53 protein-coding genes and 1 tRNA gene (2 of these 54 only partly in view) are annotated in these 57,671 nt (G+C 35.7%); 32 read left to right on the top strand and 22 right to left on the bottom strand.

Annotated features, from left to right (window positions below):
• From A6J68_RS10890 to A6J68_RS10870, 5 genes are all read left to right on the top strand, one after another.
• Positions 1–425: the end of a proline--tRNA ligase gene (locus tag A6J68_RS10890; protein ID WP_000814042.1), read on the top strand. 1,429 nt of this gene lie to the left of the window's left edge; the window shows 425 of its 1,854 coding nt (coding positions 1,430–1,854); the start codon falls outside the window, past its left edge; the stop codon is at positions 423–425.
• 124 nt (positions 426–549) lie between these two features.
• A complete protein-coding gene (locus A6J68_RS10885; protein WP_000842268.1) occupies positions 550–1,134 on the top strand; it encodes a glycoside hydrolase family 73 protein in 585 nt (194 codons plus the stop codon).
• Between the two features lie 122 nt (positions 1,135–1,256).
• Positions 1,257–5,663 (top strand): PolC-type DNA polymerase III, encoded by a 4,407-nt coding sequence (locus tag A6J68_RS10880; protein ID WP_001292127.1) that lies wholly within the window; start codon positions 1,257–1,259, stop codon positions 5,661–5,663.
• Positions 5,664–5,789: 126 nt separating this feature from the next.
• Positions 5,790–6,215, top strand: a complete 426-nt coding sequence (locus tag A6J68_RS10875; RefSeq protein WP_000526288.1) for a MarR family winged helix-turn-helix transcriptional regulator — start codon at positions 5,790–5,792, stop codon at positions 6,213–6,215.
• Between the two features lie 132 nt (positions 6,216–6,347).
• The gene (locus A6J68_RS10870; protein ID WP_000008878.1) at positions 6,348–6,962 is read left to right on the top strand and encodes a nitroreductase family protein; all 615 of its coding nucleotides are present in this window, start codon (positions 6,348–6,350) and stop codon (positions 6,960–6,962) included.
• A 171-nt stretch (positions 6,963–7,133) separates the two neighbouring features.
• On the opposite strand, the gene A6J68_RS10865 is transcribed toward A6J68_RS10870, so the two are convergent.
• The 5 genes from A6J68_RS10865 to dhuD form a co-directional block, all read right to left on the bottom strand.
• The gene (locus tag A6J68_RS10865; protein WP_001880293.1) at positions 7,134–8,630 is read right to left on the bottom strand and encodes a hypothetical protein; all 1,497 of its coding nucleotides are present in this window, start codon (positions 8,628–8,630) and stop codon (positions 7,134–7,136) included.
• A gap of 1,062 nt (positions 8,631–9,692) precedes the next feature.
• A complete protein-coding gene (locus tag A6J68_RS10860; RefSeq protein ID WP_000597406.1) occupies positions 9,693–10,331 on the bottom strand; it encodes a bifunctional 4-hydroxy-2-oxoglutarate aldolase/2-dehydro-3-deoxy-phosphogluconate aldolase in 639 nt (212 codons plus the stop codon).
• A gap of 11 nt (positions 10,332–10,342) precedes the next feature.
• Positions 10,343–11,350: a sugar kinase gene (locus A6J68_RS10855; RefSeq protein ID WP_000034939.1), complete on the bottom strand. Its 1,008-nt coding sequence runs from the start codon at positions 11,348–11,350 to the stop codon at positions 10,343–10,345.
• 25 nt (positions 11,351–11,375) lie between these two features.
• Positions 11,376–12,014, bottom strand: a complete 639-nt coding sequence (gene dhuI / locus A6J68_RS10850) for a 5-dehydro-4-deoxy-D-glucuronate isomerase DhuI (RefSeq protein ID WP_000684795.1) — start codon at positions 12,012–12,014, stop codon at positions 11,376–11,378.
• Positions 12,015–12,030: 16 nt separating this feature from the next.
• Entirely contained in the window at positions 12,031–12,843 is an 813-nt protein-coding gene (gene dhuD / locus A6J68_RS10845; RefSeq protein ID WP_000139173.1) for a monomeric 2-dehydro-3-deoxy-D-gluconate 5-dehydrogenase DhuD, read from the bottom strand.
• A 277-nt stretch (positions 12,844–13,120) separates the two neighbouring features.
• Between dhuD and A6J68_RS10835 the strand changes: the two genes are divergently transcribed.
• The 7 genes from A6J68_RS10835 to A6J68_RS10805 all read left to right on the top strand — a co-directional run bounded on the left by A6J68_RS10835 (position 13,121) and on the right by A6J68_RS10805 (position 20,072).
• Complete coding sequence (locus tag A6J68_RS10835; RefSeq protein WP_000590444.1) at positions 13,121–13,555, top strand: PTS sugar transporter subunit IIA; 435 nt, start codon at positions 13,121–13,123, stop codon at positions 13,553–13,555.
• A gap of 2 nt (positions 13,556–13,557) precedes the next feature.
• Positions 13,558–14,754, top strand: a complete 1,197-nt coding sequence (locus A6J68_RS10830; protein WP_000975710.1) for a glycoside hydrolase family 88 protein — start codon at positions 13,558–13,560, stop codon at positions 14,752–14,754.
• Positions 14,755–14,808: 54 nt separating this feature from the next.
• Positions 14,809–15,303, top strand: a complete 495-nt coding sequence (locus tag A6J68_RS10825) for a PTS sugar transporter subunit IIB (protein ID WP_000718802.1) — start codon at positions 14,809–14,811, stop codon at positions 15,301–15,303.
• A 35-nt stretch (positions 15,304–15,338) separates the two neighbouring features.
• On the top strand, positions 15,339–16,205 hold the full coding sequence (locus A6J68_RS10820; RefSeq protein WP_000355267.1) for a PTS mannose/fructose/sorbose/N-acetylgalactosamine transporter subunit IIC: 867 nt from the start codon (positions 15,339–15,341) through the stop codon (positions 16,203–16,205).
• A complete protein-coding gene (locus A6J68_RS10815; RefSeq protein ID WP_000147943.1) occupies positions 16,192–17,007 on the top strand; it encodes a PTS system mannose/fructose/sorbose family transporter subunit IID in 816 nt (271 codons plus the stop codon). Before A6J68_RS10820 ends, A6J68_RS10815 begins: the two co-directional genes overlap by 14 nt.
• A 79-nt stretch (positions 17,008–17,086) precedes the next feature.
• Entirely contained in the window at positions 17,087–18,991 is a 1,905-nt protein-coding gene (locus tag A6J68_RS10810) for a heparinase II/III family protein (RefSeq protein WP_000654960.1), read from the top strand.
• Between the two features lie 79 nt (positions 18,992–19,070).
• Positions 19,071–20,072: a LacI family DNA-binding transcriptional regulator gene (locus A6J68_RS10805; RefSeq protein ID WP_000038817.1), complete on the top strand. Its 1,002-nt coding sequence runs from the start codon at positions 19,071–19,073 to the stop codon at positions 20,070–20,072.
• Between the two features lie 71 nt (positions 20,073–20,143).
• On the opposite strand, the gene def is transcribed toward A6J68_RS10805, so the two are convergent.
• Both def and A6J68_RS10795 read right to left on the bottom strand, forming a co-directional pair.
• Positions 20,144–20,758, bottom strand: coding sequence for a peptide deformylase (gene def, locus A6J68_RS10800; protein ID WP_001272875.1), 615 nt, complete (start codon positions 20,756–20,758; stop codon positions 20,144–20,146).
• A 65-nt stretch (positions 20,759–20,823) separates the two neighbouring features.
• A complete protein-coding gene (locus tag A6J68_RS10795; protein WP_000350702.1) occupies positions 20,824–21,468 on the bottom strand; it encodes a cyclic nucleotide-binding domain-containing protein in 645 nt (214 codons plus the stop codon).
• Positions 21,469–21,579: 111 nt separating this feature from the next.
• Between A6J68_RS10795 and A6J68_RS10785 the strand changes: the two genes are divergently transcribed.
• A complete protein-coding gene (locus tag A6J68_RS10785; protein WP_000689136.1) occupies positions 21,580–22,743 on the top strand; it encodes an MFS transporter in 1,164 nt (387 codons plus the stop codon).
• A 45-nt stretch (positions 22,744–22,788) separates the two neighbouring features.
• Here the strand turns inward: A6J68_RS10785 and A6J68_RS10780 are convergent, their stop codons facing one another.
• Complete coding sequence (locus A6J68_RS10780; RefSeq protein ID WP_000137260.1) at positions 22,789–23,772, bottom strand: Gfo/Idh/MocA family protein; 984 nt, start codon at positions 23,770–23,772, stop codon at positions 22,789–22,791.
• Between the two features lie 147 nt (positions 23,773–23,919).
• On the opposite strand from A6J68_RS10780, the gene A6J68_RS10775 reads away from it, so the two are divergent.
• On the top strand, positions 23,920–25,815 hold the full coding sequence (locus tag A6J68_RS10775) for a M13 family metallopeptidase (RefSeq protein ID WP_000599043.1): 1,896 nt from the start codon (positions 23,920–23,922) through the stop codon (positions 25,813–25,815).
• Positions 25,816–25,864: 49 nt separating this feature from the next.
• Here the strand turns inward: A6J68_RS10775 and A6J68_RS10770 are convergent, their stop codons facing one another.
• Complete coding sequence (locus tag A6J68_RS10770; protein WP_000737083.1) at positions 25,865–26,818, bottom strand: S66 peptidase family protein; 954 nt, start codon at positions 26,816–26,818, stop codon at positions 25,865–25,867.
• 166 nt (positions 26,819–26,984) lie between these two features.
• Here A6J68_RS10770 and A6J68_RS10765 point away from each other — a divergent pair, with 166 nt between their 5' ends.
• Complete coding sequence (locus tag A6J68_RS10765; RefSeq protein WP_000080855.1) at positions 26,985–27,221, top strand: hypothetical protein; 237 nt, start codon at positions 26,985–26,987, stop codon at positions 27,219–27,221.
• A gap of 1 nt (position 27,222) precedes the next feature.
• Positions 27,223–29,292 (top strand): cation:proton antiporter, encoded by a 2,070-nt coding sequence (locus A6J68_RS10760; RefSeq protein WP_000393098.1) that lies wholly within the window; start codon positions 27,223–27,225, stop codon positions 29,290–29,292.
• A 72-nt stretch (positions 29,293–29,364) separates the two neighbouring features.
• Here A6J68_RS10760 and A6J68_RS10755 read toward each other — a convergent pair.
• From A6J68_RS10755 to ahpC, 3 genes are all read right to left on the bottom strand, one after another.
• Positions 29,365–29,435, bottom strand: a tRNA-Cys gene (locus A6J68_RS10755).
• Positions 29,436–29,568: 133 nt separating this feature from the next.
• A complete protein-coding gene (gene ahpF, locus A6J68_RS10750; protein WP_000242135.1) occupies positions 29,569–31,101 on the bottom strand; it encodes an alkyl hydroperoxide reductase subunit F in 1,533 nt (510 codons plus the stop codon).
• A 17-nt stretch (positions 31,102–31,118) separates the two neighbouring features.
• Positions 31,119–31,679, bottom strand: coding sequence for an alkyl hydroperoxide reductase subunit C (gene ahpC / locus A6J68_RS10745; protein WP_000060538.1), 561 nt, complete (start codon positions 31,677–31,679; stop codon positions 31,119–31,121).
• A gap of 276 nt (positions 31,680–31,955) precedes the next feature.
• Here ahpC and rpsB point away from each other — a divergent pair, with 276 nt between their 5' ends.
• Positions 31,956–32,726 (top strand): 30S ribosomal protein S2, encoded by a 771-nt coding sequence (gene rpsB / locus A6J68_RS10740; protein WP_000268454.1) that lies wholly within the window; start codon positions 31,956–31,958, stop codon positions 32,724–32,726.
• 93 nt (positions 32,727–32,819) lie between these two features.
• Positions 32,820–33,860, top strand: coding sequence for a translation elongation factor Ts (gene tsf, locus A6J68_RS10735; protein WP_000808080.1), 1,041 nt, complete (start codon positions 32,820–32,822; stop codon positions 33,858–33,860).
• Between the two features lie 158 nt (positions 33,861–34,018).
• Here the strand turns inward: tsf and A6J68_RS10730 are convergent, their stop codons facing one another.
• Entirely contained in the window at positions 34,019–34,480 is a 462-nt protein-coding gene (locus A6J68_RS10730) for a COG2426 family protein (RefSeq protein WP_001106578.1), read from the bottom strand.
• Between the two features lie 172 nt (positions 34,481–34,652).
• Here A6J68_RS10730 and A6J68_RS10725 point away from each other — a divergent pair, with 172 nt between their 5' ends.
• Positions 34,653–35,117, top strand: coding sequence for a CtsR family transcriptional regulator (locus A6J68_RS10725; RefSeq protein WP_000985641.1), 465 nt, complete (start codon positions 34,653–34,655; stop codon positions 35,115–35,117).
• Complete coding sequence (locus A6J68_RS10720; protein ID WP_000020286.1) at positions 35,114–37,561, top strand: ATP-dependent Clp protease ATP-binding subunit; 2,448 nt, start codon at positions 35,114–35,116, stop codon at positions 37,559–37,561. Before A6J68_RS10725 ends, A6J68_RS10720 begins: the two co-directional genes overlap by 4 nt.
• A gap of 219 nt (positions 37,562–37,780) precedes the next feature.
• Here the strand turns inward: A6J68_RS10720 and A6J68_RS10715 are convergent, their stop codons facing one another.
• From A6J68_RS10715 to A6J68_RS10680, 8 genes are all read right to left on the bottom strand, one after another.
• Positions 37,781–38,272 carry a GNAT family N-acetyltransferase gene (locus tag A6J68_RS10715; RefSeq protein WP_000586900.1) on the bottom strand — a complete coding sequence of 164 codons (492 nt, stop codon included), beginning with the start codon at positions 38,270–38,272 and terminating at the stop codon, positions 37,781–37,783.
• Positions 38,273–38,285: 13 nt separating this feature from the next.
• Entirely contained in the window at positions 38,286–38,927 is a 642-nt protein-coding gene (locus A6J68_RS10710; RefSeq protein WP_000909520.1) for a deoxynucleoside kinase, read from the bottom strand.
• 120 nt (positions 38,928–39,047) lie between these two features.
• Positions 39,048–40,025, bottom strand: a complete 978-nt coding sequence (gene dusB / locus A6J68_RS10705; RefSeq protein WP_000192729.1) for a tRNA dihydrouridine synthase DusB — start codon at positions 40,023–40,025, stop codon at positions 39,048–39,050.
• Positions 40,009–40,884: an Hsp33 family molecular chaperone HslO gene (gene hslO, locus A6J68_RS10700; RefSeq protein ID WP_000357828.1), complete on the bottom strand. Its 876-nt coding sequence runs from the start codon at positions 40,882–40,884 to the stop codon at positions 40,009–40,011. Before hslO ends, dusB begins: the two co-directional genes overlap by 17 nt.
• Positions 40,885–41,023: 139 nt before the next feature.
• Positions 41,024–42,280 (bottom strand): toxic anion resistance protein, encoded by a 1,257-nt coding sequence (locus tag A6J68_RS10695; protein WP_001285395.1) that lies wholly within the window; start codon positions 42,278–42,280, stop codon positions 41,024–41,026.
• Positions 42,277–43,095 carry a hypothetical protein gene (locus A6J68_RS10690; protein ID WP_000239570.1) on the bottom strand — a complete coding sequence of 273 codons (819 nt, stop codon included), beginning with the start codon at positions 43,093–43,095 and terminating at the stop codon, positions 42,277–42,279. Before A6J68_RS10690 ends, A6J68_RS10695 begins: the two co-directional genes overlap by 4 nt.
• 123 nt (positions 43,096–43,218) lie before the next feature.
• Positions 43,219–45,471 carry a bifunctional glutamate--cysteine ligase GshA/glutathione synthetase GshB gene (gene gshAB / locus A6J68_RS10685; RefSeq protein ID WP_000582665.1) on the bottom strand — a complete coding sequence of 751 codons (2,253 nt, stop codon included), beginning with the start codon at positions 45,469–45,471 and terminating at the stop codon, positions 43,219–43,221.
• 169 nt (positions 45,472–45,640) lie between these two features.
• Entirely contained in the window at positions 45,641–46,315 is a 675-nt protein-coding gene (locus tag A6J68_RS10680; RefSeq protein ID WP_000356663.1) for a transcriptional regulator, read from the bottom strand.
• Between the two features lie 361 nt (positions 46,316–46,676).
• Here A6J68_RS10680 and A6J68_RS10675 point away from each other — a divergent pair, with 361 nt between their 5' ends.
• Both A6J68_RS10675 and A6J68_RS10670 read left to right on the top strand, forming a co-directional pair.
• On the top strand, positions 46,677–47,699 hold the full coding sequence (locus tag A6J68_RS10675; RefSeq protein ID WP_001021305.1) for a PTS fructose transporter subunit IIC: 1,023 nt from the start codon (positions 46,677–46,679) through the stop codon (positions 47,697–47,699).
• Between the two features lie 369 nt (positions 47,700–48,068).
• On the top strand, positions 48,069–49,361 hold the full coding sequence (locus tag A6J68_RS10670) for an adenylosuccinate synthase (protein ID WP_000205037.1): 1,293 nt from the start codon (positions 48,069–48,071) through the stop codon (positions 49,359–49,361).
• Positions 49,362–49,383: 22 nt separating this feature from the next.
• On the opposite strand, the gene A6J68_RS11525 is transcribed toward A6J68_RS10670, so the two are convergent.
• Positions 49,384–49,677, bottom strand: a complete 294-nt coding sequence (locus tag A6J68_RS11525; RefSeq protein ID WP_000600816.1) for a hypothetical protein — start codon at positions 49,675–49,677, stop codon at positions 49,384–49,386.
• Positions 49,678–50,015: 338 nt separating this feature from the next.
• Here A6J68_RS11525 and A6J68_RS10660 point away from each other — a divergent pair, with 338 nt between their 5' ends.
• From A6J68_RS10660 to A6J68_RS10615, 10 genes are all read left to right on the top strand, one after another.
• Positions 50,016–50,633 (top strand): phosphate-starvation-inducible PsiE family protein, encoded by a 618-nt coding sequence (locus tag A6J68_RS10660; RefSeq protein ID WP_001224526.1) that lies wholly within the window; start codon positions 50,016–50,018, stop codon positions 50,631–50,633.
• 167 nt (positions 50,634–50,800) lie between these two features.
• Positions 50,801–52,240, top strand: a complete 1,440-nt coding sequence (locus A6J68_RS10655) for a PTS sugar transporter subunit IIC (protein ID WP_000427086.1) — start codon at positions 50,801–50,803, stop codon at positions 52,238–52,240.
• Positions 52,241–52,267: 27 nt separating this feature from the next.
• Positions 52,268–52,546, top strand: a complete 279-nt coding sequence (locus A6J68_RS10650) for a PTS sugar transporter subunit IIB (protein WP_000241475.1) — start codon at positions 52,268–52,270, stop codon at positions 52,544–52,546.
• A 66-nt stretch (positions 52,547–52,612) separates the two neighbouring features.
• Positions 52,613–53,098 (top strand): PTS sugar transporter subunit IIA, encoded by a 486-nt coding sequence (locus A6J68_RS10645; protein WP_001049921.1) that lies wholly within the window; start codon positions 52,613–52,615, stop codon positions 53,096–53,098.
• A gap of 112 nt (positions 53,099–53,210) precedes the next feature.
• Positions 53,211–53,876, top strand: a complete 666-nt coding sequence (locus A6J68_RS10640; RefSeq protein WP_000166859.1) for a 3-keto-L-gulonate-6-phosphate decarboxylase UlaD — start codon at positions 53,211–53,213, stop codon at positions 53,874–53,876.
• 3 nt (positions 53,877–53,879) lie between these two features.
• Positions 53,880–54,743 carry an L-ribulose-5-phosphate 3-epimerase gene (locus A6J68_RS10635; RefSeq protein WP_000197816.1) on the top strand — a complete coding sequence of 288 codons (864 nt, stop codon included), beginning with the start codon at positions 53,880–53,882 and terminating at the stop codon, positions 54,741–54,743.
• 1 nt (position 54,744) lies between these two features.
• Positions 54,745–55,461 (top strand): L-ribulose-5-phosphate 4-epimerase, encoded by a 717-nt coding sequence (locus A6J68_RS10630; protein ID WP_001129980.1) that lies wholly within the window; start codon positions 54,745–54,747, stop codon positions 55,459–55,461.
• Between the two features lie 10 nt (positions 55,462–55,471).
• Positions 55,472–56,119 (top strand): fructose-6-phosphate aldolase, encoded by a 648-nt coding sequence (gene fsa, locus A6J68_RS10625; protein WP_000873297.1) that lies wholly within the window; start codon positions 55,472–55,474, stop codon positions 56,117–56,119.
• A gap of 162 nt (positions 56,120–56,281) precedes the next feature.
• A complete protein-coding gene (locus tag A6J68_RS10620) occupies positions 56,282–57,265 on the top strand; it encodes a LacI family DNA-binding transcriptional regulator (RefSeq protein WP_000462141.1) in 984 nt (327 codons plus the stop codon).
• 234 nt (positions 57,266–57,499) lie between these two features.
• Positions 57,500–57,671, top strand: partial view of a hypothetical protein gene (locus tag A6J68_RS10615; RefSeq protein WP_000700540.1) — the beginning only. Its footprint extends 848 nt past the window's final position; the window shows 172 of its 1,020 coding nt (coding positions 1–172); it begins with the start codon at positions 57,500–57,502; the stop codon falls past the right edge of the window.

Genomic DNA, 57,671 nt, shown 5'->3' with positions numbered 1-57,671 from the left:
GTTATGGTATTGGTGTTAGTCGTATTCTCTCAGCTGTCATTGAACAACATGCCCGACTTTTTGTGAATAAGACACCAAAAGGAGCTTATCGCTTTGCTTGGGGGATTAATTTCCCAGAAGAATTAGCCCCATTTGATGTACATTTGATTACTGTCAATGTCAAAGATCAAGAGTCACAAGATCTTACTGAGAAAATTGAAGCTGATTTGATGCTTAAAGGTTATGAAGTCCTGACAGACGATCGTAATGAACGTGTTGGTTCTAAATTCTCAGACAGTGACTTAATTGGACTTCCAATTCGAGTAACTGTTGGGAAGAAAGCTTCTGAAGGTATCGTTGAAGTGAAAATTAAAGCAAGTGGTGATACGATTGAGGTTCACGCTGATAACTTAATTGAAACTTTAGAGATTCTAACAAAAAAATAAGCCGATAAAAAAGTTAGTCTGATGTGCTAACTTTTTTATATGGAGTGAAATTTAGTATGGTTCTTATTGGTAAAAAGCAACTGCCTTTTGTTATAATGAAATGATATTTTAGAAAGGAGCCATCATGAAAAGTCGAAAAAAAGATAAATTGGTATTGAGGTTAACAACAACACTATTAGTTTTTGGTTTGGGTGGGGTTTGGTTTTACAATTATAAAAATGATAATGTCGAACCGACAGTCACTAGTGCATCGGATCAAACGACGACTTTTATTCAAACGATTTCTCCAACAGCTATTGAAATTTCTAAGACCTATGATTTGTATGCGTCAGTCTTATTAGCACAAGCTATTTTGGAATCATCCAGTGGACAATCAGATTTGTCTAAGGCTCCTAATTATAACCTCTTTGGCATCAAAGGAGAATATAAAGGTAAATCTGTCCAAATGCCTACTTTAGAAGATGATGGGAAAGGCAATATGACTCAAATCCAAGCTCCTTTTCGCGCCTATCCAAATTATTCTGCTTCACTATATGATTATGCTGAGTTAGTATCTAGTCAAAAGTATGCATCTGTTTGGAAATCAAATACTTCTTCTTATAAGGATGCTACTGCAGCTCTAACAGGTCTTTATGCGACAGATACTGCTTATGCTAGTAAATTAAACCAAATTATTGAAACCTACAGTCTAGATGCTTATGATAAATAGTCTCAGTTAAGAGAGTGTTGTTAAGAAGGCTAATAAATGCCTTTTTTAACAGCCTCCTTTTGTTATCTCGAAATATTTACAGATATGTGATAAAATGGAAGTAAGATATTCAGGAGAAAACTATGTCAGAATTGTTCAAGAAACTTATGGATCAGATTGAAATGCCGCTTGAAATTAAGAATTCAAGTGTTTTTTCGTCTGCTGATATTATCGAGGTAAAGGTTCATTCTCTATCACGCTTATGGGAATTTCATTTTTCATTTCCAGAATTATTGCCAATTGAGGTGTATTGTGAATTACAAACTCGTTTAGTGAATAGTTTTGAAAAAGCAGATATAAAGGCTACTTTTGATATAAGAGCAGAAACTATTGATTTTTCTGATGATCTGCTACAGGATTATTATCAACAAGCTTTTTGTGAACCCTTGTGTAATAGTGCAAGTTTTAAGAGTTCTTTTTCACAATTAAAAGTTCATTACAATGGCAGTCAGATGATTATTTCAGCACCTCAATTTGTCAATAATAATCATTTTCGTCAGAATCATTTGCCGCGCTTGGAACAACAATTTTCATTGTTTGGATTTGGTAAACTTGCTATTGATATGGTTTCTGATGAACAAATGACGCAAAACTTAAAATCATCATTTGAAACTAACCGCGAGCAATTGCTTGAAAAAGCTAACCAAGAGGCTATGCAAGCCTTGGAAGCACAAAAATCACTAGAAGATTCAGCGCCTCCATCAGAAGAAGTGACACCAACTCAAAATTATGATTTCAAAGAGCGTATCAAACAACGTCAAGCTGGCTTTGAAAAAGCAGAGATTACACCCATGATTGAGGTGACCACAGAAGAAAATCGTATCGTTTTTGAAGGAATGGTTTTTAGTGTTGAACGAAAAACAACCCGCACTGGACGTCATATCATTAATTTTAAGATGACTGATTATACCTCAAGTTTTGCTATGCAAAAGTGGGCTAAAGATGATGAAGAATTGAAGAAGTACGATATGATTTCTAAAGGTTCGTGGTTGCGGGTCAGAGGGAATATTGAGAACAATAACTTTACTAAATCTTTGACAATGAATGTTCAAGATATCAAAGAGATTGTGCATCATGAACGTAAAGACTTAATGCCAGCAGATCAAAAACGTGTGGAATTTCATGCTCATACCAATATGTCAACGATGGATGCTTTACCAACTGTCGAGAGCCTCATTGATACTGCAGCTAAGTGGGGACACCCAGCTATTGCAATTACTGACCATGCCAATGTTCAAAGTTTTCCGCACGGCTACCACAGAGCAAAAAAAGCAGGTATAAAAGCAATTTTTGGATTAGAGGCAAATATTGTTGAAGATAAAGTGCCTATTTCCTACAACGAAGTTGATATGAATTTGCACGAAGCAACTTATGTTGTATTTGATGTGGAAACTACAGGTCTTTCTGCAGCTAATAATGACCTAATTCAGATTGCAGCATCAAAAATGTTCAAGGGTAATATTATTGAGCAATTTGATGAGTTTATTGACCCAGGCCATCCTCTTTCTGACTTTACAACTGAGTTGACAGGTATTACGGATAATCATGTCAGAGGTTCAAAACCTATTTTACAAGTCCTTCAGGAATTTCAGAATTTTTGTCAAGGTACGGTTTTAGTTGCGCATAATGCAACCTTTGACGTTGGTTTTATGAATGCGAATTATGAACGTCATAATCTGCCTTTGATCACACAGCCGGTCATTGATACCTTAGAATTTGCAAGAAATCTTTATCCTGAATATAAGCGTCATGGTTTGGGGCCTCTAACCAAACGTTTCCAAGTTGCTTTGGAACATCATCATATGGCCAACTACGATGCTGAAGCAACGGGTCGCTTACTCTTTATTTTCTTAAAAGAGGCGCGGGAAAATCGTGATGTGACTAATTTGATGGAGCTCAATACTAAATTGGTAGCTGAAGACTCTTACAAAAAGGCACGCATAAAGCATGCAACCATTTATGTCCAAAATCAGGTTGGACTTAAAAATATATTTAAGTTAGTTAGCCTTTCAAATGTTAAATATTTTGAAGGGGTGGCAAGAATTCCTAGATCAGTTTTAGATGCTCACAGAGAAGGTCTCTTGCTAGGTACTGCCTGTTCTGATGGAGAAGTTTTTGATGCCTTGTTATCAAATGGAATTGATGCAGCAGTGACCCTAGCTAAATATTATGATTTTATTGAAGTCATGCCACCTGCTATTTATCGCCCCTTGGTGGTTCGTGATTTAATTAAAGATGAGGCGGGGATTCAACAAATTATTAGAGACCTAATAGAGGTCGGTCGGCGTTTAGATAAGCCTGTTTTAGCTACGGGAAATGTTCATTATATTGAGCCTGAAGATGAGATTTACCGTGAGATTATTGTTCGTAGTCTTGGACAAGGTGCCATGATTAATAGGACTATCGGTCGTGGGGAGGATGCTCAACCAGCGCCTTTGCCAAAAGCACATTTCCGTACAACAAATGAGATGTTAGATGAATTTGCCTTTCTTGGTAAAGATTTAGCCTATGAGATCGTTGTAACCAATACGAATACTTTTGCAGATCGATTTGAAGACGTTGAAGTTGTAAAAGGGGATCTCTATACCCCGTTTGTTGATCGTGCTGAAGAACGAGTTGCTGAATTAACTTATGCTAAAGCATTCGAAATATATGGTAATCCTCTTCCTGATATTATTGATTTACGTATCGAAAAAGAGTTAGCATCTATACTTGGTAATGGATTTGCCGTTATCTATCTTGCTTCGCAAATGTTGGTGCAACGTTCTAATGAACGTGGTTATCTAGTAGGATCACGTGGGTCTGTTGGGTCGAGTTTTGTAGCGACCATGATAGGAATTACTGAAGTTAATCCAATGCCACCTCATTATGTTTGCCCAAATTGTCAGCATTCTGAATTTATCACAGATGGTTCTTGTGGTTCAGGTTACGATTTACCAAATAAAAATTGTCCTAAATGTGGTACTTTGTACAAGAAAGATGGACAGGATATTCCGTTTGAAACTTTCTTAGGATTTGATGGAGATAAGGTTCCTGATATTGATCTAAATTTCTCTGGAGATGATCAACCTTCTGCTCACTTAGATGTTCGTGATATCTTTGGAGAAGAATATGCTTTTCGTGCAGGAACGGTAGGTACCGTAGCTGAAAAAACTGCCTTTGGTTTTGTCAAAGGTTACGAACGAGATTACAATAAATTTTATAACGATGCAGAGGTCGAACGGTTAGCGACTGGTGCTGCGGGAGTCAAACGTTCTACAGGTCAACACCCCGGTGGTATCGTTGTTATTCCTAACTATATGGATGTTTATGATTTTACTCCGGTTCAATATCCAGCAGATGATATGACAGCTGCTTGGCAGACAACTCACTTCAATTTCCATGATATTGATGAGAATGTCTTGAAGTTAGATATTCTAGGACATGATGATCCTACTATGATTCGTAAACTTCAGGATTTATCAGGAATTGATCCATCAAATATCCTTCCAGATGATCCAGACGTTATGAAGTTATTTTCTGGTACGGAAGTTTTAGGAGTGACAGAAGAGCAAATTGGAACTCCTACAGGGATGCTTGGTATTCCTGAGTTTGGTACGAACTTTGTTCGTGGTATGGTGAACGAAACCCATCCAACCACATTTGCAGAATTGTTGCAACTGTCAGGACTATCACATGGTACGGATGTTTGGTTAGGTAATGCTCAAGACTTAATCAAAGAAGGTATTGCTACCTTATCAACCGTTATTGGTTGTCGTGATGACATCATGGTTTATTTAATGCACGCTGGTCTACAACCAAAGATGGCCTTTACAATCATGGAGCGCGTGCGTAAGGGGTTATGGTTGAAAATTTCAGAAGATGAGCGTAACGGTTATATCCAAGCAATGCGTGATAATAATGTCCCGGATTGGTATATTGAATCGTGTGGAAAAATCAAGTATATGTTCCCTAAAGCCCATGCAGCAGCCTATGTTTTAATGGCCTTACGTGTGGCGTACTTTAAAGTACATTATCCAATATTTTATTATTGTGCTTATTTTTCTATTCGCGCCAAAGCTTTTGAATTACGCACAATGAGTGCTGGACTTGATGCCGTTAAGGCGCGCATGAAGGATATCACTGAGAAGCGTCAGCGTAATGAGGCGACGAATGTCGAAAATGATCTTTTTACGACATTAGAGTTGGTTAATGAAATGCTTGAGCGTGGCTTTAAATTTGGGAAATTAGATCTTTATCGTAGCCATGCGACTGACTTTATTATTGAAGAGGATACGCTAATCCCTCCATTTGTTGCTATGGAAGGCTTGGGAGAAAACGTTGCAAAACAGATAGTTCGAGCACGTGAAGATGGTGAATTTTTATCAAAAACAGAGCTTCGTAAACGAGGAGGAGTCTCAAGTACCTTAGTTGAAAAATTTGATGAGATGGGTATTTTGGGAAATTTACCAGAAGACAATCAGTTGAGTCTTTTTGATGATTTCTTCTAAGCAATAAGGTTGAGTAGTTACTCAACCTTATTATTTGCCAGCTGCTTTTGATAGGGCAAAGATGATATTCTTGCTTAAAATAACTAATTAGTGATAAAATAAGAAAAAATACGTTTGGGAGATGAAATGGGAAACTTTAAAAATTCAGCGGTTAAATCTATGGTTGTCATGCGAAAAGCATTTAGAACAATAGACGGAAAAGTCTCAGAATCATTTAAAGAATTTGAATTAACACCAACTCAGTTTGCAGTTTTGGATGTTCTCTATGCTAAAGGCACAATGAAAATTGGAGAATTGATTGAAAATATGCTTGCTACATCAGGTAATATGACTGTTGTTATTAAAAATATGGAAAAGAAGGGATGGGTATTACGCCATTCTTGTCCGAATGATAAGAGAGCCTTTTTGGTGAGTTTAACAACTGAAGGAGAAGAAGTGATAAAAAAAGCTCTACCAGAGCATATTAAACGTGTAGAAGATGCTTTTTCAGTCTTAACAGAAACAGAGCAAGAAGACTTGATTAACCTTTTAAAAAAATTTAAAACCTTGTGAGTCACATTCTTTGACTTTACGATATAGTGGTAATATAATTACTACATAGTAATAAATAACTTTAATCTAATTCATATGTCACTAGAACAAATGTAGTAAGATATCTGAGATTGAAGAACAAGGAGAAAAAATATGTCATTTTTGGAAGAATTAAAAAACCGTCGCTCTATTTACGCTCTTGGTCGCAATACAGAAGTTTCTGATGAGAAAATAGTAGAGATTATTAAAGAGGCAGTTCGCCAATCCCCATCTGCTTTTAATAGTCAAACTTCCCGTGTTGTCATTTTATTGAATGATGAAGTTACTAAGTTCTGGGATGAATTGGTTGCTAATGATTTGGTAGAAACAATGAAAGTACAAGGTGCTCCAGAGACAGCTATTGCTGGAACTAAGGAAAAATTAGCTAGTTTTGGAGCTTCAAAGGGAACAGTACTCTTCTTTGAAGATCAAGATGTTGTCAAATCTCTTCAAGAACAATTCGTTCTTTATGCGGATAACTTTCCAGTTTGGTCTGAGCAATCAACAGGTATTGCCTCAGTAAATACTTGGACAGCCCTTTCTGCAGAACTTGGACTTGGTGGTAATTTACAACATTACAATCCAGTTATTGATGCATCAGTACAAGCTGTTTATGGTGTTCCAGCTAGTTGGAAACTTCGTGGACAACTAAATTTTGGTTCAATCGAAGCTGAAACAGGAGAAAAAGAATTCATGAATGATGATGACCGCTTTAAAGTCATCGGATAATACTGTACAAAAAAAGGCAAGGATAGCAATGGCACTGCATCTATGAACTAAAATGAAAAAAACACTCCTACTTCTAGTAAAATAGAGGTAGGAGTGTTTTTAGTATATTCAAAAAAGCTACAATTCGCTTGATACGGAGACTTCTGTTATTTGATGTAGATATTTGAAAGGTTAATTCGTGTTCGTTTCTCCTTTTTCGGGATTTTCACTTAGTTTCATTTCTCCTTCTTTTAATTGTGAATAGAATGTTTCATTCAAATTTAGACTTTTTGTAAACTCTGTGTACTCATGCTTGAATAATCTATCTTTTTGTAGTAGTTCTTCATATTCTTTCTCTAGATAATTTCGTATATTCTTTTCCCCAGGATTTTGTGTATTCTCTGGGATTTTTGATAATAATTCTTTATATTTATCAATCAAGTTGTTTTTTTCTGTTACTGAAACAAAATCATTGTTTTCAGCTGGAGTCTCTCTCTCTTTTACTGAATTTTCTCTTGGTTTTTCTTCTTTTTTGAGATTATCACTCGGTTTCTTTTCTTCTTTCTTTAATTGTAGGTAGAATGATTCATTTAAATTTAGACTTTCTTTAAATTCTGCATGTTCATGCTCAAATAAATTATCTTTCTTTAATATTTCTTCATATTCATTTTTCAAATAATCTCTTATGTTTTTTTCTCCTGGATTTTGTGTGTTTTCAGGAATCTGTGACAATAATTTTTTATACTTATCTATCAGCTCGTTTTTTTCTTTTTCTGTTACTGGTACAAAATCATCTTTTGGTTTTTTATCTTTTAGAGCTGCAGATTCATTAATAAATAACATAGATTTGCTTCCATTATTATGTATCCAATTTTCAAACGCTTCATTTGATTCCATATACTTAACTTTAAATCTATTATTTGTTTTTGCGGGATCATAAACGTCATAACCATCTATACAGTATTCTTTAATAAAATCGGAATACGTTGTTTTGTAATTACCATTTTTCCAATATGTACTGGCTGTGATATCTATGATATGCCAACTTCTATTATAATACGCTCTCACAGCTGCATGAGATATTCCTTGAGGACTTTTACCAGAAACGACATAACTAGGTATCCCCATAATATTAAATGCTCTAGCGGCTGTTACACTATAGCCAACGCACATAGCAAGTTTTCTTTCTGTTACAGAAAATAAATCTGAAGCTCTGTAATATTCTGTGTCGACATTTCTAGCTCTGTAAGCTTCATTGTCATAATTAGTTATTTCACCTATATATTTAGTGAAAGCAATTACTTTTTCTTCATCTGTTAAGTTTTGATTATTAGCTCCAGATTTAACTATTAAATCTAGAATTTTTTGGTCATTTTCTTTTATTTTATCTTCACTAATATTAATGTTTGAAGAATATGAAGAATCTTTTGAATTATTTTCAAAGGCAAACTTATTATCTATAGATAATGTTTTAGTGTAAATAGGGATACCATTTACGCCCATATAATCAACTGGTTTACCCATAGATAACCCTGATGATTTCAATCTTTCCATGATAAAGTTTTCATCCTTAATTTCAAACGTAGAATGAACGGTATCATATGGGAACTTTCCTCTCTCAGTTAGCCTTTTTTGGGTTATCGTCTTAAATTCCTCTATATTTTTAAGTAATTTATGTTTTTTATTCATCAAGAATACTGTTGTATCATGTGCGATTTTCCCATTTAATTTGACAAAGACATATTCTTCATTTCTTTCTTTTTTTAATGTAGCTTGGATATTTTTAATTTCTTCTAAATTGATAAGGTTTTTGTAATAACCTTTATCACCTAAAATCCAAACATTAAAACCTTTGAAATTTGGTATCTCTGTTTTATACCTATTTAACTCTTGAATAAACTTATCTTCACTGTTTTTTTCAACTAGATTAGTTTCTTGAATATTATTTTGATTAGCATATGATATATTTAAATCAGATAGGTTGAATAATGTTGAAGCTACAGCAAATGATAAAACACAAGTTAATTTTAATCTTTTTTCTTAATTTTTTAAAATCTCCTCATTTATTAATAAATAAATAATAACATATTAAAAAATGTTTTTCAATAAAAATCTTGGATTAATTTTGATTTTAAATGCGTCTATTTAAATAGGTGATTATAAAGAGATATAACAGTAAAACGAGTCGTTATAAAAAATAAAATCGGTCAAATTAGAAAGGAGGTTTAGAATGTCTAAAAAATGACTATTAATGATATCACTCAACTATCAAAACTTCAAAATAACGGTACACCCAAAAGCTGAGACGCAGGAAAAATACTTCTGTTGAAATCTAATAAACTATAATCAGAAATGTTTTTAATTATGTTTAAAAAATGTATTTGATAGGAGCTAAGTTAGCCTGTGTTGAGATAGGAAAAGCGGGTAAGCCTGATAGGTCATTGCTAAGTTTTTGGATATAAAAATGATATCAAATCTATTATTTGCTGAAATGATATGAGAATGATGAGCTTCACTACTTATATCAATCTGCGGGCAAGTAGTATATCTTTGGTGAAGACATGGATCAGTTGTCGGAAGTAGAACGGTTATGTCTACAGGAAGATTAGCTAAAAATTATCTCGGTCTGATAAGAAAATCGAGATAATGAGTCTGATTAAGATAAACGGTACTACAGAAAAATGGCTTTATAAAAGTTCTTTTCTTCTGTCTCATGATTGAGGTGTGGGGGTGCCTTGTCTTTTTATTGTGTTAATTCAGATTTAGCTGTATTTTGTATTGTTTAGCCATTTCTGTGATTTTATCAAATTCCCCCAAAGCTGCTAGTTTATTGAACTCTCCACCAATACCAATGGCTGTTACTCCAGATAGAAACCAGTCTTTGGCATTTGTGAGATTTACCCCACCAGTCACCATAATTTGTACTTGAGGTAAAGGTGCTTTTAGTGATGAGATGAAAGATGTTCCTAGAGTACCTCCTGGGAATATTTTAATTATTTCACAACCAGCTTCAAGTGCTGTTGTTATCTCTGATAAGGTCATGCAACCTGGTAAATAAGGAATAGCATAACGATTACATAATTTAGCAGTCTGTAGATTAAATGCGGGAGATACAATAAACTTTGCTCCTGCTAAAATAGCCATTCGGGCAGTTTCTGCGTCTAGAACAGTTCCTGCCCCAACGACAACTTGTTCTTGGTTAGTATATTGTGTGACTAGTTGTTCAATGACTTGGCTAGCTTTGCTATTAGTATAGGCGATTTCGATAGCAGAAATACCACCTTTTATGCATGCTTGAGCAGCTTGAAAAGCTTCTTCTTGGCTATTTCCACGAATGACAGCAACTATTTTTCCTTGCATTAATTGCAACAAAATCTTTGATTTTATCATAATTCTCCCTTCTAACGAATAATGTCTTTCGATTGATTTAGTACTTTGTTAACTGCGGTAACGGTCTCAAACATATTGTCCCCTTCCAAAGCACATTTTAAAGATGCACTAGCGACAGCGAAATCAATGACTGTCTTGCTGTCTGAGTGCTGAAGTAGTTGATATAGCGCTCCCGCCACAAAAGCATCTCCGCTTCCAATTCTCTGGTTTACAGCTGTGGTGATTTCTTTTGAAGTGACAAACTCTTGTTTACGATTTGCTATGTAAGCTTGGTAGTGGTTTCGTCCCCATTCATCCTGTAGACGTTTAGTATGGAAAATGACTTGAAAGTCAAAGTGATTTATAAGAGAAATCATTCGTTCTTTGATGTCCTCTATTGTAGCTTCATCGCGATTGAAGAAGGTAGTGTCCTGTGAGTCAACCATAAGAGGTTCAATACCAAAACAAATATCCGCAAAGGTAGCGAACTGAGAAAAAAGGATTTTGGCATTTTTAGGAGAAATTAGTTTACTGCGAAAATTGAGATCTAAGGAGATTGTTATCTCTCTTTTTTTAGCTTCTTTTAAAAGAAGCAGTGTTATCTCTTGGATAGACTCATCCAATGATAGTGTAATACCACTAAAATGAAAGAGAGAAACTCCTTCAAATAATTGATCGAAATCAATTTGGTTTATCCTAAAGTCATGTAAACTACTATAATCGCGGTCGTAGACCACCTCACCTTTTCTGCAAGCAAAGGAATTTTCTAAGAAATATAACCCAACACGTTCTCCAACCCACTGAATAGAATGAGTATCAATACCCTGTGCTTTTAAAAATTGAAGAAAACTATTACCTATGGGATTATTGGGTAAGGCTGAGAGGAGTTTAGTATCTTGCCCAAAGCCTTGTAGAGCTCTTGCGATATTAACTTCAGAGCCACCATAGAATAGTTTAGTTGAGATACTATCTGCAAAATAGTCATTTTCTTTGGGAGTGATGCGAATGAGAGGTTCACCGAAAAAAAGAATCTTAGACATAAAAGTCCTTTCTAAAACAGACGCTTTAGTCTAAGACAGATTTCAAGTAGTCTGCTATATTTTGATTTTGGCAATTAGCGAAGAAATATTCTTGGAAATGCTCCCCAGAAATAGTTTCCTTTAAGAAATCTTGATCAATTTCTTTTAAAACAGAGAGTAAATCTCTGTAAGTAATCTGTTTTACTTCGCTAAGGATACGTGCATTGCGTTGCTCAGGTACAGCCCTCTCTTTAGGGTATCCCCCTCCTTTTTCATCTTCGAAAAGACGTTCAAATAAATACCTCAGATTCAATTCAGCTCCCCAACCAAATCCTTTAGCAAAAGGAAGGGAAAGAGCATTTCCTCCGTTTACTTGAGAGAATAAGTAAGCGTCGACAGAATCAGCAGCGAATCCACAGACTACGCCAGGAAAGCTATTACAAGCAAGCATCGCTCCAATTCCTGTCCCACAGCCTGTAATAACAAAATCTGCAGCACCGCTATTAAGTAAAATAGCAGTCAGTAAACCATTTTGTACATAAGTTAGCTGGCTTTCTTCTTCTTTGCCATACATCCCGTAGTTGAAAACATCAAATCCTTTTTTTTTGGAAACCGCTTTCAATTCTTTGTAGATAAGAGTATTTTTACTCGCTTGGCTATTTTCGTTGATTAATGCAATTTTCATTTATATTACTCCTTTATTATTGAGGTTGTTTACCGATGTAAGCTAAAATACCGCCATCTACATAGAGTATGTGACCATTGATAAAGTTTGATGCATCGCTAGCAAGGAAGATAGCTGGTGCACCTAAATCTTCTGCCTCACCCCAGCGAGCGGCAGGTGTTTTAGCGATGATAAATTGGTCGAATGGATGACGTGAACCATCATCTTGACGTTCACGAAGGGGAGCTGTTTGTGGTGTGGCAATATAGCCGGGCCCGATACCGTTACATTGGATGTTAGCAGAACCGTATTCAGAAGCAATGTTCTTGGTTAACATTTTAAGTCCCCCTTTGGCAGCAGCATAGGCAGCAACTGTTTCGCGTCCAAGCTCACTCATCATGGAGCAAATATTGATGATTTTACCATGTCCTTTTTGGATCATTCCAGGTAATACCGCTTTTGATACGATAAAGGGAGCATTCAAATCAATATCAATAACTTGTCGAAAATCTGCAGCGCTCATCTCTAGCATAGGGGTGCGTTTTATAATACCTGCGTTGTTAACTAGAATATCAATTACCCCAACATCTTGAGAAATTTTGTTCACCATTTCGTTGATTCCATCTTCATCTGTAACATCGCAAACATAGCCATGGGCCTTAATGCCAAGTTTTTTATAGGCGGAGATGCCTTTGTCAACGAGTTCCTGCTTAATATCATTGAAGACAATAGTTGCTCCAGCTCTAGCAAAAGCAGTTGCTATTGAAAAACCAATGCCGTAAGAAGCGCCTGTTATTAAGGCGACTTTACCTTCTAGTGAAAAGTTGTCTTTTAAGAATTGTTCAGTCATAATATGACCTCCGTAAAAAAATTCAGGAAGTAAACCTGTTTACATGAATAGTAACAAAGTAAACCGATTTTGTCAACTATAGAGTTCTTCTCCTATAAAACTTGGCAACATATATAACAAAGCTTTATCTAAGTTATGATTCTTAAAGATAAAAAAGACATCATTATAAAAAATCAAGTAAACTGCTCAAAAAATATAAAAAAGATGTTGACACCTAAAAATGAAAGCGCTATAATCTGATTATAAAAGTAAACCGGTAAACTCAAGAGGAGAAAATATGATAAAAATTATTATTGTAGCACACGGCAACTTTCCAGATGGTATTTTAAGCTCTTTAGAACTTATTGCTGGGCATCAGGAATATGTTGTTGGTATTAACTTTATTGCAGGCATGTCTTCTAATGATGTTAGAGTTGCTTTGCAAAGAGAGGTTATCGATTTCAAAGAAATTTTAGTATTGACTGATTTGCTAGGTGGGACTCCTTTCAATGTTTCTTCCGCCTTATCAGTAGAATATACAGATAAAAAGATAAAAGTTTTATCGGGCTTGAACCTTTCAATGTTAATGGAAGCTGTTTTATCTAGAACGATGTTTGAACATGTAGATGACCTTGTTGATAAAGTTATAACATCATCTCATGAAGGAATTGTTGATTTTTCTACTTGCCTTGCTACACAAACTGCAGAAGCAACTTTTGAGGGAGGCATTTAATAATGATGAAAATAAAACCGGTCAAGGTTGAGTCAATTGAAAATCCAAAGCGTTTTTTAGACAGTAGATTATTAACTAAGATTGAAGTTGAGGAAGCCATTGAAAAAGCCTTGAAGCAACTTTATATTAATATTGATTACTTTGGTGAAGAGTATCCAACGCCTGCAACATTCAATAATACTTATAAAGTTATGGATAACACAGAATGGACAAATGGTTTTTGGACAGGGTGCTTGTGGTTAGCTTATGAGTATAATCAGGATAAAAAGTTAAAAAACATAGCCCACAAAAATGTATTGTCATTTCTAAATCGTATTAATAATCGTATAGCATTAGATCACCACGACTTAGGATTTCTTTACACACCATCTTGTACAGCAGAATATCGTATCAATGGTGATGCTAAAGCTTTAGAAGCCACTATAAAAGCTGCAGATAAATTGATGGAGCGCTATCAAGAAAAAGGTGGATTTATTCAGGCTTGGGGAGAACTCGGGTATAAGGAACACTATCGCTTAATTATCGATTGCTTACTTAATATCCAACTCTTATTTTTTGCTTATGAACAGACAGGTGATGAAAAGTATAGACAAGTTGCGGTGAATCACTTCTACGCTTCAGCTAACAATGTGGTGCGTGATGATTCTTCTGCTTTTCATACTTTTTATTTCGACCCAGAAACTGGAGAACCGTTAAAAGGTGTCACACGACAGGGTTATAGTGATGAGTCATCTTGGGCAAGAGGGCAAGCATGGGGCATCTACGGTATTCCGCTTAGTTACCGGAAAATGAAAGATTATCAGCAGATTATCCTTTTTAAAGGTATGACAAACTATTTTCTAAATCGTTTACCTGAAGACAAGGTATCCTATTGGGACCTTATTTTTACGGATGGCTCGGGTCAGCCTAGAGATACATCCGCAACAGCAACAGCTGTGTGTGGGATTCATGAGATGCTTAAACATTTACCAGAAGTAGATCCTGATAAAGAGACATACAAATATGCTATGCATACAATGCTTCGTAGTCTGATTGAACAGTATAGTAATAGTGAATTTATAGCAGGACGTCCTCTTCTATTGCACGGTGTGTATTCGTGGCATTCAGGTAAAGGAGTAGATGAAGGTAATATTTGGGGAGATTATTATTACTTAGAAGCCTTAATAAGATTCTATAAAGACTGGGAACTTTATTGGTAAGAGTATTTTACTAACAAAATAAACAATAAATAATAGAAAACAAGGAGGTCAGAAATGGCAGCAGGACCAAATATTGTAATGACACGTGTTGATGAGCGTCTTATTCATGGACAAGGACAACTTTGGGTGAAATTTTTAAGTTGTAATACTGTTATTGTGGCAAATGATGATGTCTCCAAAGATCATCTTCAACAAACGTTAATGAAGACGGTGGTGCCAGAATCAATTGCATTGCGATTTTTTGATATTCAAAAAGTTATTGATATTATTCACAAGGCCAACCCAGCACAGACGATTTTTATAATTGTTAAAGATTTGAAAGATGTCTATAGACTTGTAGCAGGAGGCGTCCCAATTAAAGAGATTAATATTGGAAATATTCATAATGGAGAAGGTAAAGAGCAGGTAAGTCGCTCTATCTTCTTAGGGATGAAGGATAAAGAGATAATTAGAAAATTAAACCAAGAATATCACATTGCATTTAATACTAAAACAACTCCAACAGGTAACGATGGTGCTGTGGAAGTTAATATTTTAGATTATATTTAGTTGGACAAACTCACTATCATATAAAGGAGAAAAATATGGATATTAGTATTCTTCAGGCTGTCTTAATTGGACTGTGGACGGCTTTCTGTTTTAGTGGCATGTTGCTTGGCCTCTATACAAATCGTTGTATCGTTCTCTCTCTAGGCGTTGGTGTTATTTTAGGAGATATTCAAACAGCTTTGGCAGTTGGAGCAATATCTGAACTGGCTTACATGGGATTTGGTGTGGGAGCGGGAGGGACAGTTCCTCCAAACCCAATCGGTCCTGGGATTTTTGGAACTTTGATGGCTATTACAACAGCTGGAACTAAAGGAAAAATCACACCGGAAGCTGCTCTTGCATTATCAACCCCAATTGCAGTTGGTATTCAATTTCTTCAAACAGCAACTTATACTGCTTTTGCAGGTGCGCCTGAAACAGCTAAAAAAGCTTTGCAAGCAGGTAATTTCCGAGGATTTAAAATTGCAGCAAATGGTACAATTTGGGCATTCGCTGGATTGGGATTTGGTTTAGGAGTACTGGGTGCTCTTTCAACGCAAACTTTGACAGATTTATTTGCTCTCATTCCCCCTGTTTTGCTTAATGGTCTAACCTTAGCTGGGAAAATGCTTCCTGCAATTGGTTTTGCGATGATTCTCTCTGTAATGGCTAAAAAAGAACTCATTCCTTATATCCTACTTGGATATGTTCTAGCTGTTTATTTTGGTTTGCCAGTTCTAACTCCAACAGCAAATGGAGACGGAGTTTTAACATCAGTGGCTACTAACAGTGTGCTTGGGGTTCCAACTATCGGGGTAGCTATAATTGCAACAATATTTGCTTTGCTCGATATTTTCAGAAAACCAGCTGCACCTACTAAAGAAACTAAGACAGAAGGAGACAACCAAGATGACTGGATCTAAAAAATTAGCAAAAAGTGATTACACTAAAACAGCTTTACGTGCCTTTTATTTACAAAATGGCTTTAATTACAGTAACTATCAAGGTCTTGGTTATGCTAATGTCATATATCCAGCTCTCAAAAAATATTATGGAGATGACAAAAAAGCTTTAGCGGGAGCTCTAGAAGAAAATGTGGAGTTTTACAATACAAACCTTCATTTCTTACCTTTTGTAACTAGTTTACATTTAGCAATGCTTGATAATGAGCGGCCAGAAGAAGAAATTCGCGGTATTAAGATGGCGCTTATGGGTCCTCTTGCAGGTATCGGTGATTCTTTATCACAATTTTGCTTAGCACCCTTGTTCTCAACGATTGCAGCCTCTTTAGCGACAGATGGTTTGGTGATGGGACCGATTCTGTTCTTTGTGGCTATGAATACTATTTTAACGGGAATTAAATTAGTTACTGGCATGTATGGTTATCGTCTTGGGACCAGTTTTATTGATAAATTGAGTGAACAAATGTCAGTTATCTCACGGGCAGCTAATATCGTTGGTGTAACGGTCATCTCAAGTTTAGCTGCAACACAAGTTAAGCTTACAATCCCTTACACTTTTGCTCCAGAAAAAGTAACTAGTACAGCGCAAAAAATTGTTACTGTCCAAGGTATGCTTGATAAAATTGCACCAGCTCTACTTCCAGCACTCTACACTTTCCTTATGTTTTACCTTATTAAAAATAAAAAATGGACAACTTATAAGCTAGTTATCCTTACGGTTATTATTGGTATCCTTGGTAGCTGGTTAGGTATTTTAGCTTAATAAAATTTTGATAAATAAGGATTATGATATATCAATGACATAGTCCTTTTTATATCGGACGAGGACGTTTTGTAAAAAAATGAAAGATCGCTTATATAATAAATTCAAGGATTTTGATAGGGAATTTTGTCAAAAGTATATTAAAACATACCAATCTAATGCCTATCAAGAAATGAAAGCCTCTGTTAATTTGATGATGAGGAACACTTTTGTATTTAATGATAATTGGGATATGGAACCTTGTTCTAAAGCATATTGTCTTGATCCTTTGGAGTGGGATAATCCAGTAACAGATGATCCAGAATGGTTGTATATGCTAAATCGTCAAACTTATCTTTTTAAATTCCTGGTGGTCTACATTGTTGAAGGCGATAAGTCTTATCTTAGACAAATGAAATATTTTATGTACCATTGGATTGATTGCCAATTTACACTAAAGCCAGAAGGGGCGGTAAGTCGTACTATTGATACTGGGATACGTTGCATGTCATGGCTCAAAGTTTTGATTTTTTTAGATTATTTTGGATTAATAACAGAAACTAAAAAAATTAAACTATTAACTAGTTTACGGGAGCAGATAACTTATATGAGGGACTATTATCGTGAAAAAGATAGTCTAAGTAACTGGGGAATTTTACAAACAACAGCAATATTGGCGTGTTTATACTATTATGAAGATGAATTAAACCTACCTGAAATTCAGAGTTTTGCTGAAGAAGAATTATTACTTCAAATCAAGCTTCAAATTTTAGATGACGGGAGCCAGTATGAACAATCAATTATGTATCATGTAGAAGTCTTGAAGTCCTTAATGGAACTAGTTATCCTTGCGCCTAAATATTATCTACCATTAGAAGAAACTATTGAAAAAATGGTTACCTATCTAATTGCTATGACTGGTCCGGATTATTGTCAACTAGCTATAGGGGACAGTGATGTGACCGATACTCGTGATATTCTAACTTTGGCAACACTTGTGTTGAAATCTTCTAAAACAAAATCATTTTCTTTTGATAATGTTAATTTAGAAACTTTACTTTTGTTTGGGAAGCCATCAATTTATCTTTTTGAAGAAATACCGCGTGCAACAATAGGTGAGTCTGCTTATCTTTTTCCAGATTCTGGTCATGTGTGTTTACGTGATGATAGGCGTTATATATTTTTTAAGAACGGTCCATTTGGTAGCGCTCATACTCATAGTGATAATAATAGTGTTTGTCTCTATGATAAAAAGAAACCTATTTTCATTGATGCAGGAAGATATACTTACAAAGAAGAACAACTAAGGTATGATTTTAAACGTTCGACTAGTCATTCAACATGTACCCTTGATGGGCAATCTTTAGAAATGATCAAGGACTCTTGGACATACAATTCTTATCCAAAATGTGACTATTGTCAGCTGACTTCAAAGGATAGGTACCATTTAGTCGAAGGACAACTACATGTCCAAAGAGCTTCTGATATCTATTACCATAAGCGATGGTTGTTAACTTTACCGCAGGCCATTACCTTAGTTATTGATAAGGTGAATTGTCCAGGAGAGCATGTTTTAACAAATCAATATATTTTAGATGATCAGGTCATTTATGAAAATGGGCTTGTTAACGACTTGAAATTAGTAAGTCCTACGACCTTTAATCTAGAAGATTGCCTTATTTCTAAGCGGTATAATCAATTGACAGAAAGTCATAAATTAGTTAAGAAAATAAAATTTGTTGATGAGGTGATGGATTATACCTTGATAGTTGATCGGAACTGTCAGGTGAAATGTGTTCCTTTAGTGCAAACGAACAGTCATAAGGAACTAAGTAATAGCATTGCATTTGATATTAGGTCTCAAGACTTTCATTATTTAATTGGAGTGCATATGGATGATATTATCTTTGGGGATAAACTCTATTTGATGCAAGGGATAAAATGCAAAGGAAAAGTCATTGTATATGATAAAAATAATGGCAAAATGAGTCGTTTAAAAAATTAAGAGGGCTATTATTATGCTATACTAGTACTATATTAACCATAAAAAAATAAAATCAGTAAAATTAGAAAGGAGGTTTGTTATGTCTAAAAAAATGACCATTAATGACATCGCTCAATTATCAAAAACTTCCAAAACAACGGTTTCTTTTTTCTTGAATCAAAAATTTGAAAAAATGTCGGATGAGACGAGGCAGCGTATTCAAGAGGTGATTGATGAAACAGGTTATAGACCAAGTACGATAGCAAGAAGTCTAAATTCTAAAAAAACAAAACTACTAGGTGTCTTAATTGGAGATATAACAAACACATTTTCAAATCAAATTGTAAAAGGAATTGAGCACATCACCAAACAAAAAGGCTATCAAATTATTGTGGGTAATAGTAATTATGATGCCAAAAGTGAAGAAGATTATATTGAAAATATGTTAAATTTAGGTGTTGATGGTTTCATTATTCAGCCTACATCAAATTTTCGAAAGTATTCTCGTATTTTAAAAGAAAAAAAGAAACCAATGGTATTTTTTGATAGTCAACTTTATGAACATAAGACGAGTTGGGTTAAGGCTAATAACTATGATGCTGTTTATGATATGACACAGGAGTGTCTAAATCGAGGGTATAAAAAGTTTATTATGATTACTGCTGATACGAGCTTGCTTAGTACACGTATTGAGAGAGCTTCGGGATTCATGGATGCTTTAAAGGACAATGGTTTCGGTTATGACACTTTGGTGATTGAAGATGATGATCATTCAAAAAGTGATATAGAAGACTTTCTAAAAGCGGTAGTTCCAGATAAGGAGGAGACATTAGTATTTGCACCAAATTGTTGGGCTTTACCAATGGTTTTTACTGCCATGAAAAATCTCAATTTTGATATGCCACGAGTTGGTTTAGTTGGGTTTGACAATATTGAATGGACAGACTTTTCATCTCCTAAAGTGTCAACAATTGTCCAGCCGGCTTATGAAGAAGGTGAACAAGTAGCACAGATTTTGATTAATCGTATTGAAGGAGATGACTCCGTCGATAACCAACAGATTGTAGATTGCCAGATGTTTTGGAAAGAGTCGACTTTTTAAAAAAAGATTTCTTATTTTATTTGCTATTAAAAAATAAAACCTAGAGAAAATTATCTCTAGGTTATTTGTCCTTATTCTAAAATAAGTAAGCCTTCTTTGACAGCGAAAGGATTTTTCTCATTGATACGGTCGTAAAACATAATACCATCAATGTGGTCAATTTCATGTTGAACAACAATAGAGTTGTAACCTTTTAATTTGAGTCGATGTTTTTCACCAGTTTTGTCGAAATATTCAATAGTTACACGCGCGTGGCGGACGACATAGCCAGGTACTTCACGATCTACTGATAGGCATCCCTCCCCGTCAGATAAAGCAGCATCTTGAACAGAATGCGATACAACTTTAGGGTTGTACATTACTTCTTGGAGGCTATAAGCTTCTTTAGGTGGATTTCCTTGAGCATCCTCAACGTTTGGAACAAGGACGGCAATGATGCGTTTTGAGATGTCTAATTGTGGTGCGGCTAAACCAACACCACCACGTAAGCCTAGCTTCTCAGCCATAATTGGATCTTGAGAGTGTTTTAAAAATTGCATCATTTTTTCTCCGAGAATTTCTTCTTTCTCAGAAAGTGGGAATGTGACTTCTTCAGCCACTTTGCGAAGGGTTGGATTGCCTTCGCGGATAATGTCATTCATGTCAATTAAATGACTAGCTTTTACTAATTTATCAATAGCAGACATATTTTCTCCTAACTGTATTCTCTGATTTAGTTTAGCATAAAATAATTAAATGATAAAGCTACGCTTCATGGCTGAATATTTAATGATTCTAGTGCGAAACGATTTTTGATAAAGTATTTTGGTTTTTCTTTTTGGATAAGGCCTTCTTTGACCATATCATGGATAACTCTTAATAAATGACGATAACTGATGCCAAACGAATCAGCTAAACTACTTAGTTCAAGGTGAAAGCAACCTTGTTCTTCAATTGCTAAAATATGACTTGCAAGTAACTCTTTGACGGTATACCCTAAATTAGTAGACGCTTTGATGTTTTGATCATGAAAAGCCTGAGCTAGCTCTTGACTAAGTTTTAGGAGGAAAGTTGCGTCTGTTAACAGTTTCTCTTTCCGTCCTTTAAGTGATAATTGAATGACTGTAATATCCTCTAAGGCAATAACAGATGATACAATTTGTCTATTAGTCAAAAGTTCAATATCACCAATCAGTGTTGGTTTTGTTTTAATATCTAAAATATGTTCTTTGCCGTTAAAGAGTCGACGTACAATTTTAAAACGTCCCTTGACGATGTAGTGCAAGTATTCTAATTGTTCTCCCTGTTTACAGACGGATTGGCCGGCAGTTAGGGTGATTACTTGTAAATCCTTGAAATAATGTTTTGGAAAGATAGTCTCCAAACAGTAGTCTTGGCAGTAGTTTTCTATATCCATGTATTGACTCCCTATTTGAGATAGTTTTAGGACATATGTCATATATTTCTAGTTTAATATTGATTATACTTTATTTATCTAAAAAAAGACATCAGAAAGAGGTATTGTCACTTGAAAATCTTTATGGAGAAGCTAAGTTTACTCTCTTTATCACTTATCTTGCTATCAACTTTTTCGACATCACCAGCCCTACCACAAATGATATCTTATTATAGAGATAAGGGCTTACCATCACCCCAAGTTGAATTATTATTTTCAATTCCTTCGATGGCTATTATCTTCATCTTGCTTATCACACCTTGGTTAAGTAAAAAACTTTCTGAGAAACATATGATTATCTTTGGACTATTGCTAACAGCATTAGGGGGAGGATTGCCGGTTGTCAGTCAGAACTACCTTTTAGTATTTGTATCGCGTCTTTTATTGGGGAGTGGTATCGGTTTTATTAATGCTAGGGCCATTAGTGTGATTAGTGAATATTATCAAGGCAAAGAAAGAAGAAAACTCTTAGGATTAAGGGGGTCCTTTGAAGTTTTAGGAAATGCTGGTTTGACAGCCTTAGTTGGGCTATTGTTGACTTTTGGTTGGTCTAAATCATTTATGATTTATTTTTTAGCTTTACCAATCTTAGTTCTATATCTTGTTTTTGCGCCTAAGAAAGTGGTGAAAGATACAAATGACAAGATTAAAACTAAAGGTCAAAAAATCCCTAAAGCTGATTTGACTTATATTGTCGCCTTAGCTATTTTAGCAGGATTTGTCATAACTATAAATACTGGGATTAATCTTAGGATACCTCTGCTAGTAGTAGAATTTGGTTTGGGTACGCCAGCTCAAGCTAGTCTTGTTCTTAGTGCGATGATGCTTATGGGAATAATAGCAGGTATGAGTTTTGGTCAGTTGATAGCTATGTTTCATAAACAATTAATTCCAATCTGCCTCGTCTTATTTTCTTTAACATTGCTTGGAGTTGGATTGCCTTCTAATCTAATGGTACTAACAATTAGTGCGATGGCGTCAGGTTTCCTTTACAGCCTGATGGTCACTGCTGTGTTTAGCCTAGTAGCAGACCGTGTTGAATATTCGTTGGTTGGTTCTGCAACGACATTAGTTTTAGTATTTTGTAATATTGGTGGAGCTAGTGCGGCTATTCTTCTGTCTTGTTTTGATCATTTACTAGGACAAATAAATGCAGTTTTCTATGTTTATGCTATTTTAAGTTTAGCAGTTGGTATGATTTATTTCCTTAAACGCCTATTTTTTAAGAAAATGTAGTGTATATTAACTAAAAAGGGCTTGACAATCATTGTCAAGCTCTCTTCATTTTTCTTCTTCTGGGTAGGTAAATCCCCATTCTTGACGTAGCTGTGTCATGATATCCATAACATCTTTGGTATAGTTTAAGTACATGTGGTTAGTTTTTCCTGAAATGGCTTCTTCCATATCAGCTACCTCATATTGGAGAGCATTTTCAGTTTTGCCAGCTTCGATAATATCTTGATGCCCATCCTCAGTATAAGTAATAACTGCCTTTTGTCCTCGCGGATATTCAAAAAGTTCAATGTAGCCTTTATCGTAAGCGATAGTTGCTCGTTTAGGTTGTTTTGCATGTAAACTAAGGCTGACAGTCGCCATCTCATTTGCTGGGTTGGTTAGTAGGATACCAACTTGTTCATCAACCCCTGTTGGTGCAAATGTAACTTGAGAGGTAATGTTGTGAGGTGCTTCTGACATAAACCAGCGAATACAAGAAAGTGCATAAACACCAATGTCCAGCAAAGCACCGCCTGCTAGGTCACGACTGAAAAAACGGTTAGTCATATCATATTCTTTATAACTTCCGAAATTCATTTGAATCATTTTTAACGGTCCTAATTTTCCACTATCAACTAATGTTTTTAATTGGCGGTAAATTGGCATATGAAAAATAGTCATGGCTTCAGCTAAGACAACATGGTTAGTTTCGGCTAAATCTATGGCTTCTTTAAGCTCAGTACTATTTAAAGTAATAGATTTTTCGCAAAGAACGTGCTTACCATTTGCTAAAGCCTTTCGTAAAAATGAGATGTGAGTATTGTGGGGAGTAGAGATATAAATGATATCCACTTCAGGGTCTTCAAATACTTGATCTATGTGATCATAAACTTTTTGGATACCATATTTGTTAGCAAATTCAAGTCCTTTGTCGTAAGTTCTATTAGCTACAGAATATAATTTTTGTCCACGTGCTTCCAGTGCTTGGGCTAATTCGTTGGCAATAACGCCGGTTCCAAGCGTTGCCCAATTATAATATTTTTCAGTCATAACAACCTCCTTGTTGGTTTATAGTATAGCAAAAATAACAAAATGATATTTAAAGAAAGCACCAATATGAGAGTATTTTTAATAGTCAAACTCTGAATTTTCTGTTAGACTGTAAGAGATTACATATGAGATATTAAGGAGAAAATAATGATAAAATATCAAGATGATTTTTACCAAGCGGTTAATGGGGAATGGGCTAAGACAGCTGTTATTCCTGATGACAAACCAAGGACAGGTGGTTTTTCTGATCTTGCTGATGACATTGAAGCATTAATGCTGTCAACGACAGATAAGTGGCTGGCTGATGAAAATAAACCAAGTGATACGATTTTAAATCATTTTATTGCTTTTCATAAAATGACAGCTGATTATCAAAAACGTGAAGAGGTAGGAGTATCACCAGTATTACCATTAATTGAAGAATATAAAGGTCTACAATCTTTCTCTGAGTTTGCATCAAAAGTTGCAGAATATGAACTAGAAGGTAAACCAAATGAATTTCCATTTGGTGTGGCTCCTGACTTTATGAATGCTCAATTGAATGTACTTTGGGCTGAAGCGCCTGGGATTATTTTACCGGATACAACTTATTATAGTGAAGATAATGAAAAAGGAAAGGAACTCCTTGCTCTTTGGCGTAAAAGTCAAGAAGACTTACTGCCTTTGTTTGGCCTTTCAGAACAGGAAATTAAAGATATCTTGGATAAGGTTTTAGCTTTGGATGCAAAATTGGCACAATATGTCTTATCTCGCGAAGAGAGTTCGGAATATGTTAAACTTTACCATCCTTATAACTGGGAAGATTTCACAAAATTAGCACCTGAACTTCCATTAGATGCTATTTTCCAAAAGATATTAGGACAAAAACCAGATAAAGTTATTGTTCCTGAAGAACGTTTCTGGACAGAATTTGCATCTGACTATTACTCAGAATCTAATTGGGAATTATTAAAGGCAGATCTTATTTTATCAGCTGCGAATGCCTATAATGCTTACTTAACTGATGATATTCGTATCAAATCGGGAGTTTACAGTCGAGCTTTATCAGGCACACCACAAGCAATGGATAAGAAAAAAGCAGCTTACTACCTTGCTTCAGGACCTTACAATCAAGCTCTAGGTTTGTGGTATGCAGGGGAAAAATTCTCTCCAGAAGCTAAAGCTGATGTTGAGCATAAGATTGCAACGATGATTGATGTCTATAAGTCACGCTTAGAAAAGGCGGATTGGCTTGCACAGTCAACACGGGAAAAAGCTATTGTGAAACTTAATGTTATCACGCCACACATTGGATACCCTGAGAAACTACCAGAGACTTATACTAAAAAAATCATTGATCCTAAACTATCGCTTGTCGAAAATGCTACTAATTTAGACAAAATTTCAATAGCCTATGGTTGGAGTAAATGGAATAAACCAGTTGATAGAAGTGAATGGCATATGCCTGCCCACATGGTCAATGCGTATTATGATCCACAACAAAACCAAATTGTCTTCCCAGCAGCCATTTTACAAGCACCATTTTATGCTTTAGAGCAAAGTTCATCAGCAAATTATGGGGGAATTGGTGCAGTGATTGCACATGAAATATCACACGCTTTTGACACTAATGGAGCTTCATTTGATGAACATGGAAGTTTGAATAATTGGTGGACTGATGAAGATTTTAAAGCTTTCAAAAAACTTACAGATAAAGTAGTTGAGCAGTTTGATGGACTGGAATCTTATGGCGCAAAAGTCAATGGTAAACTAACAGTATCAGAAAATGTTGCAGATTTAGGTGGAGTTGCTTGTGCTTTAGAAGCTGCGCAGCGTGAGTCAGATTTTTCAGCGAGGGATTTCTTTATTAACTTTGCGACAATTTGGCGTATGAAGGCACGTGATGAGTATATGCAAATGTTAGCTAGTGTAGATGTTCACGCCCCAGCACAATGGCGAACTAATATTACAGTAACGAATTTTGAAGAATTCCATAAAGAGTTTGATGTTAAAGATGGTGATAACATGTGGCGTCCAGTTGAAAAACGTGTTATTATTTGGTAACTCTAAATGATAAACTCCCGTTACTCAGATGAGTAGCAGGAGTATTTTTTTATTCTTTTATAGATAAAGATAATGTAGTAGTGTCAACGCTTATCTCAGCTCCAATAGTCACTGTCAAAAGAGGTTGGGTGTGCGCAAAATCCATATCATAAATAACAGGAATTTCCTTGAAAATAGCATGTTTTGAAAGGATATATTCAAAGACTTGTGGAGTCATGCCGCATTCTTTAGGAAAGCGCCCCATAAGAATAGCTTGTGGATGAGGATAAGCTTGTAAAATTGCAGCAAGGTTGCGGTCAAATTCATAAAAATTACTTTCCTCAGCCTCTTCAATCAAGAGGACATAGCGTTCAATTTTCGGTGCATAAGGGGTACCTCGAAGTAGGCCAAACGTAGAGAGATTACCTCCGATAATCGTACCGGAAGCTTTTCCGTGATTATAAATTTTCCATTCTGTTGGGAAAAATTGGCGTGGTTTGCTGGGATCATACCAGGGATCACTAGACCATTCTTCACTAGGCCAAAGTTCATAGTGGTTTTCTGTCATGGCAGTAAGCCAAGCTTGTGTTTGGTAAGGTTGACCTTCCTTCATTTTGAAAGAAGAATAAGCAGGGCCCATGTAAGTTTGGATTTTTGCTTTGGCAAAAATAGCATTAAGGAAGGCGGTTGAATCTGAGTAACCACAAATTATTTTGGGATTCTTAGAGATTAAATCATAATCTAAATATGGTAAAAGCTCGTTGGAATTGAATCCGCCAATGGTTGCTAATATGGCATCAACAGAAGGGTCGGCAAATGCTTCATGTAAATCTTCTACGCGGCTAGCAATCGAAGCAGAATAGAGGATATCATTTTCTAGATAGTGCTTAGAGAATGACACTTGAAATCCCAGCTTTTCTAGTACTTCTTTGGCTAATAGGTTAGCCTCAAAACCACCCAGACGTTCAATGGAAGAAGAGGGACTAAGAACACGAATGTGGCTGCCTTTTGTTAATTTTTTCATTGGTTAACCTCCTATTTAAATTGTTGTTAGTCTACCACATATGGAGATAATGAGCAACGATATTCTTAAATTCTATCAATTTAAGAAATGCGTGTTATACTAGAGATAGCCGATGAAAGAAAAAATACTTATTATTAATAATTTGGTTATTAAATAGGAGGTCATGATGTCTCAATTATCTTTGGAAGAACGATTGAATCGACTAAAAGATAAATACCTTTCTTCTAAAAATCAAGAATTTTCAAATGTTCACTTAAGTAAAGTAAAGAAGAAAAAGAAGAAATTAATAATACTTGAAAAAGAAAGATGTCGCTGTCGATTGGAGAGAGAAGATACTAAAAAAATCGATGATAAAATTGAGAAATTGAAGAAAGAATTGATAGATGTTATGAAGGAGGAATAATATGGAAGAAACTATTCTAATAGTCAGCTTTCTCCTGTTTTTGATTTTATCTAATGTTATCAATAGGATATTTCCTAAATTACCATTACCATTTATCCAGTTGGTCTTTGGGATTCTCTCTGGCTTAGTTTTTCATAAGTCACAAGTCCATATCGATCCTGAGTTATTTCTTGCCTTTGTTATTGCTCCTTTGAACTTTAGGGAAGGTCAAGAAAGTGATATTGGTAGTTTTGTAAAGTATCGGACTATTATTCTTTACTTAATCTTACCAACGGTATTTTTAACAGCTATTGTCGTTGGTTATGTAGCAGGGCACCTTTTGCCAGTTAGTTTACCACTTGCGGCATGCTTTGCGCTTGGAGCAGCCTTAGGCCCAACAGATGCCGTTGCCTTTATATCGATTGCTAAGAGGTTTCAATTTCCTAAACGAGCAGAGAATATCCTCAAATTGGAAGGTCTTTTAAATGACGCTAGTGGTCTAGTTTCCTTCCAGTTTGCTTTAACAGCCCTTGTAACAGGTTATTTCTCCTTAGCAAAAGCTAGTCTCAAGTTAGCATTGGCCATAATGGGTGGTTTTTTAATTGGCTTGCTTTTTGCTTTTCTAATGAGGTTATGTCTCACTGTCCTAGAGAAATTTGATGCTGCTGATGTTACAGGGGCTCTACTTTTGGAATTAACCTTACCTTTTGTTGCTTATTTCGTTGCTGATTTGTTGGGATTTTCAGCTATTATTGCGGTGGTAGTGGCAGGAGTAATGCAAGCAAATCGTTTGAAAAAAGTGACTCTCTTTGATGCTCAAGTAGATCGCGTTACCTCTGTTATTTGGGAAACCTTAAATTTTATTTTAAATGGTTTAGTTTTCTTAATATTTGGAAGAGAACTGATACGTATCATTGGTCCTCTTTTAACAAGTAACGCTTATAGTAATTTTGATCTTATTAGTATTGTTGTTTTAGTTACTTGCACACTTTTTCTAGTTCGCTTTCTAGCAGTTTCTCGCTTTTATGCTTGGAGATCTTTCAAATACCATAAATCATTTAAAAAGTATTGGAGAGAGATTCAACTGTTGACTTTTTCAGGAGTTAAAGGAAGTGTTTCCATAGCAACAATACTCTTATTACCCAAGCACTCAGTCATAGGAGAGTTGGGGTATAGTTTGATTCTTTTCACTGTTGGTGCAGTAACGTTAATGAGTTTTTTAACGGGACTTTTAGTATTACCAAAGTTAGCGCCTCCCTTACAGGTGAAAGATGATTATTTAATACGTCTATCGATTTTAACAAAAGTATTATCTGTCTTAGAAGAAGACGGTAAGAGTTCTGAAAATCAAGCTTCATTTTATGCAGTTATAGATAATTATAATAGCCGTATTCGTCATCTCATTTTAGAACAAGAATCTAGTGACATTAAGAAGGACTTAGCTGAATTGCAACTGATGATGCTTAGTATAGAAAGCGACGGGCTTGAAGCTGCTTATCGTTATGGCAATATTTCTATCAAAGAATATCGTATTTACCAGCGTTATTTAAAATACTTAGAACGTCAAGTTAATCGTAGCTTTGTGTCAAATATCACTTATAGTTTAACGATTCTTATGCGTGTTATTCGTGGTATTGTTCATGAGTTTTTAACATTTGGACAAGGAATACGAAATCGGAAAAAACATTTCAAAAACAGGAAACGGTTGTTAGCAGAAGTCAATCGTCAGCACTTAACAGATTTGTACTTATCAAATAATGACCTCATTTTAGAAACGCTAGAAGATATGGAAGGTTATTATAATGCAACTTTGATAGATTTCTTAAAAAATGAACGCATTCGAGACGCAGAATTAATTAAATCAGGTTTATTTGTAGAACGTGTCATTGCACGCATAACGCCAGATATTTTAAATGAAACCCTAAGAGGATATTACTTGGAACGCAGAACAATCTCTGAATTTGAAAGGGACGGTTTAATTAGTTCTAAAGAGTCTCAAATTTTAAGGGATAATGTCAATGAATTAGAAAGCTATTCATTAAGAGATAGTCAATCTTCTATACCTTATCAATTATTGGATTTAAAAAAATAATTCTGATAACAAAAAAATCAACGAACAATCGTTGATTTTTTTGTTATCTTTGGATAAAATCTTTTATATTTAAGGCGGTAGACGGATTTGAACCGACGATCAAGCTTTTGCAGAGCCGTGCCTTACCACTTGGCTATACCGCCATAACAGATAATATTCTATCGAAAAAAAAAAGATTCGTCAAGTCTCTTTCGTAAAATAGCCAATTTTAGCCCTTAAACTTCCTCATATTACCAAAAAAAGAGATTGATACAATGGGTATCAATCTCTTTTAGATTATTGTCTGATTAAATAATCAAATGCGCCAATGGCAGCTGTGGCACCAGACCCCATGGAAATAATGATTTGCTTGTAGGCAGCATCTGTACAGTCACCTGCAGCAAAAATACCAGGGATATTTGTTGAGCCAAATTTATCAACGACAATTTCTTGACGTTCATTGAGTTCAATGCCGCTATCCTTGAGCCAAGAAGTACTTGGTACAAGACCAATTTGTACAAAAACACCTTCTAAATCAATGTGTTTTTCTTCGTTTGTATCACGATCGGTATAGTTTAAACCAGTGACATGATCTTCACCAACGATATCTTTAGTAGCAACATTCTTAAGAATAGTTAAATTGTCAGTTTTAGCTGCTCGTTCTTGCAGTACTTGGTCTGCTTTGAGCTCAGGTAAGAATTCTAGGACTGTAACATGTTTAGTGACACCGGCTAGATCTAAAGCAGCTTCCATACCTGAATTACCACCACCTATAACAGCAACATTTTTTCCTTCGAAAAGAGGGCCATCACAATGTGGACAGTAAGTAACACCTTTATTGCGGAATTCTTCCTCGCCAGGAACGTTGATATTTCGCCACTTAGCACCCAGAGCTAGGATAGCAGTTTTAGCTTGTAAAATAGCTCCGTTAGCCAGTGTTACCTCAACTAATTCTTTTTTCTCAATGCCAGTTGCTAATTGACTCTTGATAATATCAATATCGTAAGATTTGGTATGCTCTTCAATTTGAGCCATTAATTTAGGGCCTTCGGTGTACAGTGTACCAATCATGTTCTCAATACCAACTGTTTCGATAACTTGTCCACCAAAAGTTTCTGCTAAAATACCTGTTTTTAACCCTTTACGAGCGGCATAAATTGCAGCACTGTTACCTGCAGGACCACCACCAATAACTAGAACATCATAGACACCTTTGTCAGCAAATGCTTCAGCATCAAGAGGTCCATCTAGTTGTTCTAAAAGCTGTTCAATTGTAGCACGGCCAGAAGTAAATTCTTCTTGGTCCTTATAAACAGTAGGAACAGACATGATACCTTTTGATTTGACTTCGTCTTGATACATGCCTCCTTCAATCATAGTATGAGTGATATTTGGATTCAAAACAGCCATTATATTAAAGGCTTGAACGACATCTGGACAATTATGGCAAGTTAATGAAACATAAGTTTCTAGATTGATAGTTTTCTCAATCCCCTTAATTCGTTTGATAATATCTTCATCAACTTTTGGTGCGCGACCAGAGACTTGCAACAAAGCTAAAATGAAAGATGTGAATTCATGCCCCATTGGCAAGCCTGAAAAAATAACGCGACTTTCTTGCCCTTTTTTTGCAATCCCAAAACTAGGTTGACGTTTTAAATGTGTTGATTCAAGGCTGATACGATCAGACATAGCGACAATTTCATCTAGAAAATCCTTTACTTTTTGAGAATTATCGTTATCTCCTAAATCAGTTTGTAATACAATATCAGATTCTAGCAAATCTAAATATTGCGCTAATTGAGCCTTGATTTCTTTATCTAAGACCATGGATTACCTCCTGGTTATTAAATTTTACCTACAAGGTCTAAACTAGGAGTTAAAGTTTCAGCTCCTTCTTTCCATTTAGCTGGACAAACTTCACCTGGATGTTGGCGGATGTATTGAGCAGCACGGACTTTATCAATGAGAGTACTTGCATCACGTCCGATGCCATCAGCATTAATTTCCATCATTTGGATGACACCGTCTGGATCAATGATAAATGTACCACGTTGTGCTAGACCATCTTGTCCAAGGACATCAAAACCTTGTGAAATAAGGTGTGAAGGGTCACCAATCATAGGATATGTGATAGTACCAACGACATCTGAGTCATCATGCCATGCTTTATGAACAAAATGAGTATCAGTAGAGACAGAATAAACTTCTACATCAAGAGATTTAAGTGTTTCGTATTGCTCTTGAAGGTCACCAAGTTCAGTTGGGCAAACAAATGAAAAGTCTGCTGGGTAGAAACAAAAAACTGCCCATTTTCCTTTAACGTCTTCATTTGTAACAGTGATGAATTTTCCATCGTGATAAGCTTGAGCTGAAAATTCAATAATTTCTTTTCCGACTAATGACATAATAATGTCCTCCTTTATTTTTTAATAGCCTAATTATAAACGAAATACTTTTAAATCTCCAATAAAAACGTTTACATTTTTCTAAGAAAAGTATGATTTTTCTAATAGAGTGGAAGATTTTATAGCTTGTCAAATCTAACTTTTTTTGATAAACTACTATAGTTGCTTAAAGTGACAAATACTCATCTTAGATCAATTGTGGTCTTGTTGCCGAAAGGTTAGGCTGCAAGTCGAAGTCTGAGAGAGGAAAAAACATTTTTAAAGGAGAACTTACTCATGGCAGTAATTTCAATGAAACAACTTCTTGAGGCTGGTGTTCACTTTGGTCACCAAACTCGTCGCTGGAACCCTAAGATGGCTAAGTACATCTTCACAGAACGTAATGGTATCCACGTTATCGACCTTCAACAAACTGTAAAATTAGCTGACCAAGCTTACGAATTTGTTCGTGATGCTGCAGCAAACGATGCAGTTATCTTGTTTGTTGGTACTAAGAAACAAGCAGCTGAGGCTGTTGCTGAAGAAGCTAAACGTGCTGGTCAATACTTCATTAACCACCGTTGGTTAGGTGGAACTCTTACTAACTGGGGAACTATCCAAAAACGTATTGCTCGTTTGAAAGAAATCAAACGTATGGAAGAAGAAGGAACTTTTGAACTTCTTCCTAAGAAAGAAGTTGCATTGTTAAACAAACAACGTGCACGTCTTGAAAAATTCTTGGGTGGTATCGAAGATATGCCACGCATCCCAGATGTAATGTATGTTGTTGACCCACATAAAGAGCAAATCGCTGTTAAAGAAGCTAAAAAACTTGGTATTCCAGTTGTAGCTATGGTTGACACTAACGCTGATCCAGATGATATCGATGTTATCATCCCAGCAAACGATGACGCTATTCGCGCCGTTAAATTAATTACTTCTAAATTAGCTGATGCAGTTATTGAAGGTCGTCAAGGTGAAGATGCTGACGTTGACTTCGCTCAAGAAGCACAAGCAGATTCAATTGAAGAAATCGTTGAAGTAGTTGAAGGATCAAACAACGACTAATATTTAATTTATTGTAAATCCTAAAACGGGGCAGATGCAAACCGCTCTGTCTCGTTTTTTTAATCATTATTTGAAATTAAGAGGAGAACGAAAATGGCAGAAATCACAGCTAAACTTGTAAAAGAATTGCGTGAAAAATCAGGTGCAGGCGTTATGGACGCTAAAAAAGCATTAGTAGAAACTGATGGTGACCTTGATAAAGCGATTGAATTACTTCGCGAAAAAGGTATGGCTAAAGCAGCTAAAAAAGCAGACCGTGTTGCTGCTGAAGGTTTAACAGGTGTTTATGTTGATGGTAACGTTGCAGCAGTTATTGAAGTTAACGCTGAGACTGACTTTGTTGCTAAAAACGACCAATTTGTAACATTAGTTAATGAAACTGCTAAAGTTATTGCAGAAGGACGTCCTTCAAACAATGAAGAAGCACTTGCTTTAACAATGCCTTCAGGTGAAACTTTAGAACAAGCATTTGTAACTGCAACTGCTACAATTGGTGAAAAAATTTCATTCCGTCGCTTCGCTTTAGTTGAAAAAACTGATGAGCAACATTTTGGTGCATACCAACATAATGGTGGACGTATCGGAGTAATTACTGTTGTTGAAGGTGGCGACGATGCACTTGCTAAACAAGTATCAATGCACGTTGCAGCTATGAAGCCAACTGTTCTTTCATATACTGAACTTGATGCACAATTTGTTCATGATGAATTAGCACAGTTGAACCACAAAATTGAGCAAGACAACGAGAGTCGTGCTATGGTTAACAAACCAGCTCTTCCATTCCTTAAATATGGATCAAAAGCTCAATTGACTGATGAAGTTATTGCCCAAGCAGAAGAAGACATCAAAGCAGAATTAGCTGCAGAAGGTAAACCAGAAAAAATCTGGGATAAAATCGTTCCAGGTAAAATGGATCGTTTCATGCTTGACAACACTAAAGTTGACCAAGAGTACACACTCCTTGCTCAAGTTTACATCATGGATGATAGCAAAACAGTTGAAGCTTATCTTGAGTCAGTAAATGCTAAAGCAGTTGCTTTCGTACGTTTTGAAGTTGGAGAAGGTATTGAGAAAGCTTCTAACGACTTTGAAGCAGAAGTTGCAGCTACAATGGCAGCAGCACTTGAAAAATAATTAACACTCGCTTTATATTATAATTTGGCAGCAAAATGTTGTCAGTAAATATATTTTAAAATAAGACACTTGGCTTAAGTCAAGTGTCTTATTTTGCTATCGAATTGGTGGATTGGCAAATATTAAAAAGGAGAGACAGTCATCTCACCTTAACTTTTCTAGAATAGGTTGAAGCCGATAATGGATAATGTTCCCATGATGCATCCAGCTAGTATAACACCTAGCATAACAGCAATAACACTATGTTTAAATTCCCAATCTAGAAGGCTAGCTGCAAGTGTGCCAGTCCATGCTCCTGTTCCGGGTAAGGGAATGCCTACAAACAATAGCAAGGCAATAAACAATCCTTTTTCTCCAGCTACTTTTTCAAGTTTTTGACCACCGCTATGTCCTTTTTTAAGGCACCATGTGAAAAACTTACCAGTATAAGGTTTATCTGCTCCCCATTCTAGAACTTTGCGAGCAAAGAAGAAGATGATAGGTACAGGTAGCATGTTTCCAACAACACCGATAGCTAGCGCTTCCCACAAAGGTATTCCATTAGCGATTGCAAATGGCACAGCTCCTCGTAGTTCCACTAAGGGAATCATTGAAATCAAAAATGTAATAATGTAATTCATTAAATAAAACCTTTCTATGGTATTATTCCATTTTATCTTATCTTGCTAGTAATGACAACTAAAATCCGCGGTCATTCTAGTTTTACTATCCTTAGATAGATTTCATTTCCGTATCTTTTAAAAATTTGATATAATAATAGTCAGTTATAGTCAAAGAGGAAGGAGTGAATTTGTGGCCATAAAAAATACTTCCGATAATATTGAAGAATATATAAAATCATTATTAGAACAATCAGGAATTGCTGAAATAAAGCGTTCCAATTTAGCTGATACTTTTCAAGTTGTTCCTAGTCAGATTAATTATGTCATTAAGACACGGTTTACTGAAAGCCGTGGTTATGTGGTTGAGAGTAAACGAGGTGGTGGAGGTTACATCCGCATTGCTAAGGTTCATTTTTCTGACCAACACCAATTATTTGGAAATATGTTATCAACGATTGGCGAGCGTATCAGTGAACAAGTCTTTGATGATTTGATTCAATTATTATTCGATGAAGAGATAATTACAGAACGTGAAGGAAATTTGATTCTGGCGACATCAGGTGATGACGTCTTAGGAGAGCAAGCCTCTGTTATTAGAGCTCGTATGCTCCGTAAATTATTACAACGATTAGATAGAAAAGGATTCCATTTATGAGTCATTATTCCATAAAATTACAAGAAGTATTCAGATTGGCGCAATTTCAAGCAGCACGCTATGAAAGTCACTATTTAGAAAGCTGGCATCTTCTTTTAGCAATGGTTTTAGTTCATGATTCAGTAGCTGGTTTGACATTTGCTGAATATGAGTCTGAAGTTGCAATTGAAGAGTACGAAGCAGCAACAATTTTAGCTTTAGGTAGAGCACCGAAAGAAGAGATTACCAATTATCAATTTTTAGAGCAATCACCAGCTTTGAAAAAGATCTTAAAGTTAGCAGAAAATATTAGTATCGTAGTAGGAGCTGAAGATGTGGGTACTGAACATGTCTTGCTTGCTATGTTGGTTAATAAAGATTTATTAGCCACACGTATCTTAGAATTAGTTGGCTTTAGAGGTCAAGACGATGGTGAATCAGTTCGTATGGTTGATTTACGTAAGGCTCTAGAACGTCATGCCGGTTTTACAAAAGATGATATCAAAGCAATTTATGAATTACGTAATCCTAAAAAAGCAAAGTCGGGTGCTTCTTTTTCTGATATGATGAAACCACCAAGTACTGCTGGTGATTTAGCTGATTTCACACGTGATTTATCACAGATGGCGGTTGATGGGGAAATTGAACCTGTTATTGGGCGTGATAAAGAAATTTCACGTATGGTCCAAGTCTTAAGTCGTAAAACAAAGAATAATCCTGTCTTAGTTGGAGATGCGGGTGTCGGTAAAACAGCTTTGGCGTACGGTCTAGCACAACGTATTGCTAATGGAAATATTCCTTATGAGCTTAGAGATATGCGTGTTCTAGAGTTAGATATGATGAGCGTTGTTGCTGGAACTCGTTTTCGTGGTGATTTTGAGGAACGTATGAATCAAATCATTGCAGATATTGAAGAAGACGGTCATATTATTCTTTTCATTGATGAACTGCATACTATTATGGGTTCTGGCTCTGGTATTGATAGCACACTTGATGCTGCTAATATTTTAAAACCAGCTTTGGCTCGAGGCACTTTACGCACTATTGGAGCAACAACTCAAGAGGAATATCAAAAGCATATTGAAAAAGATGCTGCTTTATCTCGTCGCTTTGCAAAAGTTTTAGTAGAAGAACCAAATCTTGAAGACGCATATGAAATTCTACTTGGATTGAAGCCAGCGTATGAAGCCTTTCATAATGTTACCATTTCAGATGAAGCAGTTATGACTGCTGTAAAAGTGGCTCATCGTTATTTGACAAGTAAGAATTTACCAGACTCAGCTATAGACTTACTTGATGAAGCTTCTGCCACTGTGCAAATGATGATTAAGAAAAATGCTCCATCGCTTTTAACAGAAGTTGACCAAGCTATTTTAGATGATGATATGAAATCTGCTTCTAAAGCTCTAAAAGCAAGTCATAAGGATAAAAAGCATAAGCCTATTGCCGTAACCGAAGATCATATTATGGCAACTCTCAGCCGTCTATCTGGTATTCCTGTTGAAAAATTGACACAAGCTGATAGTAAAAAATACCTCAATTTAGAAAAAGAATTGCATAAACGTGTTATCGGTCAAGATGATGCAGTTACTGCCATTAGTCGTGCTATCCGTCGCAATCAATCTGGCATTCGTACTGGTAAGCGTCCTATTGGTTCCTTTATGTTCTTGGGACCAACTGGTGTTGGTAAGACAGAGTTAGCAAAAGCCTTGGCAGAAGTGTTGTTTGATGATGAATCAGCCCTAATTCGTTTTGATATGTCGGAATATATGGAAAAATTCGCAGCTTCTCGCCTGAATGGGGCACCTCCAGGTTATGTTGGTTATGATGAAGGAGGAGAGCTGACTGAAAAAGTACGCAATAAACCATATTCAGTTTTACTTTTTGATGAAGTTGAAAAAGCTCATCCAGATATTTTTAATGTATTATTACAAGTGCTTGATGATGGCGTTTTAACAGATAGTCGAGGACGAAAAGTTGACTTTTCAAATACTATAATCATTATGACTTCTAATTTAGGAGCAACTGCATTACGTGACGATAAAACAGTTGGTTTTGGAGCTAAGGATATCAGCCATGATTATACTGCTATGCAAAAACGTATTATGGAGGAGCTTAAAAAAGCTTATCGACCAGAGTTTATCAATCGTATTGATGAGAAAGTTGTATTCCATAGTCTCAGTCAAGATAATATGCGTGAAGTTGTGAAAATTATGGTTAAACCTTTAATTTTAGCGCTTAAAGATAAAGGTATGGATCTGAAATTCCAGCCTTCAGCCTTGAAACACTTGGCAGAGGATGGCTATGATATAGAAATGGGTGCTCGTCCACTGCGTAGAACTATTCAAACGCAAGTAGAGGATCATTTATCAGAACTACTATTGGCAAATCAAGTGAAAGAGGGGCAAGTAATTAAGATTGGCGTATCCAAAGGCAAATTGAAATTTGATATTGCAAAATCATAAAACATTCCAGTACCGATGGGTACTGGAATTTTAATATAAAAAGAAAATGTCCAAAATATTTTGGACATTTTCTTATAGATTTATGAAAAGTAAAAGGATCTATATCTAACAATTGCACTTGTAGATATAGGTACGACTGAAAGTCGTTGAAAAATTTTAGGATAAATATATTATAATATCCTAATCTTTTGCTAACTTAAAATAAATCTAAAGATTACCTTAAGATTTCAATCGCTTTTGTAACCATACAATGTCATGCCATTGTTCAAATTTAAACCCGATTTTTGGGAAATGTGCGACTTGATTAAATCCTCTTTTTTTGTGGAATGCAATGCTTATATCATTTGGTAAACTGATACAAGCGAGTAGATTAACATACCCTTGGTTAACTAATTCTTTCTCCAATGTATCATATAGTTGGCTACCAATTTTTTTGCTACGTACATCTTTATCAAGGTAAATAGAAAGCTCGCAAGTCCAGTCATAGGAAGCTCTAGCGTAGTAAGTTGAAGCATATGCATAACCTAATATTTTCCCATTTTCTTCAGCAACTAAATATGGGAAAGATTTGCTGATATTTTTGATACGATTAGTGAATTCCGATATACTAGGAATATCGTATTCAAACGTTATTGTAGTGTCAGTAACGTAGGGAGCATAGATAGCAAGTAATTCTTTAGCATCTGAGGGTAGGACAGGTCTTATAATCATAGATATCACCTAATTATAGTAAATCAAGTTTTTGCAATTCGGAATCAATAGTGTCAAGGACGTGTTGAAGATCCTCTGGATTTTTGACGAAATCAAGTTTGTTACCATCGATCCGAATTTTAGGTGAAACGTCGTAATTTTCATACCATTCTGGATATTCAGAGTGGACTTGTTTGTAGTAGTCGTATAATTCTGGGTTAGAATCTACTTGCTCAAAGCTGCGTCCTCGTTTGTCAATACGTTCTAACATTTTATCAAATGAAACATCAATGTAGACTAGCAAATCAGGTCTCTTCTTAGGCATACCTTCTAATTCTTCCAACATATTTGCAAGAAGTTCTTTATAGATATCTAGCTCTGTTTTAGTCACATTTCCATTCTTAAAATTTAGAGTGAGGAATAGTTCATCTTCAAAAATAGAACGATCCAAAACATTGTTGTTAGCCTTATAGGCTTCTTTTATAGATTGGAATCGTTTATTTAAAAAGAATATTTGTAGTAAAAAAGCATATTTTTTGGGATCTTGATAGTAAAGATCTAAAACTGGGTTATTATCAACCGCCTCATAGAAAACATCTGTCCCTAGGTGTTGTCCTAGAGCAGCTGCAAGGGAGCTTTTACCTGCTCCAATGGTTCCAGCTAAAACAATCAACATAATTCTCCTTAATTCTGTTATACTAAAATAATTTGTTATACTTTTGAGTTTTCATTACACAATGATTTATGCTAAATTTGTACAGAGATAGGAAAAAACAGTCAAAGGACTGTTTTTGATTTAGCGTAAACCTGCAAAAAGTTCTTGAACTTCTGCTAGTGTTTCTGCACGTGAAACAGCTCCTCTAATTTTTGCTGCGCCTGATTTTCCACGTAGATAATGAGGTGCTAACCCTCGAAATTCACGAACGGCAATAGTTTCACCTTTTAAATTAACTAGTCGAGTGAGATGATCCTCGGCAACATCTAACATCTTCTCAAATGGTAGGTCGGGAAGGATTTCGCCTGTTTCAAAGAAATGATTAATTTGTGTAAAGATGTAAGGATTGCTACGAGCACCACGTCCAACCATTATAGCGTCAGCTCCAATCTCTTCAATCATAAATTTGGCATCGTGAACAGTACGAATGTCACCATTGGCAATAAAAGGAATACTAGTAACAGCTTTAGCGACCTTGCCAAGTGTTTCATGGTCACACGTGCCAGTATACATTTGTTCACGTGTTCGACCGTGCATAGCAAGTGCAGATACACCAGCAGATTCGGCAGCGAGTGCATTTTCTACAGCATTAGATGAGTCAGACCATCCTGTACGCATTTTTACTGTTAATGGAATGTCAAGTACAGACGTTACCTCTTTAACAATATGATAAATTTTTTCAGGGTCACGTAACCATTTAGCTCCAGCTTCGTTTTTAACAACTTTGTTAACTGGACATCCCATATTGATGTCTACGATATCTGCTTTCGTATTATTTTGGATAAAGTCAGCTGCACGTTTTAAGCCTTCTGCATCGCCACCAAATAGTTGAATTGACATAGGATGTTCATTTTCATCGATATGGAGCATATGTAAGGTCTTTTCGTTGTTATAAAGTAACCCTTTCTCAGAAATCATTTCCATAACAACGAGACCAGCACCAAATTCTTTAGCGATAGTACGAAAAGCAGAATTAGTAATACCTGCCATCGGTGCTAGTACGGTACGATGAGGAATTTCAACCTTCCCAATCATAAATGAACTATTTAATTGAGTCATTAATTATCTTCTCCAAATCTTCTTCTGTGAAATAGTAAGTCTGGTTGCAAAATTGACAAGTAATTTCAACACCTTTATCTTCATCCTTCATGGCTTGCAATTCTTTAGTTCCTAAAGTCAATAGAGCGGCTTCAAAACGTTCTTTTGAACAGTCACAATAGAAGGCTAAAGAGTCTTCCGATAAGCGCTTGTAGTCGTCTTCTCCGTAAATAGCTGAAAGGAGAGATTCTATATGATTTTCAGACTCTAGCAGACTTGAAATAGAAGGCATCTCCTGAATGCGTTTTTCATAGCGAGAAATTTCTTCGTCAGAAGCACCTGGTAGCACCTGAAGCATGAATCCACCTGCAACTTTAACCTTATCCTCGTCATCTAAGAGGACATTTAAACCGACGGCAGAAGGTGTTTGCTCACTTTCGGTTAAATAATAAGCAAAATCTTCTCCAATTTCTCCTGTAATTAGTGGAGTTGTTGAAGTGTAAGGTTGCCCAGTTCCGTAATCGGTAATAACGACAAAGTGTCCATTCCCCATGAAAGGTCCAACTAAGACCTCTCCAGTAGCTGTTTTCTTGATATCAACACCCGTATTTTGGATGTAACCTTTAACATTTCCTTTAGTATCAGCTACAGAAATAATATGACCAAAAGAGCTATCTCCAATAACCTTGACAGTTACTTTACTATTTCCTTTTTGATTTGCTGCTAAAATTTGATTTGCAATTAATGTTCTCCCAAGAGCTACAGTAGAACTTGAAAGTGTCTGATGTTTTTCTTGAGCTGTTCTTACAGTTTCTGTACAATCAAGGACATAGGCCCGGAAAGAACCGGAAGTTGAAATTGATTTTATAATTTTATCCATAAGTCATATTATAGCATAAAAGGCTTATTTTGCATTGGAGATAGTCAGGAAAATATAGATGAAAACGGTATAAATTAATGATATAAAAACGATACTGTGTTTTACAGTATCGTTTTTATATAGTGGATATGATAGTAAGTTAAGACTCATCAACTTTTTCTTGGGTAGATTTACCTTCGTTGAGTAAGGCTTCAACTATTTTTTTATCACGAATTTTGACAGAATCATTGATTGTTTCAGCCGATTTAATAACAGCAGATTCTAATTGGGCACGTTCCTTACGTCCTTTGTCTATGGCAGCGATAATACCATTATTTTGAGCCACTAAGCTTTCAGCTAATGCAGTGACAGATTTAATAGAAACAGTGGGGCTTTGTGCGGTCTTCTCTAACATCGGAATCGCTTCTTTACTAGTTTCAGCCAGCATTTGCAATGCTGCATTATTAGCGTTGACAATAGCATCAGCAGTGACACCGGATTTGACAGATTGTTGCATCATGCCTAACTGAGCGATTGAGAGTTTCATTGTTGGAATGGTATTTCGACGTAACATACCAAGTTTCTGACGCATATCTGACGATACTTTGACCAAGTTTCGCATCTGTGGTGTTGTTGCCCATGCAACGTAGAGACGGCTGACATATTCCGTATGTTGCTGTTCGAGGGTATTGATAACTTCAGTCATTCGGGCTAATTGGTTACTTTTAATTTGATATTCGGACGTTTGGCTATCTAATGCTAGAATTTCTTGTTGTAAGTGGCTTGCACGATTGGCAGCCTCGGCTTGACTCGATTCAATAAAAGCAATAACTCCAACCAAATTTTCAATAGATTTAGTATTATCTTCAATGAGCATTTCAGCAGAGACGATATTTCTTGCCAAAGTATCTTCTTGTTTGACAACATTTGCTGCCATCATATCCATTTTTTGCTCGATGTTTTGTGAGTCAAAATAAAATTCCTGTAGCGAGGTCTTGCTTTGTTTGAATAATTTTTGAATCAAGTTTGGTTTTTTCTCTAATTCTGCCGGAGTAGCATCTTTATATTTGGCAATAAATCCATTTAGTTCGCGATTAGCATTTTTTAGTAAATCATCAACTTGAGGAATTTGAATTTTTTTCTGCTCAGACAAGATATGATTAACAGTAGTATTAACGCCTTCTACTGCGGATTGTCCAAAATCAAGGAGCGCATTTTGGTCACCGACAAAAGTATCTACCAAAGCTGGTGTTTTTTCAGAGATAGCAGACTTTTGTGCTGGTGTTAGTTTTTCAAAAAAGGCAATTTGCCCAGTTTGGCTTGTTGTCTGGTTGGAAATAATTTCTGTTGTTTTATCTGTTTTAGTGATAGCATTGTCTGCAATTTGGTCAATATCAAAATTAAAGGTATCGCTCATTTATTGTTCCTTTCGTCTTGCATCATTCTTAGGCTAACGTCAAAATCTTTCATATCACTTTCATTCAATTGGCGCAGCGTTTCATCTAAATCTAAATTAAATTTTTTAATTGCTTGTAATGCTTGTTCTAGGCGTTCCTTAGCATTGTTAAAATTTTTAGGAGATTGTTTGATTCTGATGTAGCCAGCCAGAACATCTGTAAAACGTTTCATATTGGCTTGATGAATTGCTGCTAATTCAGCTTTGTTATCTGCCTCTTCAATCTTTTTTAAGATAGCATAGTGATCATCTTGAATATTGTGATAGAACGGTTTTAATTCCGGAGCAATGCGTATCATTTCATCTTCCTGATCAGAAATAGGTTCTAGTTCTGGAGAGGCATGTAGCTTTATTAATTGTTCGTTAATCTCATTACTAAATGTATTTGCTTTTTTGGTGATACGTTTATAGATATTAGGCTCAATGGCTTTTTGTAGTTGGTTTGCTTCATTACGAATTAGGTCCAATTGAGGTAATATTTGATGTGCTAATTTGATATATTCCTTAGAACGATTGTCTTTTTTTAAAATTTCCAAGTGTCTAATGTCTTGGTCAGTCTCTTTAATATCGGATTTTAAAGCTTCAATACGTTGGTTTGATGTAAAACATTTAAGACGCTTTTTATCATAAACGTAATAGGCACAATAACCACCACCAATAATTAACAGAGTAGCAATCACCTCACTCCAAAAGTCTGAAATCAGGGAAGCAAGAACAACAATACCAAGTAATGTTATTAGATTATGAGAATTTTTGGAATAGCGTTTTTTAACCATAATAATATTTAACCTAACTTTCTGTAGTTGTTAATATTTTATCTTAAATGAACTAGTGATGACAAGGGATAACTTTATTTTAACCAAAAATTCCTTAAGCTTAGCCTAAGGAACTCTTTTTAGTTATAATTCTGGGAACAGTTTAGCCAAAATTCGAGGTGTAATAGATTGACCAGGCCCCTCTTGACAGTAGGTGTGCATATACATCAATGGGTTAAAGTTTAGTTCAATGCAAGTAGCATTTTTCTTATCTTTTGAGTATGCTTGAGTGGCATTAGGAATAATTAAATCAACTCCACAAACCCAAGCCCCCATAGCCTCTGCCATCTCAGCTGCTAGTTGTTTATATGTAGGATCCATTGTATTTGTTACATCTATAGAGTCACCGCCAGTGGAAATATTAGAATTACGGCGAAGTTCTATTTTTGTTCCTTCTGGAGGGATACTGTTAACAGTGTATCCTTGTTGTTCCAACATTAACTGTTCTACTTCTCCGAGCTCAATAACCTCTAGAGGAGAGCGATGATCATAGCCTCTGAGAGGGTTTTGGTTTTTAAGTTTAACTAGCTGACTAATAGTATGAATACCATCTCCAACGACATTAGCTGCTACCCTAAGCAATACAGCAATACAGTCCCCCTCAAGGACGAAGAAACGGTATTCGGTACCCTCAATATATTCTTCCACAAGAATAGCGCTATCTTCGGCAAAAGCAATGTCAATTGCTTTTTCATAAGAAGCTAAGTTAGCTGATGTTTTAAAAATAGAAATGCCTAAACCAAAGTTTGTAGATTTTGGCTTAACGACGATTGGTTTATCTTGGATTTGTGAAAAATAGTTAAGTGCCTCTTTACGGTCAGTAAATTCATCTCCAAAAGGAGTTGGGAAATGCTTTTCATCTAGGATTTTTTTTGTAACAACTTTGTTAGCCATAGCGAGCGGTACAATATAGTTATCTTTTGAGGTCATATTACCATTTTTAACGTACTCAATATGACTATTGTGCCATAATTTTAGGAATTGATCTTGTTCATCCAGTACTTCGAAGTTGACTCCTTTTTGGATAACGTCAAATAGTAGCAATTGGGTAGAAAGTTCCATCGTTTCATATCCCTTTAAGGCGTAGGGAGCTTCCCAAGCATAATCGTGATAAATTTGTCCTTGTCTTTGTCCAAATGTTTCTAAGGAAAGTCCTTCAATCATTTCTAAAAGTTGACCAGCTACCGTTAATTTAGGTGACTGAATTTGCCTTTTTACAGATTCCAATAGGTCTTGATAGTAAGGTGGTAAGTTAAAATGTTGGATAACAGATTGCATAGCATCCACTAAGTCAGAAACTGGTGCTTGATTAGGTAATTTTTCTAATGGATGACTGAGTGCTATAAGGTCATTTAATCTATTGGCTTCCTTGATATCTTGGTCAATATGACTACTAGAATCTATCCACAAAAGCGCCAATAAGAAAAGGTGAACAGTATCAACAGTTTCCTGCGTTATACCGATTGGGCTAAATGGGTTGAGATCAAAAGTGCGAAATTCTAAATATGTAATTCCTTTTTCTAAATAATTACGACAGGACTTACTACCACGGAGACGAACAGGTGAATAAAATTCTTTCTCAGCAATCAATTGCCCACTTTTTACAGCATTTTCTAGATCGTTGACATAATCCTTCAAGCTAGTATAAGAAATACGAATATCTTTATGATTCACATAGCCTAAGTGACTATTTCTAAGTGACCGGACAGGGTTATTAAGTTTCTGATTTAAAAAGTCTTCTTCAGCTACTGGGCTCGCTCCGTATAGATAAGTTAGTAACCAACGGTAACGTAAAAAATTTTGAGACAATTTCATGTAAAGCTGGTTCTGAAAATCAATAGCATTATCTGCTTGACTCAATTCAAAGAGAGAAGTTAATAACTCTTGACCTAAACCGAGATTATAGTGAATTCCAGAGATGGATTGTATTAGTTTTCCATAAGTTTTCTCCAAATATTTGCGATAATCATATTCAAAAGCATCCTCTAATTGGGCAATCTGTATGTCTTCTTCCCTCACTTTGGGTGGCATAGAAAGCGGCCATAAGTATTCATCGTGGTTGATAGATCGTCCAGCGACATCACTTATAGCTTTCAAAAATCGAATGGCTTCTTGGCTATCCTTTGCAATAGGTGTAATGAGTTCTAATTGAGGTTCACTATAATCCGTTTGGATATAAGGATGATAGTTACGACTCCCTAATGTTTTGGGATGGGGTGTTTGAGCAACCCTTTGAGTGGGTTGGTGAATACGAAGGCTTTCTCTCTCTAAGCCAAATGTAGCTTGTAGAATCGGTAGATGAGAGTGGCTTCTTTGTAACAGTTGATCGATAATCACGACAACATTCCTCCTAGTAACAGATGATACTAGTTTATCAAAAAAATAATAAAAACTAAGTTTTACGGCACAGAAAACTAAAATAATCTTATACTGGTGTCATAAAAAATAAAAGATTGAACTTTTGAGTCCAATCTTATTAATCTATAAGTTAAAAAGAGCTTTAGAGTTAATGAGTTTCAATTTTTTTAAGATAACGATAGACGCTTGGTTCGGAGATGTTGAGAACTTCAGCGACCTTTGAAACGGCACCTTTTAATTGGAATACACCTTTTTCGTGAAGTTTAGAAACAATTTCTACCTTAACTTCTTGACTTAAATGAATATTCTGATTTAAAAGACTAGGATCAACAATCTCACTAATAATATCCTGAATATTGCCTGATAGAACTTCTACAGGTTCCTCCTGTTGAGGGAGAGAAATTTTTTGAGGGGACTTAGATAGTATTTTGTTAACATTTAAATTAACTAAGTCTAGAATATCCAAAGCAATATTTTGGTATGCAGAAATATCAAGGTTGATACATAACATCCCTTCAAGTTCATTTTGAGCATTCTTGATGAAGAAAGTAGATCCACGAACTTCTTTATTGAGAGGGCTGACAATCGCCTTATAGTTAGTAACAAAATCTTTTTCCTTATAAACTTTATTCTTGATTAAATCAAGGGCGAAAGTCGTTAGAGGTGAACTTATGGTTCGTCCACTAATGTGACTATTAACCAACTCACCAATATAGATATCATTTTCATCTACTACATGCAAAACAATTTCGTAATTATCACCTAAAACATTATGGAGAAACGTTATTATCGTCTTCCAATAGTCTAATTTTTCTTTATCCATATCGTAGTTCCTCTATGCTAATCTTACTATTATAGTAATATATTTATGGTTAAAAGACAATATCAGACTATTTTAAAAGATTAATGTAATAAAAAATTATCGTAATAAAAAAAAGTTAAGAAAATAAAAAATTATTATTGACTATGGTTATGCTTTTAGGTAAAATGTGATTATATTAGCAACTAAGGAGTAATCCATGAGATAAGCCTAATAATTATGTCGGACTTCTTTGTTGCACCTTATCCAGTTCGTAGTACAATTAAGTTTCAGTATTACCTAAAGGCGCCTTTATTGAAATTGAAGCAGTAGTACACAGACACTGAGAATAAAAAACTTAACTATTTTTAGCGGGAGTATATTTATGAATATCATTATTGGGACCAGTCTTTTAATACTTGTATTAGCGATTTTCACTTTATTTAATTATAAAGCACCCTACGGAACAAAAGCAATGGGAGCATTGGCATCTGCGGCTTGTGCATCCTTCCTTGTAGAAGCTTTTCAAGATTCTTTCTTTGGTAAAGTTTTGGGATTTCAATTTTTAAGTGAAGTGGGTGGTGCTAATGGTTCACTTTCTGGTGTAGCTGCAGCTATATTGGTTACTATTGCTATTGGTGTAACCCCAGGATACGCAGTTTTAATTGGTTTATCTGTTTCTGGAACAGGTATTATTCCTGGTTTCCTTGCAGGATATTTAGTGGGATTTCTTGTTAAGTGGATGGAAAGAAATATTCCTGGTGGTTTAGATCTTATTTCAATTATTATTATTGGTGCACCATTAACACGTCTTGTGGCCAAACTGTTGACGCCGCTTATTAATAGCACTTTGCTCACCATTGGAGATATCTTAACATCAGGTGCTCATAGCAACCCTATTTTAATGGGGGTTATACTTGGCGGGACAATTGTAGTAGTGGCGACAGCACCACTTTCTTCTATGGCATTGACAGCTATGCTAGGATTAACCGGAATGCCTATGGCTATAGGAGCCTTGTCTGTCTTTGGTTCGTCATTTATGAATGGTGTACTTTTCCATAAATTAAAACTTGGAAGTCGTAAAGATAATATAGCTTTTGCTGTTGAGCCTCTAACTCAAGCTGACGTGACTTCAGCTAACCCTATTCCAATCTATGTCACTAATTTTGTTGGTGGTGCAGCTTGTGGTATTTTAATTGCCTTGATGAAATTAGTTAATGATACTCCTGGAACAGCGACACCAATTGCAGGATTTGCTGTCATGTTTGCCTATAACCCAATGATAAAAGTACTAATAACCGCTCTAGGTTGTATTATCCTATCTTTACTAGCAGGCTATTTTGGAGGCATTGTTTTTAAAGATTATAAATTAGTTACAAAAGAAGAGCTACAGGCTAGAGATAACTAGTTACTTCATGAAAAGCTAATAGTAAATATCATTAATATAGATATGATATCTGACTTGTGATAACTGTTATTGATAATTTAAAATTCAACGACTCTAATAAAAAGATTGTTGAATTTTTTTATTGTTAAGAATGCTGGTATCAGTAAATTTCAAGATTTCTTTATCAACTATAATGTTAGTTTTTTACCGTTTTTTTACACTTCTAATAATTATTTTTTTCTTTTTTTCCGATAATATTTGAGGAATTTGGCAAAAAAAACATTTTTTGCTATAATAAGGTGTCAGACAAACTCGCAGGTGAAATTCCTGCCATGTTTTTCCAGAAAGGATTGGGGAGTCCCAAAAAGGCTCACTCAGTGTTAAATAAATATGACTTCAGTTGTTGTAGTAGGTACCCAATGGGGTGACGAAGGTAAAGGTAAAATTACAGATTTTTTATCTGCTGACGCAGAAGTAATTGCACGTTATCAAGGTGGTGATAACGCTGGGCATACTATCGTTATTGATAACAAAAAATTTAAACTTCATTTAATTCCTTCAGGAATTTTCTTCAAAGAAAAAATTTCTGTCATTGGTAATGGTGTTGTCGTTAATCCGAAATCATTAGTTAAAGAGTTAGCTTATCTTCACGGAGAAGGTGTAACAACGGATAACCTTCGTATTTCAGATCGTGCGCATGTTATCTTGCCATACCACATCAAGCTTGACCAACTACAAGAAGATGCTAAAGGTGATAATAAAATTGGAACAACCATCAAAGGAATTGGGCCAGCTTACATGGACAAGGCTGCGCGTGTCGGTATCCGTATTGCTGACCTTCTTGATAGAGAAGTTTTTGCTGAGCGTTTGAAAATTAATTTAGCTGAGAAAAATCGTTTATTTGAAAAAATGTATGACAGTACACCTCTTGAATTTGATGATATTTTCGAAGAATATTATGAATATGGTCAACAAATTAAGCAATATGTGACTGATACATCCGTTATCTTAAATGATGCTCTTGATGCCGGTAAACGTGTTCTTTTTGAAGGAGCACAAGGAGTTATGCTCGACATTGATCAAGGAACATACCCATTTGTAACATCTTCCAATCCAGTAGCAGGTGGTGTCACAATTGGTTCGGGAGTTGGACCAAGTAAAATTAATAAAGTGGTAGGTGTATGTAAAGCTTACACTAGCCGTGTTGGCGATGGACCATTCCCAACAGAACTTTTTGATGAGGTTGGTGACCGTATTCGTGAGATTGGTAAAGAGTATGGTACAACGACTGGTCGTCCTCGTCGCGTTGGATGGTTTGATTCTGTTGTTATGCGTCACAGCCGTCGAGTATCAGGTATTACTAACCTCTCTCTGAATTCAATTGATGTTCTTTCAGGGCTTGATACGGTGAAAATTTGTGTGGCTTATGACCTTGATGGGAAACGTATTGACTATTACCCAGCAAGCCTTGAACAGCTAAAACGTTGTAAACCAATCTATGAAGAATTACCGGGCTGGTCTGAAGATATTACAGCTTGCCGTAGCTTAGATGATCTTCCAGAAAATGCACGTAATTACGTTCGCCGTGTTGGCGAATTGGTTGGTGTTCGTATTTCTACTTTCTCAGTAGGGCCTGGTCGTGAACAAACAAACATTCTTGAGTCTGTTTGGTCAAATATTTAATATTAAAAATCTGACTGTACAGTCAGACTTTTTGATGTTTACTTTTTCTTTTTAATAGATAGATACTAATAAGACTTAAGGACTTCCCAGAAATCAATAAAACTACTATAATTGATAAAAAAAGAAGTGAATTGATATTGTGAATCAAAGTATGTAATAATACTAGCGATACAACTGTTAGAATACTACCAGTCATCAATAAGCGTTCCAGAGGATAGTAGCCATGTTGCTTATGCATTTCTAATTTTAATAGTAGACCAGCTGACAATTCTGCTAGGAAGCAAATAGGTAGAGCTATCAAATTAATAAGAATCATAGACCAACCAAATCCTTGACCATAACCTATATATGATAGACTATTTTTGGGAATTGTTGACGTGTGAATTATAAAATCAATCGTAAAGATAATGTCTATAAGAAGTAGTAGCGCTAACAGATAATGTAGTAAGAAGATTGTTCTTAACCGTTTATTAATCAATATTTCATTTCCTCCTACTTATTTACCAATAAGCTTATTATATCATAATGTATAATCAAACATTCGTTAGTACTGATTAAAAGGTTTATGGAGGGGCGGTTACTATTGTTTCATTGAATTAGTAACTTTAACGACGAAATGTTATAATGTTATTAGTTTATAAAAGAGGAGATTGTATGCGTAAATTTTTCCAAGATGTTATTGTAGAGGTGGCTTATTATTTAGAGATTGCTTTGTCAGTTATTCTGGCAACAGCTATTATTTTCTTTAGTTTAGCACTCTTTCATGATTTGTTTAGCATGTTGTCTGTTGATCAAAATGTTGATAAGTTGTTCCAGACTTTCCTTGCTCGCGCCATGACAATAGCAGTCGGGATTGAGTTGATCAAAATGTTTTCAAAACCTTCCCCTGATACTTTAATTGAAGTGTTATTGTTTGCCTTAGCTCGTCAACTTGTAATTGAACATGGTAGTGTTTCAGATTACCTTATGGGGATTGCTTCAGTTGCTATTTTGTTTGCTGTTCGTAAATATCTTTTCACCCATTTTGATGAGTCAAGCAACATTGTTTTACGTGCTAATAACAAAGTCAAAAAAGCTAATATTTTAGCTAGGGTTCAACTACCTTGTCAACCCAATGAAACTTTAGGAGACTTACTTGTTCGTCATTTAAATGATGAGGAAAAGGACGTTGCTATTGGTTCAGTAGTCTATATTAATAACGTTGCATTGCGTGTTGATAGTATGCACGATGGTCTTGTGACGCGTGTAGAAATCATTAGGAGTCTACATTAAAAAATATAAAAAATCATGTATCTTAGGATACATGATTTTTTTGTAAATTAGGTTCAGCACAATTTTGCACACTTAAGTGTGTACTTCTTGGTCTTTTTTAAAACGCTTACAAAAAATATAATAAAGATACAAAAAAACATTACTTAAATAAAGAGAGGTCTTTAGTTATGGAAAACTTCCTAGCTCCCCTTAATTGGTTCTCGCAAAATATCTTGCAGAATCCAGCCTTCTTCGTAGGTCTGTTGGTACTCATTGGGTATCTTTTATTGAAGAAACCACTTCATGATGTCTTTGCTGGTTTTATCAAAGCGACCGTTGGATATTTGATTTTGAACGTAGGTGCAGGAGGATTGGTTAATACATTCCGTCCAATCTTAGTTGCTCTTGCTAAAAAATTTCATTTAGAAGCTGCTGTTATTGACCCTTACTTTGGTTTAGCATCAGCAAATGCTAAGTTAGAAACAATGGGCTTTATCAGTGTTGCAACAACAGCACTCTTGATTGGTTTTGGGATTAACATTCTCTTGGTTGCTCTTCGTAAAGTAACTAAAGTCCGTACTCTTTTTATTACTGGTCATATCATGGTACAACAAGCTGCAACAATTTCAGTATTTGTACTGCTCTTGATTCCACAACTTCGTAATGGTTTTGGTGCATGGGCTGTTGGTATCATTTGTGGTCTATATTGGGCGGTAAGTTCTAATATGACCGTTGAAGCAACTCAACGCCTTACAGGTGGTGGCGGATTTGCCATCGGACATCAACAACAATTTGCAATTTGGTTTGTTGATAAAGTTGCGCCATTTTTCGGTAAAAAAGAAGAAAATCTTGATAACTTAAAATTACCAACATTCTTAAATATTTTCCATGATACAGTTGTTGCATCAGCAACATTGATGCTAGTTTTCTTTGGAGGAATCTTAGCTGTCCTTGGTCCAGACATTATGTCTAATGTTAAATTAATCGGACCTGGTGCATTTGTACCAACTAAGCAAGCTTTCTTCATGTACATCCTTCAAACATCATTGACATTCTCAGTTTACCTTTTCATTTTGATGCAAGGTGTACGCATGTTCGTTACAGAATTGACAAATGCCTTCCAAGGTATCTCAAACAAACTTCTTCCAGGATCATTCCCAGCGGTTGACGTTGCAGCTTCATATGGTTTTGGTTCTTCAAATGCAGTTCTTTCAGGATTTGCTTTTGGTTTGATTGGTCAATTAATTACAATCGCTCTACTTGTTGTCTTCAAAAATCCAATCTTGATTATCACAGGATTCGTTCCAGTATTCTTTGATAATGCGGCAATCGCTGTTTATGCAGATAAACGTGGTGGCTGGAAAGCAGCAGTAGCTCTATCATTTATCTCAGGTATTATTCAGGTGGCACTTGGTGCTGTTGCTGTAGGTCTTTTAGGACTTGCAGGTGGTTATCATGGAAATATCGACTTTGAATTCCCATGGTTAGCATTTGGTTACATCTTCAAGTATTTAGGTATTGCTGGTTACGTGATTGTATGTCTCTTCTTCTTAGCTATTCCACAACTTCAATTTATGAAATCTAAAGATAAAGAAGCATACTATCGTGGTGATGCGCCTGCAGAATAATAGAAATTTATAACGGAGGAAATAAAAATGGTTAAAGTTCTTACAGCATGCGGAAACGGCATGGGATCATCAATGGTTATCAAAATGAAAGTTGAAAATGCGCTTCGTCAATTAGGCGTTAGCAACTTTGAGTCAGCATCTTGCTCAGTCGGAGAAGCAAAAGGTTTAGCTGCGAACTATGATATCGTGGTTGCTTCAAACCACCTTATCCATGAATTAGACGGACGTACAAAAGGTCATTTAGTAGGTCTTGACAACCTTATGGATGACAATGAAATAAAAACAAAACTACAAGAAATTTTGTAAGTTAATAGACAAAGGGAGTGAGACAAAAGTTTCTCTCCCATATCTTTAGACTTTTAAGGAGAAATCATGAATTTAAAACAAGCCTTTATCGAAAATGACTCAATTCGTCTTAAATTATCTGCAAGCGATTGGAAAGAAGCAATCAAATTATCAATTGATCCATTAATTGAAAGTGGTGCTGTTGATGCAGAATATTACGATGCCATTATTGAATCTACAGAGGAATTTGGTCCGTACTACATTCTTATGCCGGGTATGGCGATGCCTCATGCTCGTCCAGAAGCAGGCGTAAAACGTGATGCATTTTCATTAATTACATTAACAGAGCCAGTAGTCTTTCCAGATGGCAAAGAAGTCTCAGTATTGTTAGCACTTGCTGCAACAAGTTCAGCTATTCATACTTCTGTTGCTATCCCTCAAATTATTGCCCTTTTTGAATTGGAAAATTCAATTCAGCGCTTGACGGAATGCCAAGAAGCAAAAGAAGTCCTTGCAATGGTAGAGGAATCAAAAAACAGCCCATATTTAGAAGGTTTAGATTTAGAAAGCTAATCAATAAACTGATATTAATAGAAAGGATAGGACTTATAAAAAATCTCTGTGATAAGAAACTCTTTGCCACAAATAAAGTGAGTATTTTTATCAGGTCCTTAGAATAAACAACATGACAAAACGTTTACCAAATTTACAAGTTGCACTTGACCACTCAGATTTACAAGGAGCTATCAAAGCTGCCGTATCAGTAGGACATGAAGTTGATGTTATTGAAGCTGGAACTGTTTGCCTTCTTCAAGTAGGTAGTGAATTAGTTGAGGTCCTTCGCAGTCTCTTCCCTGACAAAATAATTGTTGCTGATACAAAATGTGCTGATGCTGGTGGGACTGTTGCTAAAAATAATGCTGTTCGCGGTGCAGACTGGATGACTTGTATCTGTTGTGCTACTATTCCAACAATGGAAGCAGCCTTAAAAGCTATCAAAGAAGAACGCGGCGATCGTGGAGAAATTCAAATCGAACTATATGGTGATTGGACTTATGAGCAAGCGCAACAATGGTTGGATGCAGGTATTTCACAAGCCATTTATCACCAATCTCGTGATGCGCTTCTTGCTGGCGAAACATGGGGAGAAAAAGATCTTAATAAGGTTAAAAAATTGATTGATATGGGCTTCCGAGTTTCTGTAACTGGTGGTTTATCAACTGATACTCTTCAATTATTTGAAGGTGTTGATGTCTTTACTTTTATTGCGGGTCGTGGTATTACAGAGGCAGATGATCCAGCCGCAGCAGCACGTGCATTTAAGGATGAAATTAAACGTATTTGGGGGTAATGTATGACACGTCCAATAGGAATTTACGAGAAGGCAACACCAAAACATTTTAACTGGTTAGAACGCCTACAATTTGCTAAAGAATTGGGATTTGATTTTGTAGAATTATCCATTGATGAGTCAGATGAACGTTTGGCACGTTTGGAGTGGTCAAAAGAAGAACGCCTTGAGTTGGTCAAAGCTATTTTTGAGACAGGAGTTCGTGTTCCAACAATTACATTTAGTGGTCATCGTCGTTTCCCAATGGGATCTAATGATCCTGAGAAAGAAGCGCGTGCGATGGATATGATGAAAAAATGTATCGTCTTTGCTCAAGATATTGGTATTCGTAATATTCAATTAGCAGGATATGATGTGTACTATGAAGAAAAATCTCCAGAGACACGTGCACGCTTTATTAAGAATCTTCGTCAAGCTTGTACTTGGGCCGAAGAAGCACAAGTTATTCTGTCTATTGAGATTATGGATGACCCATTTATGAATTCCATTGAGAAATATTTGGCTGTGGAAAAAGAGATTGATTCTCCTTATCTCTTTGTCTACCCAGATACTGGAAATGTATCAGCATGGCATAATGATCTTTGGAGTGAATTTTATAATGGACATCGCTCAATTGCAGCGCTTCATATTAAAGATACCTATGCTGTTACCGAAACGTCTAAAGGTCAATTCCGTGATGTTCCATTTGGTCAAGGGTGTGTTGATTGGGAAGAAATGTTTGCTGTCATTAAGAAAACAAATTATAATGGTCCATTCTTGATTGAAATGTGGTCGGAGAACTGTGAGACTGTAGAGGAAACACGTGCAGCCATTAAAGAGGCGCAAGATTTTCTTTACCCATTAATGGAGAAAGCAGGAGTGAAATAATATGGCAAAATCATTGCAAGAAATGCGTGAACGCGTGTGTGAAGCTAATAAATCACTACCAGTTCATGGTTTAGTTAAATTTACTTGGGGTAACGTTTCTGAAGTTGACCGCGAAGCAGGATTGATTGTTATCAAACCTTCAGGAGTTGACTATGACCAATTGACACCTGAAAATATGGTTGTCACAGACTTAGAGGGAAATATAGTGGAGGGGGATTTGAATCCATCATCTGATCTTCCAACTCATGTTCAACTTTATAAAGCATGGCCAGAAGTCGGTGGTATTGTTCATACTCATTCAACAGAAGCAGTTGGCTGGGCACAAGCGGGTCGCGATATTCCATTTTATGGAACAACACATGCAGATTATTTTTATGGGCCAGTACCATGTGCTAGGTCACTTAGTGAAGATGAAGTTAACACTGCTTATGAAAAAGAAACAGGTAGTGTTATTATAGAGGAATTTGAACGTCGGAATTTAGATCCAATGGCTGTTCCTGGTATTGTTGTACGTAATCATGGACCATTTACTTGGGGGAAAGATCCAGCACAAGCAGTTTATCACTCAGTCGTTCTTGAAGAAGTTGCCAAGATGAATCGTTTCACTGAACAAATTAATCCACGTGTTGAACCAGCTCCAAAATATATTATGGATAAACACTATTTACGTAAGCATGGACCAAATGCTTATTATGGTCAAAAAGGACAAGAACATTAAGGAGAATAATATGAAATACTTTTTAGATACTGCCGATGTTTCTGAAATTCGTCGTCTTAATCGTTTAGGAATCGTTGATGGTGTTACTACCAATCCTACTATTATTTCACGTGAGGGGCGTGACTTTAAAGAAGTTATTAACGAAATTTGCCAAATCGTTGATGGTCCAGTTAGTGCAGAAGTGACAGGTTTAACTTGTGATGAAATGGTTACCGAAGCTAGAGAAATCGCTAAGTGGTCACCAAATGTTGTTGTTAAAATTCCAATGACTGAAGAAGGTTTAGCAGCAGTTTCACAATTATCAAAAGAAGGTATAAAGACAAATGTGACATTAATATTTACTGTGGCTCAAGGGCTTTCGGCAATGAAAGCTGGTGCAACCTTTATTAGTCCTTTTGTGGGTCGTCTTGAAGATATTGGAACAGATGCTTATGCTTTGATTCGTGACCTTCGTCACATTATTGATTTTTATGGTTTCCAATCTGAGATTATTGCTGCTAGCATTCGTGGATTGGCGCATGTGGAGGGCGTCGCTAAATGCGGTGCGCACATTGCCACTATTCCAGATAAAACATTTGCATCACTATTTACTCACCCGCTTACTGATAAAGGGATTGAAACTTTCTTAAAAGATTGGGATAGTTTCAAGAAGAAGTAGTGTTACGATAAAGCAAACTCTTAATTATACTAGTGAAAGACAAACTTTGATAATGGGTTTGTCTTTTTTATAATCTTCTCCAATAAGAACACTTATTTTCATTTTTCTTATTAAATGATATAATACGGATAAATTAAGTCTAATTAGAATAAGGAAATAGAGATGTTTGAGAAGGTAACCATTAGTGATATTGCAAATTTAGTAGGTGTGTCAAAAGCTACAGTTTCCTATTATCTCAATGGGAACTATAAGAAAATGTCTCTGCAAACGAAAGAAAAAATCCGTTTAGCTATTAAGGAGACTGGTTATCAACCAAGTAAGATTGCTCAAAGTTTAGTTACAAAAAATACCCGTACTATTGGGGTCGTTATTGCTGATATTACCAATCCATTTATTTCGTCTGTGATGAAGGGAATACATGATACTTGTCAACAATTTGGTTACTCGGTTAACTTTACTAACTCGGATAATGATATTGACATTGAGTTGGAAAATTTAAACCGTTTAAATCAGCAAAACGTTTCAGGAATTATTTTAGATTCTGTAGATCCTAATCATTCATTTATAGAAACTTTGAGTAATGATCGTCTTGTCATGGTTGATAGACAAGCTAAAGATATTAAGGTAGATACTGTAGTATCCGACAATAAAGAATCGACTCAAATATTTCTTGAAAAAATGCAAGAAACTGGGTATCATGACATCTATTTTGTCACTTATCCCATTGAAGGGATTTCAACCCGTGAGCTTCGTTACGAAGGTTTTAAAGAAGTGGTCAGTTCAAATCCTGATAAGTTGATTATTATCACTGAAGATGGTAGCACACAGAGAATTCTTGATATTATTGAACATTCAGAGCAAAAACCAGGGTTCTTAATGATGAACGGTCCAACTCTTTTGAATTTTATGAAAAAATTAAATCAATCAACGGTCAGATACCCTGAGGATTATGGTCTTGGGAGTTACGAAGATTTAGAATGGATGCAGGTGCTTACACCAAACGTTTCCTGTATAAAACAGGATTCATATGGCATTGGTTGTCTGGCTGCCCAATGTTTAATTGAAAAAATTAGTCAAGGAAACGAACCAACTACTGCAAGGTTACTAGAAGTAAAAAATCAAATCGTTATTCGTCAATCTTTTTAAAAATGTTTGCGAGAGCAAGCATTTTTTTATAAAAAAGCAAAAAACACTATGTAAACGCTTGCTTTTATAAAAAATGATAGTATAATAGAACTATAAATGAGTTAACCGTTTAACTTAAGAATAGGTAAGCTTTTAACGAACCATCTCTAACTCTCTTAACTCAAATGTTTTTATTTTTTTGCACCATTAGTTAAACGGTTAACTCAAGTTTTATCTTCACCAAAGGAGGATAGAATGAAGATTAATAAATTATTGTCAGACAGACTTGAAGCTTGTTATTCAGTTTGTCGTTTGCAAAATCAAGACTATGATTTTTTATTAGTAGCTTCAGAGGTTGATCAAGCCTGCTTTGCTTATGATTTGAATAGCGATTTAGCAAAAATTGTTGTTTGGGAAGATGTGGGAG

Source organism: Streptococcus sp. 'group B' (assembly GCF_002073795.1).
Classification (GTDB): Bacteria; Bacillota; Bacilli; order Lactobacillales; family Streptococcaceae; genus Streptococcus; species Streptococcus agalactiae.
Note: the sequence above shows the minus strand (reverse complement) of the source record. Positions and strands in the feature narration are given on the sequence as shown.

Bases quoted from the DNA above. Each gene is read 5' to 3' on its own strand.
- A6J68_RS10885 (WP_000842268.1), top strand. From the start codon at position 550: ATGAAAAGTCGAAAAAAAGATAAATTGGTATTGAGGTTAACAACAACA.
- A6J68_RS10880 (WP_001292127.1), top strand. From the start codon at position 1,257: ATGTCAGAATTGTTCAAGAAACTTATGGATCAGATTGAAATGCCGCTT.
- A6J68_RS10875 (WP_000526288.1), top strand. From the start codon at position 5,790: ATGGGAAACTTTAAAAATTCAGCGGTTAAATCTATGGTTGTCATGCGA.
- A6J68_RS10870 (WP_000008878.1), top strand. From the start codon at position 6,348: ATGTCATTTTTGGAAGAATTAAAAAACCGTCGCTCTATTTACGCTCTT.
- A6J68_RS10865 (WP_001880293.1), bottom strand. From the start codon at position 8,630: ATGAATAAAAAACATAAATTACTTAAAAATATAGAGGAATTTAAGACG.
- A6J68_RS10860 (WP_000597406.1), bottom strand. From the start codon at position 10,331: ATGATAAAATCAAAGATTTTGTTGCAATTAATGCAAGGAAAAATAGTT.
- A6J68_RS10855 (WP_000034939.1), bottom strand. From the start codon at position 11,350: ATGTCTAAGATTCTTTTTTTCGGTGAACCTCTCATTCGCATCACTCCC.
- dhuI (WP_000684795.1), bottom strand. From the start codon at position 12,014: ATGAAAATTGCATTAATCAACGAAAATAGCCAAGCGAGTAAAAATACT.
- dhuD (WP_000139173.1), bottom strand. From the start codon at position 12,843: ATGACTGAACAATTCTTAAAAGACAACTTTTCACTAGAAGGTAAAGTC.
- A6J68_RS10835 (WP_000590444.1), top strand. From the start codon at position 13,121: ATGATAAAAATTATTATTGTAGCACACGGCAACTTTCCAGATGGTATT.
- A6J68_RS10830 (WP_000975710.1), top strand. From the start codon at position 13,558: ATGATGAAAATAAAACCGGTCAAGGTTGAGTCAATTGAAAATCCAAAG.
- A6J68_RS10825 (WP_000718802.1), top strand. From the start codon at position 14,809: ATGGCAGCAGGACCAAATATTGTAATGACACGTGTTGATGAGCGTCTT.
- A6J68_RS10820 (WP_000355267.1), top strand. From the start codon at position 15,339: ATGGATATTAGTATTCTTCAGGCTGTCTTAATTGGACTGTGGACGGCT.
- A6J68_RS10815 (WP_000147943.1), top strand. From the start codon at position 16,192: ATGACTGGATCTAAAAAATTAGCAAAAAGTGATTACACTAAAACAGCT.
- A6J68_RS10810 (WP_000654960.1), top strand. From the start codon at position 17,087: ATGAAAGATCGCTTATATAATAAATTCAAGGATTTTGATAGGGAATTT.
- A6J68_RS10805 (WP_000038817.1), top strand. From the start codon at position 19,071: ATGTCTAAAAAAATGACCATTAATGACATCGCTCAATTATCAAAAACT.
- def (WP_001272875.1), bottom strand. From the start codon at position 20,758: ATGTCTGCTATTGATAAATTAGTAAAAGCTAGTCATTTAATTGACATG.
- A6J68_RS10795 (WP_000350702.1), bottom strand. From the start codon at position 21,468: ATGGATATAGAAAACTACTGCCAAGACTACTGTTTGGAGACTATCTTT.
- A6J68_RS10780 (WP_000137260.1), bottom strand. From the start codon at position 23,772: ATGACTGAAAAATATTATAATTGGGCAACGCTTGGAACCGGCGTTATT.
- A6J68_RS10775 (WP_000599043.1), top strand. From the start codon at position 23,920: ATGATAAAATATCAAGATGATTTTTACCAAGCGGTTAATGGGGAATGG.
- A6J68_RS10770 (WP_000737083.1), bottom strand. From the start codon at position 26,818: ATGAAAAAATTAACAAAAGGCAGCCACATTCGTGTTCTTAGTCCCTCT.
- A6J68_RS10765 (WP_000080855.1), top strand. From the start codon at position 26,985: ATGTCTCAATTATCTTTGGAAGAACGATTGAATCGACTAAAAGATAAA.
- A6J68_RS10760 (WP_000393098.1), top strand. From the start codon at position 27,223: ATGGAAGAAACTATTCTAATAGTCAGCTTTCTCCTGTTTTTGATTTTA.
- ahpF (WP_000242135.1), bottom strand. From the start codon at position 31,101: ATGGTCTTAGATAAAGAAATCAAGGCTCAATTAGCGCAATATTTAGAT.
- ahpC (WP_000060538.1), bottom strand. From the start codon at position 31,679: ATGTCATTAGTCGGAAAAGAAATTATTGAATTTTCAGCTCAAGCTTAT.
- rpsB (WP_000268454.1), top strand. From the start codon at position 31,956: ATGGCAGTAATTTCAATGAAACAACTTCTTGAGGCTGGTGTTCACTTT.
- tsf (WP_000808080.1), top strand. From the start codon at position 32,820: ATGGCAGAAATCACAGCTAAACTTGTAAAAGAATTGCGTGAAAAATCA.
- A6J68_RS10730 (WP_001106578.1), bottom strand. From the start codon at position 34,480: ATGAATTACATTATTACATTTTTGATTTCAATGATTCCCTTAGTGGAA.
- A6J68_RS10720 (WP_000020286.1), top strand. From the start codon at position 35,114: ATGAGTCATTATTCCATAAAATTACAAGAAGTATTCAGATTGGCGCAA.
- A6J68_RS10715 (WP_000586900.1), bottom strand. From the start codon at position 38,272: ATGATTATAAGACCTGTCCTACCCTCAGATGCTAAAGAATTACTTGCT.
- A6J68_RS10710 (WP_000909520.1), bottom strand. From the start codon at position 38,927: ATGTTGATTGTTTTAGCTGGAACCATTGGAGCAGGTAAAAGCTCCCTT.
- dusB (WP_000192729.1), bottom strand. From the start codon at position 40,025: ATGACTCAATTAAATAGTTCATTTATGATTGGGAAGGTTGAAATTCCT.
- hslO (WP_000357828.1), bottom strand. From the start codon at position 40,884: ATGGATAAAATTATAAAATCAATTTCAACTTCCGGTTCTTTCCGGGCC.
- A6J68_RS10695 (WP_001285395.1), bottom strand. From the start codon at position 42,280: ATGAGCGATACCTTTAATTTTGATATTGACCAAATTGCAGACAATGCT.
- A6J68_RS10690 (WP_000239570.1), bottom strand. From the start codon at position 43,095: ATGGTTAAAAAACGCTATTCCAAAAATTCTCATAATCTAATAACATTA.
- A6J68_RS10680 (WP_000356663.1), bottom strand. From the start codon at position 46,315: ATGGATAAAGAAAAATTAGACTATTGGAAGACGATAATAACGTTTCTC.
- A6J68_RS10675 (WP_001021305.1), top strand. From the start codon at position 46,677: ATGAATATCATTATTGGGACCAGTCTTTTAATACTTGTATTAGCGATT.
- A6J68_RS10670 (WP_000205037.1), top strand. From the start codon at position 48,069: ATGACTTCAGTTGTTGTAGTAGGTACCCAATGGGGTGACGAAGGTAAA.
- A6J68_RS11525 (WP_000600816.1), bottom strand. From the start codon at position 49,677: ATGATTCTTATTAATTTGATAGCTCTACCTATTTGCTTCCTAGCAGAA.
- A6J68_RS10660 (WP_001224526.1), top strand. From the start codon at position 50,016: ATGCGTAAATTTTTCCAAGATGTTATTGTAGAGGTGGCTTATTATTTA.
- A6J68_RS10655 (WP_000427086.1), top strand. From the start codon at position 50,801: ATGGAAAACTTCCTAGCTCCCCTTAATTGGTTCTCGCAAAATATCTTG.
- A6J68_RS10650 (WP_000241475.1), top strand. From the start codon at position 52,268: ATGGTTAAAGTTCTTACAGCATGCGGAAACGGCATGGGATCATCAATG.
- A6J68_RS10645 (WP_001049921.1), top strand. From the start codon at position 52,613: ATGAATTTAAAACAAGCCTTTATCGAAAATGACTCAATTCGTCTTAAA.
- A6J68_RS10640 (WP_000166859.1), top strand. From the start codon at position 53,211: ATGACAAAACGTTTACCAAATTTACAAGTTGCACTTGACCACTCAGAT.
- A6J68_RS10635 (WP_000197816.1), top strand. From the start codon at position 53,880: ATGACACGTCCAATAGGAATTTACGAGAAGGCAACACCAAAACATTTT.
- A6J68_RS10630 (WP_001129980.1), top strand. From the start codon at position 54,745: ATGGCAAAATCATTGCAAGAAATGCGTGAACGCGTGTGTGAAGCTAAT.
- fsa (WP_000873297.1), top strand. From the start codon at position 55,472: ATGAAATACTTTTTAGATACTGCCGATGTTTCTGAAATTCGTCGTCTT.
- A6J68_RS10620 (WP_000462141.1), top strand. From the start codon at position 56,282: ATGTTTGAGAAGGTAACCATTAGTGATATTGCAAATTTAGTAGGTGTG.